The organism is Shewanella polaris, assembly GCF_006385555.1.
Taxonomy (GTDB): Bacteria; Pseudomonadota; Gammaproteobacteria; order Enterobacterales; family Shewanellaceae; genus Shewanella; species Shewanella polaris.
The window spans coordinates 2,422,200-2,479,870 of record NZ_CP041036.1 but is presented as its reverse complement, the minus strand read 5'-3'; the positions used below and the strand labels follow the sequence as shown (position 1 = coordinate 2,479,870).

General features: G+C 40.2%; 49 protein-coding genes, 3 tRNA genes and 2 pseudogenes (1 of these 54 only partly in view). 32 read left to right on the top strand and 22 right to left on the bottom strand.

The genetic code is table 11. The annotated features are described in order from the left end of the window. Positions 1-136: the beginning of a peroxiredoxin-like family protein gene (locus FH971_RS10790; protein WP_140234297.1), read on the bottom strand. The gene continues 515 nt to the left of window position 1, outside the view; the window shows 136 of its 651 coding nt (coding positions 1-136); it begins with the start codon at positions 134-136; its stop codon lies off the left edge, out of view. A 290-nt stretch (positions 137-426) separates the two neighbouring features. On the opposite strand from FH971_RS10790, the gene FH971_RS10785 reads away from it, so the two are divergent. Then, entirely contained in the window at positions 427-1,389 is a 963-nt protein-coding gene (locus tag FH971_RS10785; protein ID WP_240778283.1) for a LysR family transcriptional regulator, read from the top strand. Between the two features lie 76 nt (positions 1,390-1,465). Next, positions 1,466-2,596, top strand: coding sequence for an acyltransferase family protein (locus FH971_RS10780; RefSeq protein WP_140234296.1), 1,131 nt, complete (start codon positions 1,466-1,468; stop codon positions 2,594-2,596). A gap of 88 nt (positions 2,597-2,684) precedes the next feature. Here FH971_RS10780 and FH971_RS10775 read toward each other — a convergent pair whose 3' ends face one another. The 4 genes from FH971_RS10775 to FH971_RS10765 form a co-directional block, all read right to left on the bottom strand. Continuing rightward, on the bottom strand, positions 2,685-3,902 hold the full coding sequence (locus tag FH971_RS10775) for a cyclic di-GMP phosphodiesterase (protein ID WP_140234295.1): 1,218 nt from the start codon (positions 3,900-3,902) through the stop codon (positions 2,685-2,687). A gap of 342 nt (positions 3,903-4,244) precedes the next feature. Beyond that, a complete protein-coding gene (locus FH971_RS20560; RefSeq protein ID WP_240778282.1) occupies positions 4,245-4,475 on the bottom strand; it encodes a class III extradiol ring-cleavage dioxygenase family protein in 231 nt (76 codons plus the stop codon). A 92-nt stretch (positions 4,476-4,567) separates the two neighbouring features. Continuing rightward, complete coding sequence (locus FH971_RS20555) at positions 4,568-4,903, bottom strand: DODA-type extradiol aromatic ring-opening family dioxygenase (RefSeq protein WP_240778281.1); 336 nt, start codon at positions 4,901-4,903, stop codon at positions 4,568-4,570. 205 nt (positions 4,904-5,108) lie between these two features. After that, positions 5,109-5,996 carry a LysR family transcriptional regulator gene (locus tag FH971_RS10765; protein WP_140234294.1) on the bottom strand — a complete coding sequence of 296 codons (888 nt, stop codon included), beginning with the start codon at positions 5,994-5,996 and terminating at the stop codon, positions 5,109-5,111. Positions 5,997-6,082: 86 nt separating this feature from the next. Between FH971_RS10765 and FH971_RS10760 the strand changes: the two genes are divergently transcribed. The 4 genes from FH971_RS10760 to FH971_RS10745 all read left to right on the top strand — a co-directional run bounded on the left by FH971_RS10760 (position 6,083) and on the right by FH971_RS10745 (position 8,570). Beyond that, complete coding sequence (locus tag FH971_RS10760; protein ID WP_140234293.1) at positions 6,083-6,535, top strand: PACE efflux transporter; 453 nt, start codon at positions 6,083-6,085, stop codon at positions 6,533-6,535. Positions 6,536-6,686: 151 nt separating this feature from the next. Continuing rightward, positions 6,687-7,073, top strand: a complete 387-nt coding sequence (locus FH971_RS10755) for a hypothetical protein (RefSeq protein WP_140235570.1) — start codon at positions 6,687-6,689, stop codon at positions 7,071-7,073. A gap of 120 nt (positions 7,074-7,193) precedes the next feature. Then, positions 7,194-7,652: a DUF2127 domain-containing protein gene (locus tag FH971_RS10750; RefSeq protein ID WP_140234292.1), complete on the top strand. Its 459-nt coding sequence runs from the start codon at positions 7,194-7,196 to the stop codon at positions 7,650-7,652. 444 nt (positions 7,653-8,096) lie between these two features. Next, a complete protein-coding gene (locus FH971_RS10745) occupies positions 8,097-8,570 on the top strand; it encodes a Dps family protein (protein WP_140234291.1) in 474 nt (157 codons plus the stop codon). 350 nt (positions 8,571-8,920) lie between these two features. On the opposite strand, the gene FH971_RS10740 is transcribed toward FH971_RS10745, so the two are convergent. Both FH971_RS10740 and FH971_RS10735 read right to left on the bottom strand, forming a co-directional pair. Then, a complete protein-coding gene (locus FH971_RS10740) occupies positions 8,921-9,508 on the bottom strand; it encodes a TetR/AcrR family transcriptional regulator (protein WP_140234290.1) in 588 nt (195 codons plus the stop codon). A gap of 197 nt (positions 9,509-9,705) precedes the next feature. After that, positions 9,706-11,112 carry an alanine/glycine:cation symporter family protein gene (locus tag FH971_RS10735; protein WP_140234289.1) on the bottom strand — a complete coding sequence of 469 codons (1,407 nt, stop codon included), beginning with the start codon at positions 11,110-11,112 and terminating at the stop codon, positions 9,706-9,708. Positions 11,113-11,760: 648 nt separating this feature from the next. On the opposite strand from FH971_RS10735, the gene FH971_RS10730 reads away from it, so the two are divergent. From FH971_RS10730 to FH971_RS10675, 12 genes and pseudogenes are all read left to right on the top strand, one after another. Next, positions 11,761-13,089: a sensor histidine kinase gene (locus tag FH971_RS10730; RefSeq protein ID WP_137226995.1), complete on the top strand. Its 1,329-nt coding sequence runs from the start codon at positions 11,761-11,763 to the stop codon at positions 13,087-13,089. Between the two features lie 38 nt (positions 13,090-13,127). After that, positions 13,128-13,667, top strand: coding sequence for a response regulator transcription factor (locus FH971_RS10725; protein WP_140234288.1), 540 nt, complete (start codon positions 13,128-13,130; stop codon positions 13,665-13,667). Positions 13,668-14,369: 702 nt separating this feature from the next. Further along, positions 14,370-15,242, top strand: coding sequence for a hypothetical protein (locus FH971_RS10720; protein ID WP_140234287.1), 873 nt, complete (start codon positions 14,370-14,372; stop codon positions 15,240-15,242). 128 nt (positions 15,243-15,370) lie between these two features. Further along, complete coding sequence (locus FH971_RS20455) at positions 15,371-15,976, top strand: DUF5677 domain-containing protein (RefSeq protein WP_206194416.1); 606 nt, start codon at positions 15,371-15,373, stop codon at positions 15,974-15,976. 253 nt (positions 15,977-16,229) lie between these two features. Beyond that, positions 16,230-16,976 (top strand): erythromycin esterase family protein, encoded by a 747-nt coding sequence (locus FH971_RS10710; RefSeq protein ID WP_140234286.1) that lies wholly within the window; start codon positions 16,230-16,232, stop codon positions 16,974-16,976. Between the two features lie 1,182 nt (positions 16,977-18,158). Next, a complete protein-coding gene (locus tag FH971_RS10705; protein WP_140234285.1) occupies positions 18,159-19,892 on the top strand; it encodes a protein adenylyltransferase SelO in 1,734 nt (577 codons plus the stop codon). A gap of 743 nt (positions 19,893-20,635) precedes the next feature. After that, positions 20,636-21,280 (top strand): GntR family transcriptional regulator, encoded by a 645-nt coding sequence (locus FH971_RS10700; RefSeq protein ID WP_137227001.1) that lies wholly within the window; start codon positions 20,636-20,638, stop codon positions 21,278-21,280. Between the two features lie 54 nt (positions 21,281-21,334). Further along, positions 21,335-22,213: pseudogene (gene prpB, locus FH971_RS10695) on the top strand (methylisocitrate lyase). Positions 22,214-22,317: 104 nt separating this feature from the next. Next, on the top strand, positions 22,318-23,442 hold the full coding sequence (prpC, locus tag FH971_RS10690; RefSeq protein WP_140234284.1) for a bifunctional 2-methylcitrate synthase/citrate synthase: 1,125 nt from the start codon (positions 22,318-22,320) through the stop codon (positions 23,440-23,442). Positions 23,443-23,529: 87 nt separating this feature from the next. Continuing rightward, complete coding sequence (gene acnD, locus FH971_RS10685; RefSeq protein WP_167496007.1) at positions 23,530-26,121, top strand: Fe/S-dependent 2-methylisocitrate dehydratase AcnD; 2,592 nt, start codon at positions 23,530-23,532, stop codon at positions 26,119-26,121. Positions 26,122-26,210: 89 nt separating this feature from the next. Next, positions 26,211-27,380: a 2-methylaconitate cis-trans isomerase PrpF gene (prpF, locus tag FH971_RS10680; protein WP_140234283.1), complete on the top strand. Its 1,170-nt coding sequence runs from the start codon at positions 26,211-26,213 to the stop codon at positions 27,378-27,380. A 472-nt stretch (positions 27,381-27,852) separates the two neighbouring features. Further along, complete coding sequence (locus tag FH971_RS10675; RefSeq protein WP_240778279.1) at positions 27,853-30,039, top strand: cation:proton antiporter; 2,187 nt, start codon at positions 27,853-27,855, stop codon at positions 30,037-30,039. 92 nt (positions 30,040-30,131) lie between these two features. On the opposite strand, the gene bcp is transcribed toward FH971_RS10675, so the two are convergent. Both bcp and FH971_RS10665 read right to left on the bottom strand, forming a co-directional pair. After that, the gene (bcp, locus tag FH971_RS10670) at positions 30,132-30,599 is read right to left on the bottom strand and encodes a thioredoxin-dependent thiol peroxidase (RefSeq protein ID WP_140235569.1); all 468 of its coding nucleotides are present in this window, start codon (positions 30,597-30,599) and stop codon (positions 30,132-30,134) included. Between the two features lie 86 nt (positions 30,600-30,685). Then, complete coding sequence (locus FH971_RS10665; RefSeq protein WP_137227006.1) at positions 30,686-31,222, bottom strand: glycine cleavage system transcriptional repressor; 537 nt, start codon at positions 31,220-31,222, stop codon at positions 30,686-30,688. Positions 31,223-31,504: 282 nt separating this feature from the next. Here FH971_RS10665 and dapA point away from each other — a divergent pair, with 282 nt between their 5' ends. The 7 genes and pseudogenes from dapA to FH971_RS20550 form a co-directional block, all read left to right on the top strand. Further along, complete coding sequence (gene dapA / locus FH971_RS10660; RefSeq protein WP_140234282.1) at positions 31,505-32,389, top strand: 4-hydroxy-tetrahydrodipicolinate synthase; 885 nt, start codon at positions 31,505-31,507, stop codon at positions 32,387-32,389. A gap of 4 nt (positions 32,390-32,393) precedes the next feature. Further along, positions 32,394-33,491, top strand: a complete 1,098-nt coding sequence (bamC, locus tag FH971_RS10655) for an outer membrane protein assembly factor BamC (RefSeq protein ID WP_137227008.1) — start codon at positions 32,394-32,396, stop codon at positions 33,489-33,491. Positions 33,492-34,002: 511 nt separating this feature from the next. Next, entirely contained in the window at positions 34,003-35,085 is a 1,083-nt protein-coding gene (locus FH971_RS10650; protein ID WP_137227009.1) for an efflux RND transporter periplasmic adaptor subunit, read from the top strand. Beyond that, entirely contained in the window at positions 35,082-38,177 is a 3,096-nt protein-coding gene (locus FH971_RS10645) for an efflux RND transporter permease subunit (RefSeq protein WP_140234281.1), read from the top strand. Before FH971_RS10650 ends, FH971_RS10645 begins: the two co-directional genes overlap by 4 nt. 246 nt (positions 38,178-38,423) lie before the next feature. Continuing rightward, positions 38,424-38,942: a hypothetical protein gene (locus FH971_RS10640; RefSeq protein WP_140234280.1), complete on the top strand. Its 519-nt coding sequence runs from the start codon at positions 38,424-38,426 to the stop codon at positions 38,940-38,942. Positions 38,943-39,130: 188 nt separating this feature from the next. Next, positions 39,131-39,595, top strand: coding sequence for a hypothetical protein (locus FH971_RS10635; RefSeq protein WP_140234279.1), 465 nt, complete (start codon positions 39,131-39,133; stop codon positions 39,593-39,595). A gap of 349 nt (positions 39,596-39,944) precedes the next feature. Beyond that, positions 39,945-40,232: pseudogene (locus tag FH971_RS20550) on the top strand (transposase); the annotation flags it as partial. Positions 40,233-40,499: 267 nt separating this feature from the next. Here FH971_RS20550 and FH971_RS10625 read toward each other — a convergent pair. Together FH971_RS10625 and fadE are read right to left on the bottom strand one after the other, a co-directional pair. Beyond that, entirely contained in the window at positions 40,500-40,928 is a 429-nt protein-coding gene (locus FH971_RS10625) for a PaaI family thioesterase (protein ID WP_140234278.1), read from the bottom strand. A 91-nt stretch (positions 40,929-41,019) separates the two neighbouring features. Next, positions 41,020-43,467 (bottom strand): acyl-CoA dehydrogenase FadE, encoded by a 2,448-nt coding sequence (gene fadE, locus FH971_RS10620; RefSeq protein ID WP_140234277.1) that lies wholly within the window; start codon positions 43,465-43,467, stop codon positions 41,020-41,022. Positions 43,468-43,726: 259 nt separating this feature from the next. On the opposite strand from fadE, the gene FH971_RS10615 reads away from it, so the two are divergent. Then, positions 43,727-44,503 carry a class II glutamine amidotransferase gene (locus tag FH971_RS10615; protein WP_140234276.1) on the top strand — a complete coding sequence of 259 codons (777 nt, stop codon included), beginning with the start codon at positions 43,727-43,729 and terminating at the stop codon, positions 44,501-44,503. Here FH971_RS10615 and FH971_RS10610 read toward each other — a convergent pair. The 3 genes from FH971_RS10610 to trhA form a co-directional block, all read right to left on the bottom strand. Further along, positions 44,489-45,322: a DUF3108 domain-containing protein gene (locus FH971_RS10610; protein WP_240778497.1), complete on the bottom strand. Its 834-nt coding sequence runs from the start codon at positions 45,320-45,322 to the stop codon at positions 44,489-44,491. The two genes, FH971_RS10615 and FH971_RS10610, sit on opposite strands and share 15 nt — an antisense overlap. Positions 45,323-45,524: 202 nt before the next feature. Beyond that, on the bottom strand, positions 45,525-45,869 hold the full coding sequence (locus FH971_RS10605) for an MGMT family protein (protein WP_137227013.1): 345 nt from the start codon (positions 45,867-45,869) through the stop codon (positions 45,525-45,527). 114 nt (positions 45,870-45,983) lie between these two features. Then, entirely contained in the window at positions 45,984-46,667 is a 684-nt protein-coding gene (gene trhA, locus FH971_RS10600) for a PAQR family membrane homeostasis protein TrhA (protein WP_140234275.1), read from the bottom strand. Positions 46,668-46,922: 255 nt separating this feature from the next. Between trhA and FH971_RS10595 the strand changes: the two genes are divergently transcribed. Then, a complete protein-coding gene (locus tag FH971_RS10595) occupies positions 46,923-47,516 on the top strand; it encodes a hypothetical protein (protein ID WP_140234274.1) in 594 nt (197 codons plus the stop codon). Between the two features lie 78 nt (positions 47,517-47,594). Here FH971_RS10595 and rrtA read toward each other — a convergent pair whose 3' ends face one another. Continuing rightward, positions 47,595-48,224 carry a rhombosortase gene (gene rrtA / locus FH971_RS10590; protein ID WP_140234273.1) on the bottom strand — a complete coding sequence of 210 codons (630 nt, stop codon included), beginning with the start codon at positions 48,222-48,224 and terminating at the stop codon, positions 47,595-47,597. Positions 48,225-48,424: 200 nt separating this feature from the next. Next, complete coding sequence (gene queC / locus FH971_RS10585) at positions 48,425-49,132, bottom strand: 7-cyano-7-deazaguanine synthase QueC (protein ID WP_140234272.1); 708 nt, start codon at positions 49,130-49,132, stop codon at positions 48,425-48,427. A 210-nt stretch (positions 49,133-49,342) separates the two neighbouring features. Between queC and queE the strand changes: the two genes are divergently transcribed. Next, positions 49,343-50,011, top strand: a complete 669-nt coding sequence (queE, locus tag FH971_RS10580; RefSeq protein WP_140234271.1) for a 7-carboxy-7-deazaguanine synthase QueE — start codon at positions 49,343-49,345, stop codon at positions 50,009-50,011. A gap of 66 nt (positions 50,012-50,077) precedes the next feature. Here queE and FH971_RS10575 read toward each other — a convergent pair whose 3' ends face one another. From FH971_RS10575 to FH971_RS10560, 4 genes are all read right to left on the bottom strand, one after another. Then, positions 50,078-51,139, bottom strand: coding sequence for a PLP-dependent cysteine synthase family protein (locus FH971_RS10575; protein ID WP_140234270.1), 1,062 nt, complete (start codon positions 51,137-51,139; stop codon positions 50,078-50,080). A gap of 361 nt (positions 51,140-51,500) precedes the next feature. Then, positions 51,501-51,585 (bottom strand) — tRNA-Tyr (locus tag FH971_RS10570). Between the two features lie 29 nt (positions 51,586-51,614). Beyond that, positions 51,615-51,699 (bottom strand) — tRNA-Tyr (locus FH971_RS10565). Between the two features lie 88 nt (positions 51,700-51,787). Next, positions 51,788-51,872 (bottom strand) — tRNA-Tyr (locus FH971_RS10560). A 125-nt stretch (positions 51,873-51,997) separates the two neighbouring features. On the opposite strand from FH971_RS10560, the gene FH971_RS10555 reads away from it, so the two are divergent. From FH971_RS10555 to FH971_RS10545, 3 genes are all read left to right on the top strand, one after another. Beyond that, the gene (locus FH971_RS10555; RefSeq protein ID WP_140234269.1) at positions 51,998-52,495 is read left to right on the top strand and encodes a VC2046/SO_2500 family protein; all 498 of its coding nucleotides are present in this window, start codon (positions 51,998-52,000) and stop codon (positions 52,493-52,495) included. A gap of 133 nt (positions 52,496-52,628) precedes the next feature. Beyond that, positions 52,629-52,916: a DUF406 family protein gene (locus FH971_RS10550; RefSeq protein ID WP_140234268.1), complete on the top strand. Its 288-nt coding sequence runs from the start codon at positions 52,629-52,631 to the stop codon at positions 52,914-52,916. A gap of 340 nt (positions 52,917-53,256) precedes the next feature. Then, entirely contained in the window at positions 53,257-55,488 is a 2,232-nt protein-coding gene (locus FH971_RS10545; protein WP_140234267.1) for a sensor domain-containing phosphodiesterase, read from the top strand. 183 nt (positions 55,489-55,671) lie between these two features. Here FH971_RS10545 and FH971_RS10540 read toward each other — a convergent pair whose 3' ends face one another. Together FH971_RS10540 and FH971_RS10535 are read right to left on the bottom strand one after the other, a co-directional pair. Continuing rightward, positions 55,672-56,163 carry a YchJ family protein gene (locus FH971_RS10540; RefSeq protein ID WP_140234266.1) on the bottom strand — a complete coding sequence of 164 codons (492 nt, stop codon included), beginning with the start codon at positions 56,161-56,163 and terminating at the stop codon, positions 55,672-55,674. A 5-nt stretch (positions 56,164-56,168) separates the two neighbouring features. Then, positions 56,169-56,756 (bottom strand): YybH family protein, encoded by a 588-nt coding sequence (locus FH971_RS10535; RefSeq protein ID WP_240778276.1) that lies wholly within the window; start codon positions 56,754-56,756, stop codon positions 56,169-56,171. A 120-nt stretch (positions 56,757-56,876) separates the two neighbouring features. Between FH971_RS10535 and smrA the strand changes: the two genes are divergently transcribed. Then, the gene (smrA, locus tag FH971_RS10530; protein WP_137227026.1) at positions 56,877-57,479 is read left to right on the top strand and encodes a DNA endonuclease SmrA; all 603 of its coding nucleotides are present in this window, start codon (positions 56,877-56,879) and stop codon (positions 57,477-57,479) included. Positions 57,480-57,671: the final 192 nt, after the last annotated feature.

The window sequence follows — 57,671 nt, the reverse complement described above, 5'->3', positions numbered from 1 at the left end:
CAAGGTCAATCGCACTATTACCTTGTTGAAATACTTTTGCTTGCTCAATAATATCGTCGACGATTTTCATAAAATCAGGGTTCTTTTGTCGTCCCTCGTTAATTTTGGCTTCTGTTTGCTGTTGTAAACTTTTCATATATTCCCTCGATGGCAACTAATTTATCTGCCTTTGGCTGACTAAACAGTGATTGGGGCTTTGTAAATAACCTCCGCTCGGGATAAACGGTTATCAAAAAGTCCTTTGTCTCGCTAACTGTGTTGAATTGACTCGCTATTGACGCACCGATGCGCCTTGTTAGTAAAACAAATGACAAGTTTGATATGAAATAGGCCGAATATTGTCATTTTTGCCTTACATATCCCACCTCTTAACCCGAGTTGAGGTTAAATATAATTTGGCTATAGAGTAAAGTGTTAGCATCTATAATGAAAATGTTATTATTTTATGGAATCTATAGCGAAAACGTATTTGAGGTGATTGTGGATATAAAAACACTGAAAAGTTTTATCAGCGTAGCGTCACATCAAAGTTTTTCTGGTGCGGCTCGTGAGCTCAACACCGTGCAACCGGCTATTAGCCGTCATATTGCCATGCTGGAACAAGAGTTAGGAGTACTGTTGTTTACTCGCAACTCTCGTGAAGTGATGATCACTACAGCAGGTAAGCAATTACTTAGTGATGCTAAGCAAATACTAGCACTCACCAGTAAAGCTAAAAGCCAAGTAAAACGCGCCCATGATGGCCAAGTCGGCGAGCTTAATATTGCTTATTTAAGTTCAGCATGTTTGACCTTTATGGCGGATTTAGTTCGCAGCTATTCGCAGCAGTTTCCTGATGTGCATATCACTTTATTTGAAATGACTGCTACAGAACAAATTGAAGCATTTAACGCTAACCTTATAGATGTTGGTTTTTCGCGTCCACTACCTAGCGGGATCATGGATGAATTTAATAGCAGTGATATTTACATCGATAAGTTGGTGGCCGTTGTGGGTCAACACCATCCACTGGCTGAATATAGTCAAATAGAGCTTGGTCAATTACAGCAGCAAAAAATGATCATCTTTAACCGTGACGAGGCAGTCGGTTTGTTTGACGATACCATTATGCTGTGTAAACAAGCGGGGTTTTCTGCAAATATTATTAGTCAACCTACACATATGCAAACCTTGTTAACTGAAGTGGCCGCTGGTCTTGGTGTTGCTATTGCGCCTTATTGTATTCGTAAATTATTCAGTCAAGGTTGTCGATTTTTACAATTAACGGATGCACATAAAGCCATCCCCACTCAGCTGCATGTAAAGTGTACCAATCATCGTGCTACTGTAGATGCTTTTGTCGCTCTGGCGTTACATAACAAAGCGAAAATTGCCAAAAGTATGGCTTAAGTATTACCGCTGAGTATTGTCAAGTTAACGACGATATTCAATATGTTAAATAAATAACCAGCGGAAAGAATTTATTATGAGTGAGATTTTGCTGCAAAATAAGCGTTATTCAGAACTTGATTGGTTGCGAGTAGCACTGATTTTTGCTGTGTTCCTACACCATGTGTTTATGCCGTTTAATGGTGATGACTGGCATGTGATGAACAATGAGTCGAGCAAGGTGCTTGACGATATCATGGTGTATTTTGAGCAACTCAGGTTGCAAACATTGTTCTTTATTGCAGGTGCGGCCAGTTTTTTGTTACTGCAAAAATTGCCTGCTCGTAAATTTCTATCGAGTAAGTTTCATCGGCTTTTTATCCCTTTGCTGGTGGGAATGATATTGATTGTGCCGCCACAACATTATTATGAGAACATCACTGAATATGACTCTTTAGCATCTGCCTATGGCCAGTTGATGTTGTCGTTTGATAGTAATCATTTATGGTTTATTGAGTTTTTAGTCATTTTCATGTTACTTGCTGTGCCATTTAGGTATTTGTTAACATCTCAAACCGGCAATAAGTTACAACAATGGCTTGAACGAATAAGTCATCATCGTTTTGGCTTGCTCTCTTTAGTTTTGCTGTTAATCGTATTGCGTGGTGCGCTTAAATATATCGCGCCATCAGATAGTCACCATATCGAAAACTTATCATTAAGTGTGTTCTATTTGTTTTTCTTTTTCGCAGGCATGTGCTTTGTCAAAAGTGAGCTTATTTGGCGCGCGTTAGCAAAACATCGATACATCTATTTAGCCAGTTTGCTCGTGAGTTCAACACTGTTTTATGGCTACTATTACTCACCTGATTTAAGCCCTTATTTATCGTTAACTGCCCGTTGGCAATTATGGTGGTTAGTTTGTACGCTAGTGTCTTGGTCTGGATTATTAACCATGGCAGGTTTTGCAATTGCCCATATTAAAAAAACACCAACATGGCTATACCAAACCAATGAGTTGATCTATCCGTTTTATATTTTGCATCAAACGGTAATAGTGATGTTGGCGTTTTATATAGTGCAGTGGCAGGCTTCAATCGCACTTAAATCAGTGAGTTTGTTATTGAGTGCTTTTGTGGTGTGTGCCTTGCTATGTTATTACTTGATTAGGCCGTTCAAGGTGACACGATATTTATTTGGACTAAAAGTATTGCCTGTATCTGAATAGCAAATGACTCAGTTTATACTGTAATGTTTAGATAAATGGTCAATAATAAAAGATTTTCATGCCATTAAACTTGTTTAATGGCATTTCTCTATCCTTCGTGAGCTAAATACTCAAAAATTTGTTCCATGTTCAGATTAAAGTCATCAGCTCGCACACACTTAACAATTAAGTCATCGGTCACTGTGGCTAAGTCAATTTTGTTTCCTGCTTCAAAATGATCCGGTTTTAAATGATAGAAGGGTCTGACTAGCGGACGGATAGGGTCTTTCCGATTATGGTCTTCGACAATAGCGAGTCTATTTGATTCAAGTTGAACCACCGAACCAACAGGATAAACTCCCATACAGCGAATAAATTGATCGACTAAGTCTTTATCCAATTCATTTTTTTCAGCTAACGCACGTAAAATACTGAATGCTTTAACTTGGGCATAACCTTGTTTGTAACAGCGATTCGAAGTCAGAGCATCAAAAATATCGCATATGCTGATCATGCGCCCATAAAGGGTGATTTTTTCAGCGGGTACACCAAATGGATAACCTAATCCATTGAGTTTTTCATGGTGTAAGCTGGTTACTTCCAAGCTCAGTGGACTGATACCTGAAGTATTTTTCATGATATCAATCGAATAACTGGCATGAGTTTTCATGATATGAAACTCTTCATCAGTCAGTTTTCCGGGCTTGTTTAAAATTCGATCTGGGATCATGATTTTGCCAACATCATGTAGAAATGCACCAATAGCCAGTTGATTAACAATGCCTTTGTCGATTTTTTTGTAAATGGCAAACATGGTCATTAATACCGATACCGACACAGAGTGCTCTAATAAGTATTCATCTTTATTACGGATATTGATCACGCACGACAAGGCATTTGGATTATTAAAAATCAAATCTGTTGATTCAGCGGTTATTTTTTGCACCGGATCCATGTCCAGTGGCAAACCATGTTGTGCATTATGAAACAGTTTCTTTTGAATGTCTTTTGACTCATTAAACACTTGACGTGCTCTGACGATTTCTTGATTAAAAAAGTTTGCTTTGACATCGAAGCGGGCTGGTGTGACTTTACGAGGCGGTTGAGTCATAGGCCTACTGACTTTTTGCTCAACTTTTTCTATATTAACTTCAGTTTTACTGGTATCAATGAGTAGCTTAGTAACCGATTTACGTTTTAATGCTTCAATAACTCGCTCGCTTTTAAGCACCCCTGGTTTAGTAAGTGAAAAGGTATCTTTGGGTTCGGTTATTTCGACCACATACATTCCAACACAAACGTCAGCAATGTTATGTTCAATCAGCATAAATCGGCTCCTTGCGGCTATTGATCAACGTCTAGTTATTTTACGCTTGATACTGTTGTTATAGTATATCGTCCTGAATAATATAACTTATTTGATGCTGTAATATAAGCAAAATAACATAATGAAGAACAATAAGTTATAAAAAATTACTCAGCGTATATTTATGATATTTTCGAAAATAAAATAAAAACATAATCGCACTTTATGACGAATTACCAATTACGTCCAATGGTTTTGAATAATACACTTGAGAGAGTGTTTTCTTATAGTATCTAGAATTTATAGTATTAAAACATAAGCTTAATGATTAATCATCTATCCTAATCACCGAACTCGCTGTGTTTAACTAAACGAATAAGCATCTAGCGTCAATAATTCAAATTCTACACCTTGATGGATCCTTTTAGCCGCACTGGTTTCACTTGCACCTAAAAAAGCAATAAGCGGTAAAAAGTGTTCTTGAGTCGGATGATTAAATTGTGCAAATGGTGCCAGAGATCGGTAATTTAACAGTGACTCTGTATCGTTATTCATTAGTTTTACTTCAACCCAGTTTGTGAATTTATTCATCATTTCAACACCGTTTGGTGTTTTGGGCTAACGAAAAACCTCGCTTAAATTATGGCTTATTTCACCAGAACCAATAATAAGAATATTGTTGTGTTTTACGATGTGATGAGCTGGCCGTATCGATAGTTTTCTGTAGTGCCAACACGGGTATTAATGGATATTTGCACGATAGGAATGTTCGCCTGCGGATACATTAATCTCAATGGGATCCATACTCCATGGTCCCAACCATGTGTTGCGTCTATATTGACCTTGATACCCGCATTTATAAAGGTGTCAGCTATTTGTTTTGCCAATACAGGCTCACCCGGTGCAGGGTAGCTAATTTGATACAGTTCGTCAGGAAAGTGATAGAAATCATGAACGGTTTTAGGATGCGATCCAGCGGTAATCAGCACATCGTCAGCGGCATCTAAATGGGCGGAAAACACCACAATAGCTTTAGGTATAGGCAGTTATTGACCTAATTGTTGTAAAAAGTGCGCTGTTTTACTGTTTTCGACAGCCATCATAGGAGAACCGTGCGAAATAAACAGGGGGATGTTGATGCTGTTGCATATTAGGTTTTCTCGTTTGATGTCATTAACTGCGAGGTTATTATGAACTCAAATAAAAATGTTTAAAAGCGTTTCATCATCATGTTGAATACGTCAATAATTGCCGTAAAGAATGCCTGAGTTGCTTAAATACTGGTTCGTGACTGTAGCGATGGTGTTGAATGACATCTACATTTGCTTGCCAACCAATCTCTTTAAATTCAGAGGGTAATAACACTAACTCTCCACTATCAACATAGCTGGAAGCAATATGATTAGGTAACAAGCACCAACCATGCCCCTGCAGTGCAAGTTCGAGCAAAATATAGTAATTGTCGGCGTACCAGGCATCTGGGCTAATGGCAAATTGAAAGCTACTGGATTTTGTGTTTCGTGACCGAATTAAGAGTTGGCGATACAATTTCAAATTGGCTAAATTATCACATACTTGTTGTGCTAATGGATGTGCACTTGCCACATACATATCAAACTTAATTGACCCGATAGATTCAAAATCAATGTGAGTCGGGATGGTTAATTCACTGAAAATAATTCCGGTTACAGCCCGTTCGGTGTCAATCATGTCGATAATATCAATACTTGATGCGGTTAAAAATTCAAGCGTGATCGTCGGGAACTCAGCTTCGAGCTCATTAATAATATTGAACAGCCTTTGCAGTGGGATCCCTTCATCCAAACCGATCGTCAGCTCAGATATTGCTTGTTGGTCCAGACTTTGGGCGCAATCACTCAGGCGTTGATGTTGGCTAAGCAAAACTTGGGCATGAGGCAGCAGTTTTTTACCAGCAGCGGTCAATTGAGGGTAACGTCCGCTTCGATCAAATAATTCGCTATTGCAGTCTATTTCAAGGTTTATCACATGCTGGCTGACAACTGACTGGGCTTTATTCAGGCTTCTAGCCGCCGATGAAAAAGACCCAGTGCTGACTGTCAACACAAATGCTTGAAGCTGTTCAATACTATACATATCGTTTTTACCGATACTTACTAACTTTAATGTATCTATATATTGGATGAAAATAGTAAAAACGTCACCATTAAATAGAGATAATCATGCAAAGTAGAGAAAGAGCATTCCACGCAGTGTCTTTTGAGGTAATAGCATTGGCCTTTATCGTACCTGCAAGCGCATTATTAATTGAACAAAATCCATTAGATATGTTATTCGTGAGTATCGCCTTGTCATTGTTTGCGATGTTATGGAATTATATTTATAACTTTTGGTTTGATAAATTAGTTGGTCCAAATCGGATTACTCGAAAGTTATTCACTAGGATTGTGCACGCATTGTGTTTTGAAGGGGGAATGTTAATAGTGACTATACCAATTGTGTCATGGTATTTGGCATTAAGCCTTTTGGATACTTTAATACTAGAAGCTGGTGTATTAACCTTTATTTTAATTTATACCGCCGTCTTTAATTGGCTTTACGATATTTATCAACCGTATCAGAAATGTGTTAGTAAATTGACTAAATATAATGCTCATAAGAGAGTGACCCCTTGACGATGAGAGTTAATATGTTGCGATGCTGGTTTATTTTCTATTACTGTCATGTTTGCTGTGGCATCATTGTTTTGAAATGATAATGAGCTGGATATATAAAGTGAAAAATTACCATCTTGGTTGTGCAGCCTTGGTTATCGCCAGTGTGTCGATGTTCATTAATCCTGTCATGGCCGACACGCTATCGCCTTTTACTAGTGATGGTTGCAGTGCATTTCCTGATGGCACGTTTGAACAAAGCGAATTATGGTTAGTGTGTTGCCAAAAACATGATTATGACTATTGGAAGGGCGGTACATTTGACGAGCGTTTGGCATCAGATAAGGCACTGCTTGCTTGTGTGGCGAACGTGGGCCAGCCGCAAATTGCATTATTGATGTTGGCTGGCGTTAGAGTAGGTGGTACGCCTTATTTACCGACAAAATTCCGTTGGGGATATGGTTGGTCATACCCAAGAGATTACGGTGCATTAACTGATGATGAACGTAAACAAGTAGAGCTATTATCTACATCTCCAATCGTTCCATTATCAGAATGACACTAAATTCTACATAAGCTAGATACACTCCATATTTATATTTTATCCCGTTGATTACCTAGGCTTAGTCAATATCAGACGTTAAAATAAACCAGTCAGTTTTTCAGGGAAGCTATAATAATGAAGCATTTGGATAAAGGCGTACGCGCTGTCGCATTACTTGAGGCGACTAAAGGAGTGTTGGCATTAGTCGTTGCGATAGGACTACATGTGTATGCAGGTCAAAATTTGTCTTTGTTGGCAGAGCAGTTAGTCACACATTTACACCTTAATCCTGCCAACCGTTACCCAAGTATTTTTATTTCTGCTATTGGGTCATTGCCACAATCGAGCTTAACCTTAATGTCGTTAGGGGTCACGGTGTATACCTTGATGCGTTTTGTTGAAGCTTATGGGCTATGGCATAACATGCGCTGGACTCAGTGGTTCGCTTTGTTAAGTGGAGCGATATACTTGCCTATTGAACTTTATGAAATGGTGAATCACTTTAGCTTACTCAGTGTGATAGTTCTGGCGATTAACCTCGTCATAGTGGTGTATATGTATTTGGTATTATTTCCTCGTGCTACCTCAAAATGATCTAGATCAATATTTTAATAAATGAATAAGATAAAAATATTAACAGAGTTTAATGACAGACAGTTGATCCGTTATGCAGTCATGATAATATAAATAAAGACAAGGTTTTTGATGAGTTAACGAAAGTATTAATTTATAAAGTACTTAATACGTTAATTATTGTTTCAAGTTTTTAAATAGTTAAGATATATTGTAAATTTACTTTATAAATTGATGCGATGCATTTAAACTAAGATTATAGATATAAGTGAGTGTTATGTTTGCAGTCTGTTTTTAAAGAGTATTTTTGTTTTTAAAATAAAACCAAAATAGCTCAATAAAAATTAAATGTAAGCGATGTGTTAACAAATAATGTATGTTTTATAATTGTAGCTCTATTACATCTACCATTTATACAAATGCAATAATGTTATGATTAATTAATTCTACTTTGAGAGGAATAAAATGACTGACATCGATATTGGTATAAAAAAAGACGACCGACTAGAAATTGCTGAAGGCTTAAAAAGCTTATTAGCCGATTCCTATACACTTTATTTACAAACCCATAATTTCCATTGGAACGTCACGGGTATTCACTTTCGCGAACTACACTTAATGTTTGAAGAACATTACACTGAGCTTGCGACTGCTGTTGATGATATTGCTGAACGAATTCGTACTTTAGATGTAGCCGCACCGGGAACTTATAAAGAGTTTGCCCGTTTAAGCTCTATTAAAGAAGTCGAAGGTGTACCAAGCTCAGCTGACATGGTCGAATTACTGACTAAAGGTCATGAACAAGTGATAAAAACTGCGCGACAAGTACTCAAAACAGCGCAAGATGCTGATGATGAATCCACAGTAGCTTTAGTATCCGATCGTATGCGAGTACATGAAAAAACTGCATGGATGTTAAGAGCAACCAGCAAGAAGTAACCTTAGACATTATATTTAGGTATAAAAACCTAAATCTATTGATGTAAATAAAACCGCTGGCTAGAACCAGCGGTTTTTTGATATACAGTGACTAAATCTATCGATTCAAATAGTGAACTGTAACAAGGTAGTGGTTAGTGAATATCAGAATACTGAATCGGTACAACTGTTTACTGGGGTGTATTCGTGCTTGTTGGCTCAAGATATTGTTTATTAGATGATTAACGCAATTAGTCATCAAGCTCAATGTTGGGCAAGCGATAATTACGGGCTCCAATTTAACAGTTCAATTTTTATGATTATTCAATAAAAATGATGTAGATATAAAAAAAGCGCCTTAGGCGCTTTTTTTATTGATTTTGTAATTGAACAAAAAACTCTTCTAGTTGCTGGCTTACTGTTTCAGTATCACCAGTGGCTTTTAAGTAAGATCGTAAGCCAATAATGTGTACTTGGATTTTTTTAGCCACTTGATATTTATCCAATTTAGCCGATAAATCGCCCTGGGTTTGAGCTTGCTCAATGATATTGGCAAAACGATGTTCAACTTTAGTCAGTAAATCACGAGCAATGTTAAGGGTTTCTTGATGTGATTCGTCAAGTTCTGCCAGCGTGCGCATCACCATACATAGTTCACTGGGAACTGTGGCACAACAAGGCACTATTAAGCCGCGTAAATATTGCTTCAGTCCATCCCATACGTGTTCATTCTGCTCTATTTTATCATTTAATTCGTTAGCTGAAGTGTGTGCATAATGAATTAATGTCTGATGATATAAATCAGCTTTACTACCAAATGCAGCGTAAATACTACCTGGTCGCATGTCCATGGTAGTCTGAATCTCTCGCGTCGAAGTGGCTAGAAACCCTTTTTGCCAAAATAGGTTTTTTGCTTTTTCGAGTACGTCTTCGCGATCAAATTTAGAAATATTAGCCATTTGTCCCTCTTTAGTTAACAACCATTTTACGTTAAGGGAGTAACGTAAGGCCAGTCTATTATATAAATTTTTAATCATAATAAGTTATAGGCAGTTCTTTTAAGCATTAACTGCGTTATTAACAAAAATGCAGAATTGAATATAGGTTCAATTCCGCATCAACGAGTTTGTACTCATTTAAGCCTAAAGTATTGTGTTTACGACCACACGCCAGTTTCGGTTTTACCTTGAATTTTGACATCGGCCAGTTTGAATTCAGGCTGGTTAGTGGTTTTAAGCTTAACTTGGTAATCGCGGGTTAAATTCACTATGGTCGGGGTTAACAGCATAATTGCACTGATGTTAACCACTGTCATTAATCCCAGCGCCATATCTGCCATGTTCCACACTTCTTTTAATGAGGCGTTAGCTCCCCAATACACCATGCCTAAATACAGTAGGGTGTATATGGTGCGACCATAAATGTTGTCGAGCTTAAATAAATGCAAGTTACTTTCGGCGTAGGCATAGTTGGCCACCACAGACGTAAAAGAAAATAGGGTAATAATGATGGCCACAAACATATCACCGCTCATTCCCATATGGTAAGTCATGGCGTTTTGAGTGATCCGAATGCCTTCCATTTCACTGTCAATATTGCCTTGGGCCAATAAAATCACAATGGCGGTACAGCTACACAACACCATAGTGTCGATAAACACCCCAAGCATTTGTACGTAACCTTGTGCAACAGGGTGGTTTGGCACCGGAGTGGCGCCAGCTGCCGCATGGGGTACACTACCTGCACCAGCCTCGTTAGAATATAAACCGCGTTGAATCCCATTTTTAATCGCTGCACCGAGTGCACCAGCTGCCGCTTCGTTTAACCCAAAAGCTGAGTTAATAATATCCATCAATACCCCAGGTACTAGCTGAATGTTAATAATGGTGACGGTGACTGCGGCTAAAATAAAGGCCAGACCCATAAACGGCACCACGAACTCAGCAAAACGCGCAATACTGCGAAGACCTCCCATAACGATGATGCCTGCAATAAAGGTAATCACCGCACCGGAATATACAGGTGATAACTCGAAAGTGTGGTTGAGTGCATCTGTGATGGTGTTGGCTTGCATGGCACTGAAACTAATGCCGTAACCGAGGAATAAACACAGCGCGAATAATACCGCTAACCAAGGTTTATTCAGCCCAGCGCGGATATAATAGGCGGGTCCACCGCGGTATTCTTTATGGTCGTCGCGCACTTTATACAACTGACCTAAAATGCTTTCGGCAAATCCGGTCGCCATACCCAATAGCGCGATTACCCACATCCAAAACACTGCACCGCTGCCACCCAGTGAAATCGCCATTGCGACGCCCGCTAAGTTACCTGTTCCCACTCGCGCAGACAGGCCAGTACATAATGCTTGATACGAGCTAATGCCCGATTTGTCACCTTGAGTACTGCCTTTCATCACTTTAAACATGTAACCGAAATGGCGAAGCTGAATAAATCTTAATTTCAATGAAAACCATATGCCGGCAAATACCAATATATAAATGAGTACTTGGTAGTCGCCCCACAGCACATTGTTGGTGAGCGATATAATGTCATTAATCATTGGACATCTTCCTTGGTTTTATCATTAGGAATTTAACAGGCTATATTTCGACGAACTTACCTATAAAAGCAAACACTGCAAAAAGTCTTAACCGGTTAATAACCGTCAAAAGGGTAGTTAAATTGAAATTGTTATATTTGGTCGAGTGAATTGCTATGCATTATATCTACATATTTAACGGTAGGCGAGGCGTTTTTGTGGCTGATTAACTATTTTACTGACTAGGGCCTGTTCATCTTTGCTGGTTGAATTTTGTTCGAGCTAAAAACGTTTTAATCGAGGCGAATGTATTGATGCCTAGTCATCTAAGCAAAATCCGTTCAACAAAGAGTAAAACGTTTTTAGCCGAACCCTTCTGGCAGCGTTTGTTGGTTATTTTTACTGCGTTATCGACTTTTTATGTAGAATAACTACACCACAAAGTCTCTGCCTTGTACAAATGACCAACAACTCGCTGCAAAAACAACCTTGAAAGATCAACAGGCCCTAGCAAGTTAGCCCGCCTAGCTGAATTAATATCGTTAATATAGGCACTGCGAGAGTAAATTTTTGATAAAGTGACCTATAATCGCCGTGTTGTAAGACCCTCAATATTTCAACGCTGTATCTTTGGCTTAATACATCACAAAAATTAGGATAAACGATAGTATGGCAAATGTGAATGTTTCGTTTAACGCAAGCCAGCAACAATTAGCCTTACTGCGATTAGTGAATTGGGGCCTTAAAATTGGCCTTATTTTGTTTGCGACAGACTTATTTGGCTTAACAACACCTCCAGTAACCTTGTCTTACGTGTTAATTTTTGAAGCCTGTTATGTCGGCTTTAGCTATCGCTTTCATCGACTCAGCATGAACAACAATGGTTTGTTGTTTTTAACCTTATTATTAGACACTTTGTTTTGGGCTACGTGGTTATATTTTACCGGCGGAGCAACCAATGCCTTTGTATCATTACTACTATTACCGATTGCTATTTCAGCCATTACATTACCCCTATGGGCTCCTTGGTGCTTAACCATAGTGTCGACAGTATTTTATAGCTTGATGATTGTTGATATCACCGAACAAAATAGTGGTTCAGTAATGGGCCATGACATGAGCCAGATGAATCATGTTATGCAAGCAAATCAGGCTATGCCAGCAAGCAACAGTATGGACATGGGGTCGCACTATTTAGGCATGTGGTTTAATTTTGTTATTTCGGCATTAGTCTTAACCATCACAGTAGGCTTTATTGCCAAACGTATTAGACAAAAAAATGCCGAGCTGCACTATTTACGAGAAGCGCAGTTACGCCAAGAAAAGATATTGGCGTTAGGCACCGCATCAGCGCAAATGGCACATCAACTGGCAACGCCTTTAGCCACATTACGCTTACTAGTTGATGAACTATCCGATTCGATCAATGATGTTGAACAAACTGAATTGATCAGCGAAATGCAGCAAGCGCTAAATCGCTGTGAAGTCACCTTAGCTGATTTACGTTTAGCGACTGAATCGATTAGAGAACAAAAACTGATAGAGCAGCGCGTCGACAAATTAGTGACAATGTTAACCGAGCAAATAAGTTTATTGATGCCAGAAGCGCAATTGAATATATCCATAGCACCACAGGTTGAGTCACATATAGTGTTGACAGACATGGGGTTATTGCCAGCATTAATGGCTCTTATTCAAAATGGCGTCCAAGCCAGTGAAGATAATCAACATTCGTCCCAGGTCGATGTAAATCTTAGTCTTTCTCAACCAAGAGAGTTGAGTATTATCATTCGCGACTACGGTGTCGGTATTGCAACCCATCTACTTCATACATTAGGCAGTAACATGGTAAAAAGCCCCAAAGGGATGGGCATCGCTGTTTTATTAAGCCACACCAGCTTCGAGCGTTTAGGCGGTAAGTTATACCTTAAACCCCATTCTGAATGCGGCACCGAAGCCATTGTGACCTTACCGCTGAGCGAACAAAAAACAAGTTGAAGCGAATTGAAGCCAATATAAGCTGAATAGAGAACACCATGAACAAGCTGTTGATTATTGAAGATGATTTAGCCCTTGCAGCCATTTTAGCCCGCCGACTCGGCAAACACGGTTTTGAGTGCAAAACCTGCCATCACGCCAGCGACAGTTTATTAATGGCAAGGCAATTTGTTCCAACCCATATCTTGTTAGACATGAAACTAGCTGAACATAATGGCTTATTGTTAATAAAACCATTAAGACAACTTATTCCTCATGTGCAAATGGTATTACTCACTGGCTTTGCCAGCATTGCCACCGCAGTAGAAGCTATCCGCCTTGGCGCAGACAATTACCTCGCCAAACCTGTCGACACCCAAACCTTATTAAATGCATTATCAGTCTCGGCTCAAACCACAACGGTTTATGATGATATTGAAGAGCTGCCACTTAATCCCAAGCGGGTCGAATGGGAACACATTCAACAAGTCCTCGCCAACAACAATGGCAACGTATCAGAAACCGCCCGTCAACTCGGCATGCATCGGAGAACCTTGCAGCGCAAATTGCTGAAAAAGCCAACGGCAGATAATCGGTAGAATAGGGGAGTTGGGATTGGATTAATATGGCCTGCGGCCACTAACGTCGTGGTGCTTCACCCACACCAGAGTTTTAATACTTCGTTTGAATTCTCATCGATAAACTCCACCATAAATCGGTCGATTCTACCGTTATTTCGGTAATGGTATTGAGCAGAAATTTAGGTTTGTTTTTAGCTTATTGCTTATTGCTTATTGCTTATTGCTTTATGGCCTGCGGCCACTAACGTCGTGGCGCTTCACCCACACCAGAGCAAAGGGGTAAAGCGCTTGCACCCCTTTGCAAACCCTCAGCGTTCCGGCAACATTTTCAAACAGCGAAAAGGTCGCGACGGAAATAGATCCAGCTTTTGACCTCGCTTGTAGATTACCTCGGACTTATTCGAAAATGCTAACGCTTCCGATGGTACATCTGATGTGAATGGATTCACGAATGTCGTGATGGCAGGACGCCAAGAAACGACCTATACCGCGAAAGCTAAGCTCACATCCATGTGAGCTTCACGCTATTTTCTTCAACGTCCTCAAGTTCAGAGTTGAATTTGTCCCTTTTAAAGTCAGTGTATCTGACACGTTTATGTCCCTAAATGGTTTAGAGTAGATTATCTTCACTAAACTAGTGTGTTCTGATTGACCAATTTTTTCTAATGTAGGACGCTGACGTAAGTTCGGTTTAAATCAATCATTGGGTGCGAAATTTGTATGAAAAGGAAAGAACAATTAAAAGAGCTTGCAGCTTCTAGTGGTACTAGGTCTAAATGCCCATACTGTGACTTTGAGCTGGATACAATACCTAAACGTAAAGCAAATTGTAAATCTTGTAAGAAGTCCATATATCCTAGAAAAGATCCATTATCTGGTGAGCAACGCCTGTACCGCGAGGGTGATTTATTTCTTCTAGAAGAGCTAAAAGCTCTAGCTGATGGTTGTTGGAATGACTGGTATGAGGGCAATAAAGGAGTATTGAATGCACGTAAAGATTTGGCAAAAGAATGGGAAGTGGATGAAGTAAATGTTTCAATTGCCGATGCAAGATGGAGGGAGTCGCAAACTGATTTAGTTGCTGCCACAGAGATGCAAGATTGGGATAAGGTATATTCGGCCTATGAGTCTATGTTAAGACAGGTAAAGCGCGATAAAAGCCAAGATAAAACACCTTTAGCTGAGTTAGTAGCCGGTTTCGTTGTCACTGGTTATGGGCGTAATTGTGTAATAGACGGATACACGATGAAGCACACGATATGTAGACCCCAATTTATGTTGATTAATCAACTTACTACTGATCCAGATAATGTATACGATTTAATTAAAGATACTCACACAGCTAAGAGTTACTGTCACTTGTTAGATGTATCGTTAGATACAATTATTAAGCGTTACAAGGCTGAATTAAATGAAGAAGCAGAATTATTGAGAGAAATTGAGCATGATAGAAATACAGAAGTTCTTGTAGAACTCGGCTTGAACCCAATACAAAACACTACTCCACCTGAGCCTAAGAAAACTAAATCATCTAAGTTTTGGATGCTTATAGCCGTACTTGCTACATTAGGCGTACTAGCTTTAAGTACCTAGAAATTAACATTGGTCATGTTTATTAGAGTGAGTTCATAGATCTAACAGTCTTACAAAACTTAACTTGAGACTCTCTGGAAAATCGCCTAACAAGGCTACATGCATATGAAACGTGGGATAGTTAGCTAATGGATAAATGGTTAAGTGTTAGCCGCTTGCAATATGAAGCATTTTCTAATATTGAGTATTATGATTTGCAACAGAAATATGTGTTGCTGCTAGCAACTCGTGTAACAGAGCTATGTTCGGATTCTTACTATCTTTGTGAAAGGGGTAAACCTGCTTCAGTACCAATAATTATGCGCAGTGCTCTTGAGTCATATATAGACTTAATGTGTACAAAATTTAGTTCTGCCCACGTTGAAGAAATGAACAAATCATTTGAAGTCTATCAAGCCAAAATGTCAGGTGAGAATGTTAAGGGTGATAGTATGAAAATCTGGCAAAAATTCAAGTTGGCGGGAGAGTCTAATTTGTATTCTGGATTTTATGCTTACCTGTGCCGCAGCGCGCACGGAAATCTTGAAACTTTGATAAGAGACCATACAGTTGGAGATGTAATCTCGCTGGGGCATAGACCTGAGTTGCCCATGATATCTTTGTATAAAAACCAAATTGTAGGAATCGCAACAACTGCTTTAGTCGAAGCACTTGAGTTCGTAAAATTCGAGGGTCGTCAACTCCAGCAATTAAAGGCTATTCAAGAGCAATCAGGTACAGGTGAATATGCATAAAGAGGCATTAGTTAACTTATTTGCAATACATGAACTAATGTGAATTTCTGGTTATCAGTAATTATCCTAAACCGTTTCTGTCCAGAAATAAGCCTAGATACGTAAATTATTTCTGCCCCAAAGTGTGTTAACTAACCAGGCTGAGTAGTCTTCAGCTAATTATGTTTGCCATACAGTATTTAGTGATAAAAAATCACTGAATACTCAACATCGAGCCTATAGACTATATTAAATGATTAGAAAGGAGTCTGTTATGCGATTATGGATTTTAATAAGTTTAGCCTGTCTACCAATAACTTCTTGGGCCTGCGAACCTTTACCTGCAGAGCTAGAGGCAGTAATCGATAATAGTCGTCCTTTGCTACTAGGTGAAATTCATGGGAGTGTCGAGACTCCTCAATGGATTGAAAACATCGTCTGTAATCAATTGAAAAAAGGGCCAGTTACTCTAGCCGTTGAGCTGCTGAATTCTCAAACTGATGTAAGTGGAAATTCCAGTAGATTTGAGGAGAACATCACTTCTAGTTACCAATGGAATAAGCTTCACACAGGCAAAACTAGTGAAGCTATGTTTGAGCTTTTAAAGGGACTACTCCCGTTAAAGAAGTATGGCCTTACTTTGGTTCTTTTTGATGACCATGAGAATCCAAGATCATTGAGAATGGCTAACAGGCTAAAATCTTATCTAGGCCATGAATCTAGACTGATAGTGTACGGTGGGAACTGGCATACCAAAGTCATACATGACATCCGTTGGTCTAAGGATGCTACAAATATGGGAGCGTACTTAAAGGAATGGGGAGCCAATCCGCTGAGTATCAACCTGTTACCTGTAGGAGGCAGCACCTATAACAATCAAGAGCAAGGCCCCAAGGTTTATCTCATCAAGGAGCGGCAATTGCCAAAGAATAAGCTCCTGATTTCGGCCTCTGAGACCAGTGGTTACCATTGGCACTTGAATATTGGCCGGATATCACCTTCATTGCCAAAGGTACGCTAAATTTACAATTAATTTGTGTTTAAAGAATTACCGAGCATAAACTTTTCCATACTGCCATCATTACAAGTAACTTAAAGCTATTGTAGTGTCTTAGCAAAGCTGGCCACTACTTTGTAGTCAATTGATGTGTTTGGCATAGAATAAGTTATCAGAAAGTTCAGCTGCACTTGTTCATCGCAACTCGGAAATGTCCATAAATGAGTCAGAAGCCATGATTGGGAATGGATAAATTTAACTCTGAACTTGAGGCTGTTGAAGAAAATAGCGTGAGGCTGACAGGACGTCAGGCTAGCTTTCGTTGGCCAGGGATGGCCTATCGGAAGCGTTAGCATTTTCGAATAAAGCTGAGGCCGTTACCCAATAAAGTCAAAAGCTGGATCAATCCCCATGGCGACCTTTTCGCTGTTTGAAAATGTTGCGGGGCGGCTGGGCGTTCCAAGAGGGAACAGCCGTTGGTTTCCTCTTGGTCTGGTGTGGGTGAAGCGCCACGACGTTAGTGGCCACAGGCCATAAACCTAAACAAGCTTTGGGGCAATTAAATGATTTGCATACCTTGCTCGCAATTGGTGTGATTCAACCCTGAACTTAAGGCCGTTGAAGAAAATAGCGTGAGTCCTGACATGGATGTCAGGCTAGCTTTCGCGGTACAGGATGTACCATCGGAAGCGTTAGCATTTTCGAATAAGGCTGAGGCAGTTACCCAATAAAGTCAAAAGCTGGATCAATCCCCATGGCGACCTTTTCGCAGCTGTTGTTTTGTAAATAGCGAAAATGTTGCCGGAACGGCAAGGGTGATCCAAGAGGGGATTGCTGTTGATCCCCTTTTGGCCCGTGCAGGGTGGAACCTTGCGATCTAATTCAAACGAAGTTTGATAAATCTGGTGTGGGTGAAGCGTCACGACGTTAGTGGTCGCAGGCCATAAATCAGATACTATGTACAATATGATAAAATAGATACATTGCAGATGAAGCAAGCTAAGCTTTCCATTACTACAACGAGTCGTTACCATGGGTGTCGGTACCATCCATTTATCTCAGACTCTTTCAAATATCACAGCGCAGGCCTTCGACATTATATGCTGAAAAGATCCGCTCCCAGACATAGAACAAATCGAATAATCGTCGACACGATAAACCATCAAGTTATGAACAACCCTTCGACTCAAACAACAAGGTATCCCTATGACTAATCAACAGTCCCAGCAAACTCCCGTTACTGTCGAGACAGTCGACGATCTCGCTAAATTGGTCAATTACTCGTTGATGGACACGCTTAACAGTGATCCTGACGCAACATCAAACGGCGTCGACCATGCGCCACGACAAGTGTTTTCGGGCCACTATGTGCCTGTTAAACCAACACCGATTGAAACCCCAGAGTATGTAGCACACAGCAACAGCTTCTTTGCTGAATTGGGTTTTGCCGACAGCATGGCGCAGTTTGCCGATTTTATGAGCTTATTCTCCGGCGACCTTTCAAACGTTCCTGAGCCAATGAGCAAGGTTGGGTGGGCATGTGGATATGCACTGTCTATTTTTGGTACCGAATACATCCAACAATGTCCGTTCAGAACGGGTAATGGCTACGGCGATGGTCGAGCGGTTTCTGTGCTAGAAGCAGTGATTAACGATAAACGCTGGGAAATGCAGCTTAAAGGTGGTGGCCGCACGCCATATTGCCGTGGTGCAGACGGTCGCGCGGTGTTGCGCTCTAGTGTACGTGAGTTTCTCGCACAAGAGCACATGCACGCGCTTGGCGTGCCAACGTCTCGTTCGCTGAGTTTGTATGTGTCTAAAACCGAGACTGTCCAGCGGCCTTGGTATTCTGAGGGCTCTAACGCACAAGATCCTGACCAAATGATCACCGAGGCTGTTGCTATCTCGACGCGTGTGGCACCCTCGTTTATTCGGGTTGGTCAACTTGAGCTATTCGGTCGCCGCGCCCGTAAGCAAGAACACCCTCAAGCGATGGCAGAGCTTGAACAGTTGATGTTGCATTTAGTTGACCGTGAATACGCTGATGTTATCGACCAACAACTCACTAATGAAGAAAAAGTGCTTTTGTTGGCGCGCGAGTTCCGTAGTCGTCTGACGTCATTGATAGCGAACTGGATCCGTGTTGGTTACTGTCAGGGTAACTTTAATAGCGATAACTGTGCCGCTGGTGGCTTCACTCTCGATTACGGTCCATTCGGATTCTGCGATGTGTTTAACCCACAATATCAACCTTGGACGGGTGGCGGTCAGCATTTCGCTTTTCTTAATCAAGGTGTAGCTGCAGAACGTAATTTCTTGATGTTTTGCTCGGCACTAAGCCCATTACTGATGTCTAAACCAGATTATCTAGAACAGCTCCAGCAGTTGGTTAATGGCTTTTCAGCTGAGATGGAAGCAAAAATGGAGCAGATGTGGGCGGCTAAACTTGGACTTAGCACTTTTGATACAGCGCTATTTAATGAGCTTGAAACGCTTATGCTGCAAACGCCAGTGGATTACACCCTGTTTTTCCGTGAGCTTTCGTCGCTGCCTGATGATATTGGCCCACTGACAAAAAGTTTCTACCGCGACTTATCGCAAGCGCCAAAAGGATTCGAGCAGCGTTGGTCTGCTTGGCTGACACAATGGCAATCATTGCTAGGCAGTGCTAGCGACACGAATAAGAAGCCACGTAGCCGTGATGAGATCGCTTCGCAGATGAAACTCGTTAACCCTAAATATACCTTGCGAGAGTGGTTGCTGGTGCCTGCTTATCAACAAGCCAGTGTTGGCAATTATTCGCTGGTTCGAGAACTACAGGACGTTATGACGCAGCCTTACGCTGAGCAGTCCCAGGACGTTGAGGACAAATACTATCGAATCAAGGCATCTGAATTCTTTGGGGTAGGTGGTTGTTCGCATTTAAGCTGCTCGTCGTAACGTTAAGATAATCTATGGGCTTTGATTGGTGTCATGCTCAATAGCACTTGTGTCAGGATTGTTTTTCAACATATATGACGATTAGGCTGTCACATTATCATTAGCCTAAAGTGGCTAAATGTTTATTTTTAGCCATAAACGGCTAAATTAGTCATGTATGCCATCATGCGCTCTGCGGTCATCACAACTTTAATCGGGGCTAGTCTCATTGGGTTTAGATGTAAAATTGAAGTGATAAAAAAACAATAAAAAAAGGCCTCTATATCAATAGAGGCCCAATAATCTTATTCATAATAAAAGCGATACCTTTAATCAGCCTCTATCCCCATTCCCATAGCAGATAGAGGCTGAGTAAAGTCACCAAGCATTGAGTAGACATTCAATTGTAACTCATCAATCTATGACCAATCAGTTTGCAATCAAATAACGCCAAAGTGTGTACCAAAACGAATAAACGTCAGCGAATTATAGTTATTAAAAGGGGGATGCCACTGACGTTATCCTATTATTAATTTTGCTCCAACTTTGCCATTGCGACAATTGAATATCCTCTATCTGCGGCATTTTGTCGCAGGGGGAGTCTTCCCTGTAAACCTCTCTACATTAAGTGCAAGACAAAATTTACTCGTCAAGTAAACTATTGTCGACAATAAGGGCCTTTTTTGCTTGTTATCTATTCGATAGGTGTTATATTGTCGACAACTTGTTGTGATAGATCAATTTTAAATGCCTAGGATACAAGCATGAACCAGCCGATTACTTCTGCAGATAAGACCTTTGTAGCCCTTAGAGACGATATAGTCGAAGGTCGTATTCAGGCCGGCTCTAAATTGAGCGAAACTGAATTGTCGACAAAGTATGCCGTGAGTAGAGCCGTGATCCGTGAAGCCATTAACCGATTAGAGTCGTGCCATATTGTTGAGCGAAAAGCCAACGTAGGGGCTCGTGTGGTTGCGTTATCTCCACAAGGGTTGATAGAGCTGTATCAAGTTCGTGAATCACTTGAAGGTATGGCGGCACGTTTAGCGGCGACAAATATGAGTGATAACGAAATTGCTGATTTAAGTGCTTTATTACAATCTCACTTTGATGAAGTTAAAGGTGGCAAGTCTTATTACCAAGAAGCTGGCGATGTTGATTTTCATTATCGGATTATTTTAGGCAGTAAAAACAAACACCTAATTTCAATGTTGTTTGATGGTATTTATCATTTAGTGCGCATGTATCGGGTGCAACTTGGCATGGCAGGTCCTCGTGTGACAACTGCCTATGATGAACACAAACACATTGTTCAGGCCATTTTAAATCGTGACGCAGAATTAGCCGAAATGCTGATGCGCCGCCACATTATGTATTCTAAAAACAGTATTGAACATAAATTATCGTAACGACTTATCTGTGGCGTTAGTGTCCACGGTCTTAATTGCATAGAGGGAAATATCATGAGTGCAGGTAAAAAATTTCGTCAAGCATTAGCTAACAACAAACCACTGCAAATTGTCGGTACCATTAATGCTTATGCCGCCATGATGGCAAAGCAAATTGGTCATCAAGCGATTTACTTATCTGGCGGCGGCGTGGCTAACGCTTCTTATGGTTTACCCCGATTTAGGCATGACATCACTAACTGACGTGCTTGTTGATGTGCAGCGTATTACTTCAGCCTGTGATTTACCTTTGCTGGTGGATATTGATACGGGTTGGGGGGGGGCATTTAATATTGCCAAAACCATTCGTGACATGGAAAAAGCCGGCGCTGCAGCGGTACACATGGAAGACCAAGTGGCACAAAAGCGTTGTGGCCATCGCCCAAATAAAGAAATTGTCCCAGTAGAAGAAATGGTCGATCGTATTAAAGCGGCCGTTGATGCCCGTACCGATCCTGACTTTTTCATTATGGCGCGCACAGACTCATTTGCTCAAGAAGGGTAGAAGCCGCTATTGAACGTGCTAAAGCGTATGTGGCAGCGGGTGCTGACGGTATTTTTGCTGAAGCGATTCAAACAGAAGAGCATTATCGCGCCTTTGCTGAGGCTTTAGATGTGCCTATTTTGGCTAATATTACTGAATTTGGCCAAACTGAATTATGGAATAAGCAACAATTAGGTGAGTGGGGCGCTGCAATGGTGTTGTACCCATTGAGTGCATTCCGTGCGATGAACAAAGCAGCTGAAAATGTTTACAGCGCAATTTTAACCGATGGCGACCAAAAAGCAGTGGTTGATACCATGCAAACTCGTATGGATTTATACGACTATCTTGGTTATCACGATTATGAACAAAAATTAGACAGTTTGTTTGCGGAAGGCAAAAATAAATAGCAGCCTCAGTACAACAATAAGACTCGATTACAATTAAAATAACAATAGCCTACAACCGCGATTTAGCAGTGCTAAATCGCGAAAAGCAAAAGAAGGGAAATATCATGGTAGACAAGAAATTATCAGGCGCAGGATTACGCGGTCAGAGTGCTGGCGAAACAAAATTATGTACTGTTGGTAAATCAGGTTCAGGCCTAACGTACTGCGGCTACGATGTCTCTGATTTAGCCGATAACGCTACCTTTGAAGAAGTCGCTTATTTATTATTTAATGGTGAGTTACCAAACCAAGCTCAGTTAAGTGCTTACAAAACCGAATTAAAAGCACAGCGTGATTTACCTGATGCTCTTAAGTCGGTATTAAAACTTATTCCTGCTGATGCACATCCAATGGATGTAATGCGAACGGGTTGCTCGTTTTTAGGTAATCTTGAGCCAGAAGTCGATTTCACTCAGCAACACAAAGCGGCAAACCGCTTATTAGCCGCATTCCCGGCCATCATGTGTTATTGGTACCGTTATACTCATGACGGCGTAGAAATTGATTGCACCACAGATGAAGATTCTTTGTGTGGTCATTTCCTCAAATTACTTCGTGGTGAAACGCCGTCAGAAATGCATCGTAAGGTAATGGATGTGTCGTTGATTTTGTATGCTGAGCATGAATTCAACGCATCAACCTTTACCGCGCGTGTATGTGCCTCAACATTATCTGATATGTATTCTTGTGTTACTGGTGCGATTGGTACTTTACGTGGTCCACTACACGGTGGTGCTAACGAAGCGGCGATGGATATGATCCAAAAGTTTAGCTCACCAGCAGACGCTAAAGAACAGATGGCATCGATGTTAGAGCGCAAAGAAAAAATCATGGGCTTTGGCCATGCTATTTATAGTGTGTCTGATCCACGTAATGTGATTATTAAGAAGTGGTCTGAAAAACTGGCTCACGAAAACGGCGATACTTCTTTATACGACATTTCAGTCGCCTGTGAAGAGTTTATGTGGGACACCAAAAAGCTATTTTGTAATGCAGACTTCTTCCATGCTTCTGCTTACCATTTTATGGGTATTCCGACTAAATTGTTTACGCCGATTTTTGTCTGTTCACGTTTAACGGGTTGGGCTGCACACGTGATGGAGCAGCGTTCAAATAACCGTATTATTCGTCCAAGTGCAGATTATGTGGGAAGTGAGCCTCGTAAAGTGGTGCCTATTAGCCAACGTTAATCAGTTTGCCGAGTCTCATTATGATGACTCGGTTTTTTTCGATATAGATTAGCGCTTATTACTTTCATATTTATTGTGGATGAAGTTATGAATACTCAATACCGTAAAGCCTTACCTGGCACCCAATTAGATTATTTTGACACCCAAGAGGCTGTTGATGCAATTGAGCCTGGTGCCTTTGCCAAGCTTCCTTATTGTTCTCGCGTGTTTGCCGAGAACCTAGTGCGTCGTTGTTCGCCAGAGACGCTTACTGATTCCTTAAAGCAATTGATTGAGCGCAAAAGTGATCTTGATTTTCCGTGGTATCCGGCTCGCGTGGTTTGTCACGATATTTTAGGCCAAACCGCATTAGTCGATTTAGCGGGGCTGCGTGATGCGATTGCTGAAAAAGGCGGTGACCCATCAAAAGTAAATCCCGTAGTACCGACTCAATTGATTGTAGATCATTCATTAGCGGTAGAATATGCGGGTTTTGACAAAGACGCCTTTGAAAAAAACCGTGCCATTGAAGACCGCCGTAATGAAGACCGTTTTCACTTTATCAATTGGACTAAAACGGCGTTTAAAAATGTTGATGTTATCCAACCGGGTAACGGCATCATGCATCAAATTAACTTAGAGCGTATGTCACCTGTGGTGCATGCACAAAACGGTGTTGCATTTCCTGACACCTTAGTCGGCACCGACAGCCATACACCTCATGTAGATGCATTAGGCGTGATTGCCATTGGTGTTGGCGGTTTAGAAGCTGAAAGCGTCATGCTCGGCCGTGCATCTTACATGCGTCTGCCAGATATTATTGGTGTAGAGGTTACGGGTAAGCCGCAACCGGGCATTACAGCAACCGATATAGTACTAGCGTTAACAGAATATCTTCGTGCGCAAAAAGTTGTGTCATCTTACTTAGAGTTTTATGGCGAAGGGACTACCCATTTAACCCTTGGCGATCGCGCGACCATTACGAACATGACGCCAGAATACGGTGCCACTGCCGCGATGTTTTATATTGATAGACAAACTATTGATTACTTAACGCTAACCGGTCGTGACGACGAGCAAGTTAAATTAGTCGAAACCTATGCAAAGCAAGCGGGTTTATGGGCTGATACCTTAACAAACGTAGTTTATGAACGGGTACTGCATTTTGATCTATCTTCTGTTGGGCGTAACATTGCTGGGCCGTCAAACCCACATAATCGCGTACCCACATCAGAATTAGCCGCTCGTGGCATTAGTGGCGTGGTTGAAAACGAACCCGGTAAAATGCCCGATGGTGCTGTGATTATTGCTGCCATTACCAGTTGTACTAACACCAGTAACCCACGCAACATGATTGCCGCAGGTTTATTGGCTCGCAATGCTAATGCTCGTGGTTTATTACGTAAACCTTGGGTGAAATCATCACTTGCGCCAGGCTCTAAAGCAGTACAATTGTATTTAGAAGAAGCGGGGTTGTTACCTGAACTTGAAAACTTAGGTTTTGGCATTGTCGGTTTTGCCTGTACCACGTGTAACGGCATGAGCGGCGCGCTCGATCCGGTGATTCAACAAGAAGTAATTGATCGCGACTTATACGCCACTGCGGTGTTGTCGGGCAACCGTAACTTTGACGGTCGTATTCATCCTTATGCCAAACAAGCATTTTTAGCATCACCACCCTTGGTTATTGCTTACGCCATTGCTGGTACGATTCGTTTTGATATTGAAAAAGATATCTTAGGCATCGATAATCAAGGCCAAGCGGTTACGTTGAAAGACATTTGGCCAACCGATGAAGAAATTGATGCAGTTGTTAAAGCAAGCGTTAAGCCTGAACAATTCCGTAAAGTCTATGAACCAATGTTCGACATTAAAGTCGAGTATGGCAGCCACGTAAATCCACAATATGATTGGCGTCCACAAAGTACTTATATTCGCCGCCCACCTTATTGGGACGGAGCCTTGGCGGGTGAGCGCACCATGAAAGGTATGCGTCCATTGGCAGTGCTTGGAGACAACATCACCACAGATCATTTATCACCATCCAATGCGATTATGCTCGACAGTGCTGCTGGAGCATATTTACACAAAATGGGTTTGCCAGAAGCAGACTTTAACTCTTATGCCACTCATCGAGGCGATCACTTAACTGCGCAACGTGCCACGTTTGCTAACCCTAAACTGTTTAACGAAATGGTTCAGGAAAACGGTAAGGTTAAGCAAGGATCACTTGCGCGTGTAGAGCCTGAAGGCAAAGTGACTCGCATGTGGGAAGCGATTGAAACCTATATGGAACGTAAGCAGCCACTGATTATTATCGCTGGTGCGGATTATGGCCAAGGTTCGTCACGTGACTGGGCGGCCAAAGGCGTGCGTCTTGCAGGGGTAGAAGTGATTGTTGCTGAAGGCTTTGAACGTATTCACCGCACTAACTTGGTGGGTATGGGCGTATTACCGCTTGAGTTCACTGCAGGCCATAATCGTCATACTTATCATATTGATGGTACCGAAACCTATGATGTGGTTGGTGAACGTAAGCCGGGTGCAATGTTACAAGTTATTATGACCCGGAAAAACGGTGAGCAAGTGACTATTCCGGTTAAGTGTCGTGTTGACACTGCCGAAGAATTGTCAATTTATGAAGCTGGTGGTGTATTACAACGTTTTGCTCAGGACTTTTTAGCCAACGAAACCAAGTAATCATGTGATTTTGTGCCTTATTTAACCGGCAGCTTATAAGCTTATTGATGGCTTGCCGGTTTGGTCTTTTGTTATTTTAGGAATATGTGATGGCTCATTTACCACAAATGAAAATTCCAGCGACTTATATGCGCGGCGGCACCAGTAAAGGGGTATTTTTCAGTTTGACTGACTTGCCTGCAGCCGCTCAAGTGGCTGGCGCTGCCCGCGATGCAATATTACTACGTGTTATTGGCAGTCCCGATCCTTACGGTAAACATACCGATGGCATGGGCGGAGCAACGTCAAGTACCAGTAAAACAGTTATCTTATCCAAAAGTACTCAAGCTGATCATGATGTTGACTATTTATTTGGTCAAGTCTCGATTGATAAACCATTTGTCGACTGGAGCGGAAACTGCGGTAATTTAACCGCAGCGGTGGGATCATTTGCAATTAGTAATGGTTTAATCGATCCAAGCCGAGTGCCTGAAAATGGCACCGCAATCGTGCGTATTTGGCAAGCTAATATTCATAAAACCATTATTGCTCATGTCCCTATTACCAATGGTGAAGTACAAGAAACCGGTGATTTTGAACTTGATGGTGTGACGTTTCCCGCAGCTGAAGTGCAAGTGGAGTTTTTAAACCCTGCTGACGGTGACGGCGCTATGTTTCCCACAGGTAACGTGGTCGATAAACTTGACGTGCCAGGCGTTGGGAGCTTTAACGCCACCATGATTAATGCGGGCATTCCAACGATTTTCATTAATGCAGCAGATATTCAGTATCAAGGTACTGAGTTGCAAGATGACATTAATAATGATGATAAAGCCTTAGCCATGTTTGAAACCATTCGTGCTTATGGTGCAGTAAAAATGGGCTTAATCGACCATATTGATGAGGCTGCAGCTCGTCAACATACCCCTAAAGTGGCCTTTGTTGCACCTGCTGCGAATTATATTTCATCCAGTGGTAAAGCGGTTAATACTGACGATATCGATCTAGTCGTGCGGGCATTGTCTATGGGTAAACTGCATCATGCGATGATGGGAACCGCAGCGGTGGCGATTGGCACTGCAGCCGCTATCCCTGGCACATTAGTTAATTTGGCTGCCGGTGGTGGTGAACGTAAAGCCGTTCGCTTCGGTCATCCTTCTGGCACGCTTAGAGTGGGAGCAGAAGCAGAATTAGTGCAAGGTCAATGGCAGGTTAAAAAAGCCATCATGAGCCGTAGTGCACGAGTATTAATGGAAGGTAAGGTACGAATTCCTCAATAATATCGCGGTTTATGCTTATAAAAACCTCAGCAAAAGCTGAGGTTTTTTTGTTTCTGAGCGAATTGAAGCTAAAAAACAAACGATTAGGGTGTATGGTTATAGGACTATTTGCTCATTTAAATCAGATATTTACTCATCTAACGTTTAAATGGTATAAAATGTGATATTGGTCAAAAAAGTCTTGATCCCTTGGTTAAATTAGTATGTTATATGCTGAATTTTGTCAGCCATATTTGTTGAACAATGTTTTTAAGCGCTGACATACAAACGTCATATAACGATGGGTTATTTATGATGTAATAAAAAATCAAACGGATGAATAATAGTGATTAATTGCTATTGATTATTTTACTAAATCAGCTTGGCATACCAACAATTATGCTGACTGCATTTAGAGTTGGATATTAAATTAAGCCGCATTGCTTTTTAGTGTTAGTGATGGGCAATGAGAGCAATACAAAAGGAAATGATTATGGTTGAACACATTACAGGTATGCTGGCTTTAATCGGCGTGCTATCACTTTTGTGTCAATGGGTGGGTTGGAAATTACGTCTACCCGCAATTTTACCACTTTTATTGTGTGGATTATTGTTAGGGCCAGGGTTAGGGATCCTCGATCCTGATGAGATCTTTGGCGATTTGTTGTTTCCTATTATTTCGTTAGGTGTTGCGGTCATTTTGTTTGAAGGGGCATTGACGCTCAACTTTAAAGAAATTAAAGATCACGGCAGAATGGTGACTCACCTCGTTACCATAGGTGCTTTTATCACTTGGGCCTGTATTGCGCCTGCTGCACATTATCTGCTTGGTTTTGACTGGGCAATTGCGATGTTATTTGGTGCGTTAGTGGTAGTAACAGGGCCGACAGTGATTGTGCCTATGTTACGTACCGTGCAACCAAAATCCAATTTAGCCAGCATTTTACGTTGGGAAGGTATTATTATTGACCCCATCGGTGCCTTACTTGCGGTATTAGTCTTTGAGTATATCGCTGTCACTGCCGATCCTACTTCGCACGTGCTACATGCACTGGGTCTAACTTTACTGCTTGGTTTTGGCTTAGGCGCGGCTGCGGGTTATTTAACGGGTTTAGCGATTCGTAAAAACTTATTCCCGCATTACCTGCTTAATACCGCGGTATTGACTATCATGCTTGGTGTATTTGTTGGTTCAAATATTCTTCAAGAAGAGTCTGGTTTATTAACTGTGACTGTAATGGGTATTTTGTTAGCGAACATGCGCGGTGTCGATATAGCCGATATTCTCGAGTTTAAAGAGACGCTAACAGTATTATTAATTTCGGCATTATTTATTTTACTCGCCGCAAGATTAGACTCTAATGCAATGATAGATCTTGGTTTTGGTGGTCTAGGGGTTCTATTAGTTGCGATGTTTATTGCGCGTCCATTAAGCATTTGGATTTCTGGTTTAGGTACCAATTTAACGTCAAAAGATAAGTGGTTTTTAAGTTGGGTTGCCCCTCGCGGTATTGTTGCTGCGGCCATTTCATCGTTATTTGCGATCAAATTAGAATCAGTTGGCTTAGAAGGTGCGAGTTCAATTGTACCTTTAGTATTCTTGATTATTATCGGAACCGTGGTGATTCAAAGTTTAACCGCGGGTCGCTGGGCTAAGTATTTAGGTGTAAAGGATGGTTCTAATCAAGGTTTATTAATTTTCGGGGCATCTAAATTTTCACGTGAATTGGCTTCAATTTTGATATCTAAAAACATTAAAGTCATTTTAGCGGATAATAACTGGGACAGTATTCGTGAAGCGCGAATGAAAAATATTCCGGTATATTTTGGTAATCCAGCTTCAGAGCATGCTGCTAATTATATGGATTCAAGTGGCATTGGCCGAGTATTAGTGATGTCTCCTTACCGTCAGTTAAATCCGTTGGTGACTTTTCACTTCCAAGATTTATTGGGATCAGAAAAGGTCTATGGTTTAAACAATGGTGACAGCGCTAGCGCTCGTCATCAGTTGTCAGAGTCTTATCTAAAGCGCTTATCTTTGTTTGGTGAGAATATCTCTTACGCCAAAATTGCCAGTTTAATGGCAAAAGGTGCAGTATTAAAAATCACTAATATTACCGAAAACTTTACCTTCGAACATTTCAAGAGTCGCTATGGTGAAACTGCATTGCCGTTGGTTTACTTAACCAAAGAAGGTAAAGTGAAAGTGATATCTGGTGCTGAAACCGTTAATCTACCTGTGGGGATAGAGTTAATTAGTTTATTGCCTCAGGAAGCGCAAGAACAGGCAATTATTCAACGTGAATTAAATGAAGAGGCCGATCGCCAAGCCAAAGCATTGGCCGACGCTGAAGCTAAGGCGGCCGCTGAAGCAAGAGCTGTACGCGAAGCAGAAGAAGCTGAGCAACGTGCCATTGATAAAGCACAACGTAGAGAAGATGAATTGGCACAGTTTGAAGCTGAAGAAAAAGCCCGCTTATTAGCTGATGAAGAAGCTACATTAATTAAACAAGAAGCTGCGGAACTAGCAAAAATCAAAGCTGCTGAAGTGAAAGCGAAAAAAGCTGCAACCGTTAACGATGTTAAAGAACCAGATACTGTGGCGGATGATAAAGCTGACGATACTATGGCCGACGATAGCAAGACTACTGAAAATGACAATTCACCAAAAGAGAGTTGATCATTAACTGACTTGAGTGGAGTTGTTTGTAATAAAAAGGCTTAGCAAATTGCTAAGCCTTTTTATTACGCGTTATCAAGCTAAATAGCAGCTTATTTTTCTAAGCTTGCTAATACAACTTCGTGATGATCTTTCGTTTTGAACTTGTTAAGTACATGGCTAATTTTGCCATCAGTACCGACGATAAAACTTAAACGATGAATGCCGTCATAAATTTTACCCATAAATTTTTTCTCGCCCCATACCCCAAATGCGTCAGCAACAGCATGGTCTTCATCACTGAGTAATGTGAAGTTTAATTGTTGCTTTTCCGCAAACTTAGCCAACTTTGCTACTGGATCTGGGCTGATGCCAAACACTGTGACATGTTGCTCATCAAGCTGGGCTTTAATGTCGCGTAGGCCTTGTGCTTGTACCGTACAACCTGGAGTCGAGGCTTTAGGATAGAAGTACACTAAAACAGGGCCTTTAGTGAGTGTGTCTTGTAAAGAGACTGATTCACCAGCTTGATTCTGTAGGGTAAATTTTGGCGCTACGTCGCCAACTTGTAATGTGTTCATCATGTTTCCTTTATCTGATCGTTATACCTTTATGTCGTCGACCTTATTACGTCAACTTTAGCGATAAAGTTCATTACTCTCTAAGGTTATTCTATTGCAATGCCTTGCATGCGTTTGATTGTGCACTCTAAAGACATTGATTCGGCCAGTTCATATATACCTTGTTCAAGTTTCAATAAATTCACTTTGTCGGGAATGTTTATGGCTAATATAATCGATTGAGTTTTAAGATTATTATTGTCATCAGCGTGAGAACGTACAGCGGCTAAATCAAGTCCCCTGTCGGCCAAGAACTGAGTGATACTTTTCATGGTACCGCGCTGGTCTTCGCCATTGAAAATCACTTCAATACGAGAAACAAAGTTCTCAGGGGTATGTTTAGCGGTTCGCTTCATTACCGTCATGAGCTCAAGCTCGACACTCAAACTGGGTAATAAGCTTTCAATTTTTGTTATATCAGACCAAGAGCCTGATATCATCATAATTAGGGTAAATTCATTACCAAATAATGCCATACGACTGTCGACGATATCGCAATCACATTCACTTGCTAAACGCGCTAAACGACTGACTAATCCCGGACGATCTGCGCCCATTGCCGTAACGACCAGATAATTGGTCATGGATTTTCCTCACTTGTTGATATCGTAGAGCGAAAACTTATGCAAAGTATATAAGTTTTGGTGGGGTGTTAATGCTATCATTTTTCACTAAAACACCTCAATATAGTAACCTATATCACTCACATAAATGTGATTATTTTTTAGCTCTATGGCATTAAAGATGCTAGGTTACGTGGCAATAAATATCTTAAATGACTTATTTCAGATTATGGTTACCGTAGAGCTTGTCATTATTGGTTGGCATCAGTAACATAGCGAATCCTGAAACCGTGGGGAAGATAGATGATAAACGGAAGCATCGTAGCCTTAATCACTCCAATGAACAGTGATGGCACAGTAGATTATGCAAGCCTAGAAAGACTTGTTGAGTTTCATATTGAACAAGGTACTGATGCTATTGTTGCTGTCGGTACTACTGGCGAGTCAGCGACTTTGCCAATGAAAGAACATGCCAATGTGGTTAGTCAAACGGTTAAGTTTGCAGCGGGTCGCATTCCTGTTATTGGTGGTAATGGTGCCAATGCCACTGCAGAAGCAATTGATTTAACTAAATCAATGCAAAACTCAGGTATTGTTGCGATGCTTGGGGTGACACCTTATTACAATAAACCAACGCCTAAGGGATTGATTGCCCATTATACGGCCGTTGCTGCAAGTACTGATATTCCGCAAATTCTTTATAATGTACCAGGTCGTACCGCCGTGGATATGAAGCCTGAAACTGTCGCTGAATTGTCAACTGTGAGTAATATTATTGGTGTTAAAGAAGCCACTGGTGACTTAAGCCGTGTGGCACGTTTACGTGAATTATGTGGTGATGACTTCTTACTTTTCAGTGGTGATGATGCGACTGCGCGTGAGTTTTTGTTGCTGGGTGGTGATGGCATTATTTCCGTCGCAAATAATATTGTGCCACGTGCTTTTAAAGCAATGTGTGACGCGGCGATAGCCAACAATGCACAATTAGCTGCAAAAATTGATCAGCCATTAACCGGAATATATCGGTCTTTATTTTGTGAAGCGAACCCAATCCCAGTCAAATGGGCTGTTCATCGTATGGGCTTGATAGCTAATGGTCATATCCGTTTACCTTTAACTGAACTTTCTGAGCAGTTTCATGGTCTGTTAATAGAAACAATGAAACAAGCTGATATTGAGGTAGAATAAATTCATGTTGAAGAAAGTCACTCCGTTACTACTAGTTGCAGCTGTTTCAGCTTGCAGTACACCATTAGATCGCCGTCAAGCCAACGGTTCTGATGAATTCGTTAATGCTGAATCTATACCATTACTGACTATTCCAGAGGGTTTGAACACACCTACTTATAGCAAAGAGTATGATATTCCTGCTGTGGGTAAAGACGTTAATAAACAGTTAGTGGGTAAAAATCTTGATATACGTGCACCATTGCAAGTATTGCCAATGGCAGAAGGCACACACATAGAAGAAAGCAGTGATAACATTCGAGTGGTAATAGAATCAATTGAAAGTACCACTGATTTAAAACAAGAAATCTTTGATGTTATCGATGGTTATTTAGCTAAAAATAATATTGCTATTCGTAATGAAGATTATGATGCTGGTTTTATTGAAACCGATTGGATTGAAAATGATGAAATCATTGAATCTAACTGGTGGAGTAGCGATAAGGTATATCAACTTCGTCAACGTTACCGTTATCAGGTTGATGTGAAACCTCATGGACGTTCTGGCTTTGTGTCGATTGATTTGGTTGAACATCAAGAATTTTACGATGATAAAGATCAACAAATATTATTAAGTGGTGAAGACAAACGTCGTTACACCACCGATATGCTGAATAATGCCATTGCTTATATGAGCATAAAACGAGATCAAGCTATTCGAGCTGCTCGCATTCAAAAAAGCTTAGGTATTAAAGTTGATTTAATGACTAATCCTACAGAACCTGCTTATTGGTTAGCTGATGCAAACTTTAATTCGGTATGGGATCGTTTACGTATCGTGTTACCGGAAATGGGTTTCGATGTTGTTGACATGAACAAGAGCGAAGGTTTGTTTTACATTAACTTGCAAGAAAGTGGTGGTTTCTGGAGCTCTTTGTGGAGCGAAGAAAAATTGTCATTGAAAAAAGGCAGTTATCGTTTGATGCTTAAAGAAACCGATAATGTCGATCAGACCAAAATATTATTACATGATTTAGAAGACAAACCGTTATCAGATGAGTCAGTTACCGAAGTGTACAATATTATTTCTGATTTAATGCAAGAAGACCGTAAAGTGCGTTAAACTTTTCGATTAACTCGTTTTACTAAAAAGAGACGCATTGAGCGTCTCTTTTTTATTTTATATATAGCCTATCATCGGTTTAAACTATTCTCATATTGACAGTCAATACACTTAATATGTCAATTAGTCACAATCATTAATTTATACAAATGAATCGTCTTAAACATTGGGTGATTCATGCGTTCATCTGCTTAATTGGCATGTAGTCATGCTTCGCTTCCATGTTCTTAATCTGCTTATGTTAGCTATTTGTCACAACATGTGTCGGTAATTATCTCTTAACATAACCATTTTATTTTAAATATGCATATAGGTGCTGTTTTTTGCATAGATAGTAATTATTTATCTAAATAAATGCATATTAAAATAAAATACACTATCTGTTTACTATGTTGGTAATTTGTAAGCAAAAGTAAAACGACTTGATGTAGATTCATTGCTAAGTACAATTACAGTAACTTAATAATCAAACATAGAATTCATTTAGGCTTCAATGCCTACGGACTTACAAATGAAAAAGATAATCATACTGATTGCCATCGCATTAGCTTCATTGTCGGCTTACTATTTAATGTCGCCTAAAGAGGCAATGGTTAAACGTCCGAGACCTATCCCTAATGTCGTCGTCGCCAAAGCGGCAATTATGCCTATTCGAGATGAAGTACAAGCTTTAGGTACAGGTAAAGCCTTTGAATCCATCATTGTTACATCTAAAGTCACCGACATAATCACTCAAATAAATTTCAAAGACGGTGATTTGGTTGAAAAAGGTGCGTTGTTAGTACAATTAAGAAATGACGAACATAAAGCTAAATTGGCTGTCACTGAAATTAAACTTGTTGAAAACCTTAGAGAGTTAGACCGAATCCGCTCACTGGTAACCAGTAAAACCATTGCAGAATTAGAACGCGACCGTTTGCAAAGCTTAATTGACACCACTCGTGCAGAGGTCTCGCAAGCTAAAGCTGCGTTAAATGACCGAGTTATTAAAGCACCATTTGCGGGGAAACTCGGTTTACGCCAAGTCAGTGTCGGCAGTTTAGTCACTCCTGGAGAGCAAATTAGTACCTTAGATGATGTCAGCAAAATCAAATTAGATTTTTCTGTACCAGAACGATTTATTCAGGAATTGCAGCCAGGTAAATTAGTAGAAGCTAGAGCCGTTGCCTACCCAGACCGTATATTCAAAGGTGTGGTGACGTCTATTGACAGTCGCGTCAATCCGGCTACTCGAGCGGTCATTGTGCGTGCCGTTATGCCAAATGATGATTACAGTTTGTTTCCTGGTATGTTGATGAAAGTGAAATTAATAAAAGAAAGCCGTGAGGCACTGTTATTACCCGAAGCCGCTATTATCCCTATTCAAAGCAAACATTTTGTTTATATTGTTAACGAAGACAATAAAGTCGTACAGCAACAAGTCACCTTAGGCACGCGTACTCGCGGTTGGGTTGAAATTACTCAAGGTCTTGAAGTCGGCCAGCAAGTGATTATCCGTGGTATTTTGAAGGTTCGTCCAGATGATGAAGTTAAGGTACAGCAAGCTGAAAACTTTAAGTTTGTACAGGTTGAAGGTATGGAGACGTCAGCATGATATTAACTGACTTATCGGTTAAAAGACCTGTATTAGCTTCAGTTATTAGTATATTGCTGATTGTATTAGGTTTAGTGTCTTTTGGTAAATTGCCGTTACGTGAATACCCGAATATCGATCCCCCCATAGTTTCTGTAGAAACCAGTTATCGTGGTGCGAGTGCCTCAGTGGTCGAAAGCCGCATCACCCAGCTAATTGAAGACAAAATTAGTGGTGTTGAAGGCATTCGTCATATTAGTTCATCAAGTAGTGATGGCCGTTCAAATATCACCATCGAATTTGATATTAATCGTGATATTGAAGCCGCTACAAATGATGTTCGTGATCGTATTTCTAGTTTACTAGAGCAGCTCCCTGAAGAAGCTGACGCGCCATCGATTTCTAAAGCAAACGGCAGTGATGAAGTTATCATGTGGCTGAATTTGGTCTCCGATCAAATGGATATCTTACAGTTAACCGATTACGCCAATCGTTATTTAGTTGACCGTTTCTCGGTTATTGATGGTGTATCAACCTTGCGTTTAGGTGGCGGTAAGGTGTACGCCTTACGGATTTGGATTGATCGCCAAGCGTTAGCATCGCGTAACTTAACTGTGTCAGATGTTGAAGCCGCGCTTCGTGCTGAAAACGTTGAATTACCCGCAGGTTCGATAGAATCAAAAGACCGTCATTTTACCGTGCGTTTAGACCGAGTATTTAAAACTGCTGAGGATTTTTCTAACTTAGTGATCACTGAAGGAGATGACGGGTATTTAGTAAAACTGGGTGATGTGGCTAAAGTTGAAATAGGCTCCGAAGAAGAACGTATTATCTTTAGGGGCAATACAGAATCGATGATTGGCTTAGGTGTCAGTAAGCAGTCGACTGCTAATACTCTTGAAGTGGCGCGAGCTGCCAATGCCTTAGTCGATAAACTTAATCCAACATTACCAGCAGGTATGGAAATTAAACGTGCATACGACAGCTCGGTATTTATTGAAGCATCGATTGACGAGGTATATCAAACCCTATTTATTGCGATGATTTTAGTTATTATAGTGATTTATCTGTTCTTAGGCTCTGTAAGGGCAATGTTAATTCCTGCCATTACCGTTCCAGTGTCTTTGTTAGCCACGTTTATCGTACTTTATGCATTAGGGTACACCATCAATCTATTGACCTTACTGGCGATGATCCTAGCTATTGGTATGGTGGTTGATGATGCAATTGTCATGTTAGAAAACATTCATCGACGTATTGAAGAAGGTGACTCACCACTTAAAGCAGCTTTTCTGGGGGCGCGTGAAGTGGCTTTTGCCGTAGTGGCAACCACTTTGGTATTGGTTGCTGTGTTTATGCCCATTACTTTCTTAGAGGGCGATTTAGGTAAGCTGTTTAAAGAGTTTGCCGTCACTATGAGTGCCGCGGTGATATTTTCGAGTATTGTCGCACTAACACTTACGCCAATGATGTGTTCTAAATTACTCAAGCCTGCTGAGCAAGATCCTTGGTTAGTTAAACAAATCGATAAAATGATGACAACTTTATCTGGCTGGTATTTAGCCAGTCTAAAAACGGGGATGAAACGCCCTGTATTGGTGTCGTTAGTTGTGCTTATTGCTTTTGCTCTGAGTGGATATTTACTCAATAAAATCCCCCAAGAATTTGCCCCTCAAGAGGACCGTGGTTCGATGTTTTTAATCGTGAATGGACCTCAAGGTGCTAGCTTTGAGTACATAGAGAAATACATGGACGAAGTGGAAGGGCGCTTAATGCCTTTGGTTGAGAGTGGTGATATTAAGCGGTTATTGATCCGCGCACCACGTGGTTTTGGGGCTGGATCTGATTTTTCAAATGGCATGGCCATTATTGTATTAGAAGATTGGAATGAACGTCGTAGCGCTAACGAAATTATTGGCGATATACGCGGCCGATTAGCAGATTTGGCTGGCATAAGAGCGTTTCCTATTATGCGCCAAGCATTTGGACGAGGTGTAGGAAAACCTGTGCAGTTTGTACTTGGTGGGCCAAGCTACGAAGAATTAGCCGAATGGCGTGACATCATGCTGGAAAAAGCGAAAGAAAATCATAAGCTCATTGGTTTAGATCACGATTATCAAGAAACTAAACCTCAATTACGTGTGGTGATAGATCGTGAACGGGCGGCGGATTTAGGCGTATCAATTTCTCATGTTGGCAGAACATTAGAGTCAATGCTGGGATCTCGTTTAGTCACCACTTTTATGCGCGATGGTGAAGAGTACGATGTGATAGTGGAAGGTAATCGTGATAACCAAAACACAGCCACTGATATGGAAAACCTCTATGTTCGCTCGGATCGCTCACAAGAGCTAATCCCATTATCAAACTTGGTTACAGTGGAAGAGTTTGCCGATGCAAGTTCGTTAAATCGATATAATCGAATGCGTGCTATTACCTTAGAGGCCAATTTGGCAGATGATTATACTCTGGGTGAAGCGTTAGATTATCTCAATGATCTTGCTACAACTTATTTGCCTGCAGAAGCGGTTATCAGCTATAAAGGACCATCGTTGGATTACCAAGAGTCGGGTAATTCAATGAACTTTGTCTTTTTACTTGCTTTGGGTATTGTATTTCTAGTATTGGCTGCGCAGTTTGAAAGTTATGTTCACCCTATGGTGATCATGCTCACGGTACCACTGGCAACCTTGGGTGCACTGGTAGGTTTATGGTTAACAGATCAAAGTATCAATATATACAGTCAAATCGGTATTATTATGCTGGTAGGGTTAGCCGCTAAAAATGGCATTTTGATTGTTGAATTCTCAAATCAACTACGTGACCGTGGTGTTGAATTTCAACAAGCTATTTTACAAGCTTCAACGCAACGTTTAAGACCTATCCTTATGACCGGTATTACCACAGCAGCGGGCGCCATTCCGTTGGTGATGGCGTCTGGGGCTGGAGCTGAAACACGTTTTGTTATTGGGGTGGTGGTATTGTCAGGAATTTTACTGGCGACATTTTTTACCTTAATCGTTATTCCTGTTGCTTATAGCTTGTTTGCCCGCAATAGTAGCTCACCAGAAACAGTAGCAAAACAGCTAGAAATAGAGTTACAGGAAGATTAGTTTTATTGATAATTCCAAATTAGAAAGCCAGCCATTCATATGACTGGCTTTTTTGTTTAAGCGATGGTCCTGTACTGAGATAAGTTGACAGACCATAAAGACCCATGAATGTTGCTGACAGAGATTATGTTAGTAAGCTCAAAATGGGTGGCTTATTTATAATTACGGAGAGGCCGCCAGAATAAAACTCAATGAGCGCCTCAACTTAATAAAGACAGTACAACCTAAAACAACAGGCGGTGGTGAGTGATAAAGTTAACATCAATGTGGGGCTTATCATTAATGCTCCTAACAGCGTGCAGTGGCGTTAGTTTTTTAGGTGCCACAAAATACATTGATACTGGCTACTATATAGAGCGTTGGTTTGTTAATCCTGAATACCAGGAGGAGGTACCGGAAGGCACCGCTTTCTATGGCGCAGCAGCAGATAAGATAAAGTATAGGTATATTGTTAAGTATTACATCTATGATGGGGAAAATGATGATGTGTTAATACCATCCGAAAAAATGTGGGAGGTGAGAAAGAGTGATGTCGATACGCTTGGCAATTGGTATGTTGATAGATTCTTGTACCAAAAAAATGGTGAAGACTATGTGGTTGATGAAAATTATTGGGTTGAGAGGAAAGTCCCCATTCAATATTGCTCTGATGATGGTTGGTGCAAAACCTATATTTCTGACACTTTTGTATACAGTGATGGATTTAAATATGATTTAGATAATGTACTGTATATCAAGAGAGAAGATATTTATAAGTTAGATTGATGGCAAAGTGAGCATTGTTAACGTTTGTTTCGGTTGTAGCTCGTGCAAAGCCTCAACCGATTTAAAGGGTTTAGCGGAGCAGCGCACAGTGATTACAAATGTTCAGACCATAAAGGAGCACAATGTGGCCCAACAAATCCTTAAGTTTATTGCCTTGTTGCCCAGACAGGCGCTGATATTGCTAGTGTGTGTTGGCCTTGGTAGGCTGTGGCTCAACCTCTGTAGAGGTTGATAGCACAGACGTATTTGAAAATGAGTATGGCCGCTTTAGTCCACCAGATAACTGGCTAACCTCAAAAAATGCTAATTGGATATATGAATATGACGGGACACCAGATGAAAATAATAAAAACCAGTGGATTGTCTTAAGCAGTAGAGATTTTCTTTCAACTATAGTTGTTAGTTTTGAATCTTTTAAGGCTCAAAATCAGATGCAGGTAGATGAAGAAGCTTATTTAAAACGGGTTTATAGAATAAAAACTGAGCAAGAAATAAAGAGCGACAAGATGATGAATGTTTATATAAGTGATGCATGGGTGTCTTATCTAGCTAATATAAGATGTACTAATTTTACGACTACTTATGGCAAAGCGTGGAATAAAGGGCATTTCCTATCAAAAGATTATAGTTTCACTTGCACTTATTATGACTGAGTTGAGCAGGATTTTAATGGTCAGCGTGAATTTTCAATTGAATATCGTTTTTTAACGTCAGACGGGGGTAATGAAGATATTCTTAAAGCCAGAGAGCATAAATTAATTAATGGGATTAAAACCATCATGTCCAATTTACAGATTAAAAATATGGATGTAGAACGCATGAAGCGAGAAGGTCTTTATTTTGAAAGTCAGCCATTTTTTGTGCCCGAACACGCCTTGTTACCCTTGTAAATATGCTAAATCCATGGACTTGGCAACGCATAATACTGGACACCCACATTAAATAGCGTGATTTAGCATCATCTACTAGACTCAGTATAAGTGTTAATGCGGGGAGCTTACTATGCCATGCCCTAGAAGAACTCAGATCAGTGTCGAAGACACTCCTTTTTTATAGCTGTTGTAGTCGTGTCGTCCGTCGCACACTCTCTGTTTACTAAGAGTGTGTGGTAATGATACACATTCTGGTAAGAATTTTGAGGATCGTCGTGGCTGGATCGAATCGCGGCTGTATGAACTAGAAGCCGTTTTTGCGATAGATGTAGCCGCTTTTGCAGTGATGTCTAACCACCGTCATGTGGTATTACGCATTGATATTGAGGCTGCAAACTGCTGGACAAATCGAAAAGTAAATATGGCTAATTATTTGTCATCAACAGGATTAATTTTGTGTTATTCCGAGTTCAGGTAAGTTAGTAGCGTGACATTAATAGAATGAAAAGCCAGTCATATAATGACTGGCTTTTCATTTCTTGTTTTATAAGTGAACAATCATAGTTCCAACAAAGAGCCTTAAACTAAACAACTACTGACTGTTGAATACATCATTAATGCATGAGTATTGTTATGCCGTTAGCCTATCAACATCGGCGTTGAACAGAAAAGTTTACCCAACTATCTATGGACGAAGAATAAGACAGGTTGCTGTTGCTGTAGCTAATAATTTACCGTCTTCAGTGGTTAATGTCCCTTCAGAAATACCTAAAGATTTAGATAAGTTCATTAAGTTTCCCTTTGCGATTAAACGCTGATTTTGTGGAACAGGACGAACCATTTTAACGTTTAAATCAATGGTTGAATAACTGACACCAGCCGGAAGTGCTGAATGAACAGCGCAGGCAGTTACTGTGTCCATAACCGTTGCGGCAAAGCCTCCGTGAACACCACCCATAGGATTAAGATGACGTTCATCGGCATGGGCTTCAAAAGTCACAGCGCCTTCACTCACCTCAATGGCTTTCATCGGTATGGTTTGCGTAATCGAAGGGGCAGGGAAATCGCCATTTAGCATGGCTTGCATCAGTTGTAATCCGCTTAAATGTTTCATTATTGTCCTTCCAACATCATTAAACTGTAGAGATAAAAAAGGGTAAAGCTTGCGCTTTACCCTTTTTAGTTAGGCTAATTAGCCTGAACAGCTAGGCTGCTTTTTCTTGCTTTGCTTTAGGTGCAAGTTGCGCACGAAGCTCATCGGGATCAAAGTCATCAACGTTAATTGATTTAAGACGACCAATTTCAGCTCGTTCAAGTAAAGCGATTTCGCTGTCGCTTAACACACCAAGCGCTTTACCTTCTGCAGCAACTTTGTCTAACCACATAAATGGCAGACGCTTACCCGCAGCTTTACAGACTTTGTCATACAGTGGCTCTGCTGCAAGGATATCTTTGAACGTTTGCTCTTGGATGCCCACAACATTGAACTCAGATGCAGTCCAGAACTGGCCTTTACCTAAACGGTCTCGGCTAGCACAAGGGGTTTGCATGATTTTAGCCACTTTGTGATCTAATACATCACTCGGACGCTTAATTGGACGACCAAACGGGAAGATAACAGCACGGAGCGCAATACCTAAACCCATAGGGAAGTTGTTAAGTAAGTCGTCTAATGAATCTTGTAGCTTGTATAATGAATCTTCAACAGCCCATTGCACTAAAGGTAAATCTTCAGTTAAACGGCCATCATCTTCATAACGCTTTAACGTTGCTGAAGTTAGGTACAGTTGACTTAATAAGTCACCTAAACGTGCAGAAATACGTTCTTTACGTTTTAGGTTGCCACCTAATGTTGCCATCGCTAAGTCAGATAACAATGCTAAGTTAGCACTGAAGCGATTCATCTGTTGATAATAACGCTTGGTTTTATCTGAGTAAGGGCTATTGGTGAAATAAGATGAGGTTAATCCCATCCAGAAGCTACGTATAAAGTTAGACGTTGCAAAACCAATATGACCGAATATAGCAGAGTCAAAGTTGTCTAGACCACGGCTAGCATCAGTATCAAATGCTGATTCCATTTCGGCCAAAACATATGGATGACAGCGAATTGCGCCTTGTCCATAAATGATCATTGAACGGGTTAGAATGTTGGCACCTTCAACGGTAATAGCAATCGGTGCTGCTTGATAGCCACGGCCTAAGTAGTTATTCGGGCCAAGACAAACACCTTTACCACCGTGAATGTCCATTGCGTCAATAATACACTTCTGCATTCTGTCGGTTAAATGGAACTTAACGATGGCTGAAACAACCGATGGCTTTTCACCTAAATCAATCGCGGTAGTGGTTAATGTCGCCACAGCGTCCATAAGGTAAGCATTACCGCCTAAACGTGCCATTGGCTCTTCGATGCCTTCTAACTTACCGATAGGTAATTTAAATTGACGACGAATACGAGCATAAGCACCTGTAGCAACAGCGGCTGTTTTAACACCACCAGCTGAGTTTGAAGGTAAAGTAATCCCACGGCCTACAGATAAACACTCAACCAACATTCTCCAACCTTGGCCGGCCATTTCTGGTCCACCAATGATGAAACTTAATGGAACAAACACTTCGTTACCGCGTGTTGGTCCATTTTGGAACATACAGTTCAATGGGAAATGACGACGACCAGTTTCAACACCTGGAATGTCAGTAGGGATAAGCGCACAAGTGATGCCTAACTCTTCTTTGTCACCCAATAAATGTTCTGGGTCACGCAGTTTAAATGCAAGACCTAATACGGTCGCAACGGGTGCAAGCGTAATGTAGCGTTTGTTCCACGTTAGTTTCATACCAAGCACTTCTTCGCCTTGGAATTCACCTTTACATACCACACCAAAATCTGGGATAGAACCAGCATCACTACCTGCTTCTGGGCTTGTGAGTGCAAAACATGGCACTTCTAAACCTTGAGCTAAACGGGGTAAGTAATGATCTTGCTGATCTTTAGTACCATAGTGTTGTAATAGCTCACCAGGGCCTAACGAGTTAGGAACACCTACTGTTGAAGCGAGTTCGCTACTGACACCAGCTAGTTTTTGAAGTACGCAAGACTGAGCATAAGCTGAGTATTCTAAACCACCGTATTTCTTCTTAATGATCATGGCAAAGAAGCCGTTATCTTTAAGGAATTGCCAAATATCTTGCGGCAAGTCACCAAGCACGTGTGAGACTTGGTGTTGATTAAGCATTTTACACACTTCTTCAACAGGGCCATCTAAAAAGGCTTGTTCATCTGCACTTAAGCGTGCTTTAGGGTAATTATGCAGTTTGCTCCAGTTAGGGTTACCGGCAAACAAATCAGCCTCCCACCAAGTGGTACCAGCTTCAATGGCTTCTTTTTCAGTAGTAGACATTTCAGGCATAATGCCGCGATAAACTTTAAGCAGTGGTTGACTGATAAAATTCTGTCTGAATGATTTAATATTTAATGGAAGTGCAATAACAAGGAATACTATCCATGCGATTACACCAATAATATCCATTGTGCTACCGACGACTAATACAATTGCAGCAGCAATCGTTGTCGATAATAGCGATACTCTTAGGTATGCCATAGCGCCGAGCACAAAGATCATCGCGATGATCCAAAGTAGGGTGGTCACTGTACTTCTCCTTAAAGCTATTTTTATAGGCCAAAATAGCTTATTTATTGTTGATCTTATTCACAAGAAAGCCCGTGGTCAGACCTGTGTCACGTAAAAGTTAACCTTATGACGCCTCGATTACAAGTATTTTTCAAACAATTGTTTAAATAATTGTGTGTTTGAAATATTCCACTTAATAAGCATAGTAGATACAATACGTTCGACTAAGTAAATTTGGTCAGATTTGCTCGATTAAACAACAATAAAGGCAAGCTTAATGTGTGAGTTACTGGCGATGAGTGCCAATGTACCAACAGATATTGTGTTCAGTTTTACTGGGTTAGCTGAACGCGGCGGTGTAACGGGTCCTCATGTTGATGGTTGGGGAATTAGTTTTTATGAAGGTAAGGGTAATCGTACTTTTAAGGATGCTTGCCCTAGTAGTGAATCGCATATCGCTGAGCTCATTAAGTCATATCCAATTAAAAGCGAAATCGTGATCAGTCATATTCGTCAGGCTAATCGTGGTTGCGTGTCTTTGGTTAATACTCATCCGTTTAGTCGGGAGTTATGGGGGCGATATTGGACTTATGCACACAATGGCCAATTAACCGGTTATCTCGATAAATTTAAGGTGTCGCGTTTTCAGCCTGTTGGCTACACAGACAGCGAATTGGCCTTTTGCTGGATTTTAGAATCGGTTGTAAAACAATTTGGCGAGCAAGAACCAGACGACCTAAATGCGGTATTCGACTATATTGCAGGGTTAGCAGATGAAATACGCCAGCTAGGGGTATTTAATATGCTATTGAGTAATGGCGTTGATTTAATGGCTTATTGTACTAACAATTTATGCCATATTACACGCCGAGCTCCGTTTGGCAAAGCAACACTAATTGACACTGATGTTGTGATTGATTTTAGCAAAGAAACCACACCCAATGATGTGGTGACTGTTATTGCAACCAGGCCATTAACCAATAATGAAAATTGGGTTGTGTTAAATCCAGGTGAATGGAAACTTTTCAGGAAAGGTGAATTAATCCGCAGCTAACATTTTAATTTGCTCTAGTTCTGACTCACTGATGCCGGTTCCATTTTCAACCTCTGAAGTGAGTTGTCCAGCAGCTGTTGACCTTCCAAGGTTTGGGCCATCGATCAATGCTGGCGTCATCGGGGGCAATGGTTGTTCAAATTGGTAGCTCGCTAACTGAATATCCAGCTGCTTGCTGCCTTTTGAAAAATGACTTAATCGTACTGGTAAATAGGCTAAATCAGGTGCCATCCAGAAAAATGTTTGCCTTTTAGTGCTGTCGCGTACAACTTCAACTTTTACTGTATCGTAGGTACCACTGTCGAGCACAACTTGTTCTTTGCCTATGACTCTAAATTGATAGTCATCAATTTCTTTTTCTTTCACCATTTTATAATCTAACGGCCTAATATTGGCGGCGAGATCCATTCGAAATTGCAATTGCACCATTAAAGGGTCAAATACTTTATCTTCATAAGGCAGTTTTAATGCATCTTCCTTATATATGGTATGGATGAACTGTTGTGCTTTTGCAAAGGCAGTCTGTTCGGTGTAATCACTACCCGTTCCGGTTCGTTCTTGAATATAGCGAAATGGTACCAGCTTGCCGTTTTCTAAGGTAAATTCACTGGTAAGATGACGCTGATCTGATAACACAAATAGACTGACATCACTGTCAAAATGGTAACTGTAAAAACCACTATCAGTAGCTGGTAAACGGTAATTGGCCACACCTAATTCGATGCTGCCATAAAACACCTTGTATTGAGCCGTGTGGGCTGTGAGTGGCGATAAGATAGCAGCTTGTACAATGTCATTTAATGGCAGTGGGGGAGTCACTTGTTGATGCTGCTCTGCAATAATAGCCTTTTCCGCCGTAGCTAATTGAGCCGTCGACTCAGCATCGACAATCTGCTGTTGCTGATTGTCAGCCTGTGCATTAATAGCAGGGCTAATACACAAGATTAACGTGAGTAAGCGAGTTAAATTATTGACCAATGTGCAGTTACCTTTAAGTATGAAAATAGTTAACAGTCTGAGATTAAAAGGGTAATGTCATTACCAAGGTGGCAAGATCGGGTTTCCATTGATATTGAGACAACAAAATTTTGCCTGCGTTCACTTTAATACCCTCTAACCTTAATAATTCTAGCTGAGTTTGAAAAGGTTCAGAGTATTTTTCGAATGATATCTTACCTTGACTATTAATGACCCTATGCCACGGAAGCGCCAGCGTTTTAGGCGCTAATTTTAATGCTCTTGATACATAACGTGCTCGGCCAGGTAAGCCGGCTAAATCTGCCACTATTCCGTAAGGTAACACGGTGCCTTCAGGGATAAGATTAACAATAAACCATATTCGTTCCATGGGAGGCATTTGTGTCATGGGGTTTCCAATAGCGTTTATAAATCATTTAGCAGTTTATTAGCAATAGATAATAGAAAAATAGCGGCTTTAGTACAACCGCAATTTTTTAGAAGTGATAACGATATTGTCGAATTATAGCACTGTAAGATAAATACATAAAAAATGACTAAATGCGCCACCTAGTACAAATAAATGCCAAATTGCATGGTTATACGGAATGCGTTTACCTACATAGAAAATCACTCCGAGACTATAAAATAATCCCCCAATAATGAGTAAATTTAAGCCTAAATCGTTCATGTGAGTTTTTAAATCGCCCATTATAGCGACACAAAACCAGCCCATCACTAAGTACAGCACCACACTAAAGACTTTAAAACGACCGATAAACAATGTCTTAAATATTATTCCTGCTAACGCTAATGACCAAATGGCGGAAAGTACAATAGTGGCCCGTGAGCTTTGTAAACTGATGAGCATCATAGGGGTGTAAGTGCCGGCAATTAAGGTATAAATAGCACAATGATCTGCCATTTTAAACCGTTTGCGCCACAGTGCGCTTTTGCTAGAGTGATATAAAGTAGAAGCAAGAAACAAAGCAATAATGCTAATGCCATAAATTGTTACACCAGCCATTTGCACAAAAGATAAACTATCGGGTGCTTTAATTAGCATCAGGATTAAACCAATAATGCCCGCAATGACACCTAATGCATGTGAAATCGCATTGGCTTTTTCTTCTGTATAACCGTAATCTGAACCAGAGGACATTGTAGCCGAATGCTGGGGTATTGAAGTGTTTGATGGTGAGTTCATAATATCCTGTAAATAACGCTGATTGGATTTTGAGCAACACTAGTCTATCAGTCTCGAAACTAAATAGCTATAATTAGGTGTACACGTGTAAGCTCAAATTTATTGGTCGGTAATGTAGGTTTAATATTGAGTCTATTTATAACATTGTATAAGAGTTTATTAATGCACAGACCTTATTAAATGTACAAATTAGCTGTTACTCAAAGAGGTTGTTGACGTTATACTTAAACGATAATTCTTAGCATATTAGTCTTTATGTCTGAAAAAAATAAACATTCCCACCCCCATCAATCTGCAACTTCCAGTAATGACACACTTGCTTGGGATAACAAAGTAGGCAAGCAAGACAATTGCGATAGCATCATTTTTGACAACGATGTAACACCGTTTATTGAGTCAGAAGAGGTAGCCGTAGACCCAAAAGAATTACAAGATTATCAACAACAAGTCGCCGACGAAATGCAACTGAAATTTACGGGGGTTATTGATAGCAACGCTAACAACAATGAACCTTTATTACTTTCGGATCATCCCACTGAAGATGGTCATTTTTTGCGAAAAGTCATCGCAAAACTTACTGGAGGTGATCATACTTTTATAATTGTTATTTTAGTACACGCGTTCATCATTACTGTCGCATTGATATATGGCCGAGTTGATATTAGTGGTATCAAAGATATGCCAATTACACCCAGTTCAGCAAAACCATTACCGCCTCTGAAAAGCTATTTAATGACTCAAGCAGAATACGATAAATTAGTTGAACGAGCACAATTAAACTCAGCTGAACAATCTGTCGAAGCTGAAACTTCGGAAGTCATGTCTGAAACGAGTTCCAAGAAAGATTAAATTAGTGACAGACTCAATATCAACACTGTTCACGTTTGTATTAATGAAATACATAACTAATTTATTAACATTGATAGTCTAACTAAGTTTGTTGTATTTTAGACGCTTGACAAGCATCGACCAAAATATGGCACACATTATGCCACTCACCAAACCAACCAGATGGGATTCAGTGGCGACTCGGGCATTAATCAAATGTGTAATACTGTGACTGGCACCAAAATATTGCTCATAAGCGACTTTTAAAATGACACCAACAAGTAGTAGGTAACCTGAGCGATAACCTTTGCGGATATCCATTATCGCACCAAATACAAATAGCCCATGTAATAAACCACTTAAGCCAACATAAGCTTTTAAATTGGGGTAAAACAGATATAACCCCATTCCCTCTAATAGGCATAAACTGACAAAAAGCAGCATTAATTTACCAGGATTGCGCTTAAAGTGAACTTCATACAGAAAAATGATGACCCAGAATCCCGCTAAATTCATCAGTAAATGCCATATATTGGTATGTAGTAGATTACCGGTGATTAATCGCCAAATTTGACCATGAGCAATTGCATCATATTGATAACTAAAATACTGGTCGATGGGTAAAAATGCAGGCGAAGGTACCTCTACAGCAAATAACCCTATACAAATAAGACTGATCACCACAACAAGATGATAGAGTCTAACAGTGTGTGTTTTGTGTGTTTGCAAACGAACCTCTACATGAACCGTAAATCTCAGTCAAAATAATGTAAACCAAAAACACAAAACTTACCGCAGCGTGAAAAAGTCACATGGTTAACCGTGTGTTCTTTGGTGTCGCCGTAAAAATCTTCATAAAAATGATTAATGACCATTTTGCGGCAGTGACTAAACGCTATTTTAACTACCCGCTATTTTTTACAACATGATTATAATTTACTGTTTAACGACGCCATCACTGATTGGCTGTTTTGTAGGTAATCTTCTAAGCCCCGTTGACGTAATAAACAAGCAGGACAATCACCACACCCTTCACCCACTATACCGTTATAACAAGTTAATGTTTGATGTTGCACTAAGGCTAATTGATGATATTTGTCTGCTAATGCCCATGTTTCAGCTTTATTGAGCCACATTAACGGGGTAATTATCTTGATGGGTTTATCCATTCCTAGTGCTAATGAGTTTTGCATGGATTGTATGAATTCGTTACGACAATCTGGATAACCTGAAAAATCGGTTTCGCACACCCCAGTGATTATGACATCACAACCTAATTGGTAAGCGTAAATGCCAGCTAAGGTTAAAAATAGAATATTACGTCCAGGTACAAAGGTATTGGGTAAACCGTTGTTCATCAACTCATGTGAAACTGGAATGTCATCACGGGTCAATGCAGAAATGGCTAACTCGTTTAGTAATGTGGTATCCATCACTTTATGGCTGACCAACTTTAACTCTGTAGCCAAAGATTTAGCCACTTCGATCTCTTGACGATGGCGCTGGCCATAATCAAATGTGATCCCGTGAACTTGGTCATACTTGGACAAAGCCTGAATGAGACACGTCGTTGAATCTTGGCCGCCACTGAATACAACAAGGGCTTTAGTTGGGATGTTTAGATTTGAATCTGACATGAATATACTCTTAACGTACTGAACTGACTGGTAAGATCGGTATGATCAACGCTGAGTGGTTCAAGACAATATAAATGATATTTTACCTAAGGCAGGCGCAACTGCAAAGCCATAGGTGTAAATACTTGCAGCTAACAGTAAAATACTCTATAAATGCCGACCCGTTGTCAGTCAGGTAGCCAATACTTGTCTATAAAAGAAAGGTAAACGATGAAATATCCGGTTAACGAAGTATTTGAAACAATACAAGGTGAGGGTACTTATACTGGTGTACCAGCATTGTTCGTTCGCTTACAGGGTTGCCCTGTAGGTTGTGCATGGTGTGATACTAAGCAAACTTGGGATGTATTACCCGAAAATAAAGTGACCGCGGATCAAGTTATTCAGGTTGATGGTACTATCGGCCGATGGGCTGATCATACTGGTGGCACATTATTACAAGCGTTCAAGGACAAGGGATTTACTGCTAAACATATTGTGTTAACCGGTGGAGAGCCGTGTTTGTATGATTTAACTGAGTTAACTCAGGATTTTATTGCAGCAGGGTATCAGATCCAGATTGAAACCAGTGGCACTTTTGAAGTGAAATGTCATCCAGATGTGTGGGTCACGGTATCGCCTAAAATCAATATGAAAGGGGGCTATAAGGTGCTAGAACAAGCATTGAACCGTGCCAACGAAATTAAACACCCGATAGCCACAGAGAATCATATTGAAGAGTTAGATGCACTATTAATCGGCATCGACATCAGTGATAAAACTATTTGTTTACAGCCGATCAGCCAAAAGGCTCGCGCTACAGAATTAGCGATGAAAGTGTGTATTGCACGTAATTGGCGTTTGTCTATTCAGACTCATAAATATTTGAATATTGATTAATGCTACTGGTTGATAAATACAAAAATGCCGTTGCTTATAACAACGGCATTTTTGTTGATAATATTGCTAAATCAATAATCCAGTATCATTAAATTTCAACAGCTTATCTTGGTAATGTTTAAAGCAGCCAATATTGCTGTTAACCCATTCAGGGTCATAATAAGTATCTAAATAACGATCGCCTGAATCACAAATTAAGGTCACAATTGAACCTGTTTGTCCTGCTTGACGCATTTTAGTCGCGAGCAATAATGCACCGTACAAATTAGTGCCGGTTGAAGCGCCTGTTTTACGACCAAGGAGTTGCTCTAACCATTGAATTGTCGCAACTGAGGCTGCATCGGGAATTTTTATCATACTATCAACAACGCCCGCAATAAATGAAGGCTCAACTCTTGGACGTCCTATACCTTCAATCTTACTGTTTTTGTTGCAAACAATACTGGCATCGCCACTGTTAAAGTAATCATAGAAGACAGAGTTTTCTGGGTCGACAACACACAATTGAGTTGTTTGTTGTTGGTAACGAATATAACGACCAATAGTAGCGCTAGTGCCACCAGTTCCCGGACTCATCACAATCCATGTTGGGATAGGATGGGGTTCTTTTTCCATCTGATTAAAAATTGAATCCGCAATATTGTTATTTCCTCGCCAATCCGTAGCACGTTCTGCATAAGTAAATTGATCAATGTAATGGCCCTTCAATTCATTGGCTAAGCGTGCCGATTCAGGGTACATCTGACTGCCGTTTTCTACGAAATAGCATTGACCACCATAAAATTCAATTTGTTGGATTTTCTTTTTTGCTGTCGTGCTTGGCATTACTGCAATAAAAGGTAACCCAAGTAAGCGGGCAAAATAAGCTTCTGATACCGCTGTACTGCCTGATGAGGATTCTATAATCGGCGTGTTTTGTTTTATCCAGCCATTACATAAGGCATATAAAAATAGTGATCGGGCCAGGCGGTGCTTTAAACTGCCTGTTGGGTGAGTGCTTTCATCTTTTAAGTAAACATCAATGCCACCAAGTTGGGGAAGATCTAACTTAATAAGATGTGTATCTGCTGAACGTTGATAATCGGCTTCTATTTTTGCGATGGCCTGATTGACCCAAGTTGATGACATGCAAGGACACTCGTTATTCCAAAAAAGAATAAATAATAACTAAATTGTTAGCGTGTGAATAGTGCTTATGGTCACAAAGGAGTGTTAATCATCGTAAACATGACCGAGCCAAATGTGGATATCAATATAGATAGTAAAACCACGATCAAACAAATATTAAATGATAATGGTCGTAGAAATATACACAACTGTATTTGACTGATTGAGTCGGGAGTTATTTATATGAAATGCGATGAATTTTGCCGATCAAAGCAGGGAAATGAGAACGTTACACTGAAGAAAATAATATAGTAGGGCAGGTATTAAAGATAACGAGATTAGTGTTTGGAAGTGGAAGTAGCAGATAAACTAAGATGTAAAATGGTGGAGGGAGAAGGATTCGAACCTTCGAAGGCTGAGCCGTCAGATTTACAGTCTGATCCCTTTGGCCACTCGGGAACCCCTCCACTGCAAGATAAATAGGAATAAAGAAAGATGGTGGAGGGAGAAGGATTCGAACCTTCGAAGGCTGAGCCGTCAGATTTACAGTCTGATCCCTTTGGCCACTCGGGAACCCCTCCACATATTTTCTTTTTTCTTACTCTCTTTTTACATTCTAACTCTTTACAGCATTAACACTTTTAAATTTAAACTTTGAAGCAACGCAAATGGTGGAGGGAGAAGGATTCGAACCTTCGAAGGCTGAGCCGTCAGATTTACAGTCTGATCCCTTTGGCCACTCGGGAACCCCTCCTCAATTGCGGCCGCCATAGTAGTCAGAAACCTTTTGTATGTAAAGTATAAAATTGAATATATCGCTAAAGTTTATGACTGTTTGGTCGATAAATTAGCATCGAGCATAAGTAGTGATGTTTTTATATGCAAATTGAATCAACATTAGTCAATGAATTACAAATAGGAAACCGATTAAACGTCGCGATTGAACACAATCGTCGCGGTGAATTTGGTTTACTATTGGCAATGTTGTCAGTTGACGCTCGTGATATGGCACAATTTCAATTTGATAATGATGTAGAAAGCACGCAAAAGCTGCGTAATAAATTTTCAGTACCGCAGCCACAGTTGTTGGTTGATGACATATCTGTCCACCCAGACACCACCGACAACGCTACTGTGTTTCAGCAACATGGTGCTAAGCAGTTTCACCTTCAACAAGCATTAACACCTGAAGCGTTAGTCATTAGAGGCTCACAACCAGATTCAATGATCGAAGTGTTGAATAACTGCGATTACCTGACAAAAAATAAAGCCATTAATGCTTACCAACAACACACACCATTAGAAGATATGAATTTTCTGGATCAATTAAGCACCCAACGAAAGATTTCTGAAACTATATCGCACCAATTTGCTTAACCGTTGAGCTGTAAATTTTGATGTTAATAACATCTAATTAATATTTGTGGTAATTGTGAGGATGACTAGTAAAAATCATTCAAAACTACGATATATTTACACTGATAATTATCGATATTGACGGAGTAAACTAATGATTAAACAAATTAAACAGCAACAGGGTAACGTCAGTGACAGTTGTACTGAGTGCGGCAGTTATGTTGACATTGGTGCCGTTGTTGAAGCTGACGATACGTTATTAGTATTAAACTTTTCCGGTGATGATGCATTGGTGCAAGCTCAAGCGATGCAAACAACAGCGCAACAACGTTTTAGTGACACCAAAGCTAACCTTGTCGATAAAGATAATATGATTACTCTAACGTTAGATTTTACTTTTAGTGTAGAGAAAATGATTTTTCAACTTGAAAATGAGCTTTAATTTTAGTCTATGTTAGTGGTTAATAGAAGGGTACCAAATTATTGTTGTTAAAACGTTTTTTTGGGTATAGCTACACTCTACTGCAATGCTCACAAACCGTAACAATATGTAACGAAGTGATTGCTGTTTATGAGTATCGCGTGTAATGTGCTTTACTTAATCAAGGCATAGTCGTTGTTACTAATATAGTAAAGTGAATGCTTTTTAGTGCAAGTTTTGCTCCCAATGTATTGCCTAATTATTTGACTCATGCTCTTAAATTCAGTGCTAATAACAATAAATAGAACTGATTTGATGTTTTCAAAAAGTTAGGGAAATGAAGCCATTTTTCGGGATTTAAATGAATCGACAAGATCAACAGCATTTATTGGAATTAATTGTAAATTCTAATGCTAAACAACAAGGTGATTTTACAAAAACCTCTGAGTTTGTGTGTCAACTGCTGCTCGAATATTTCGCCGCATCGTTTGTGTCCGTTTGGACCCTAGGAAATAACACCGCAAATGACGGTTTAGTTGTCAATGATAATTCTATTGTCGATGGTAGTTGTGTATGTGAGCATACTTTAGTTGCCAGTCAAATAGCTGATCAATTAGTCCATGTGTCTAATCTGAGAACAACAGCTATTGAACCTCAATATTTTGATGAATTGCGTTCCCACCGCTACATATTATCCAATGGTAATTCTCAGATTAATCTAATTCACACATTTTCTGAGTACTACCAGCATCATAACATTGTCACTAGTGTTGATATTGCCATTCGAATTAATGGCCATATTGAAAGTGTACTATCGATTGAAAACTGTGAAGAGATAAATTGGCTAGATTCTGATATTCAATTTGCTATTCAATGCGCTGACCAATTAGCGTTAGCATTAGCGACTCGCTACTCCTATGACAGCAACGAACAAATTTATCTACTGCGAAATGCAACTGAACAATCAGATCATGTTGTCATGCTCATCAATACTGATAGTCGTATTATTGAATATGTGAATAGTGCCCATGAGAAAATGACCGGATTACCGCGTATCTCGGTAGAGTACAATAACGTAATTAGCCTTGATTTATTTAAGGATACACCACAGCGTCTTGACCTCCTTATTAATAAATTACACAACAATGAAACGGTCAAAGGCGACCTTAAGTTGGAACGAATTGATGGCAGTGAATATTGGTTAAATTATCACATTACCCCATTTGTGACAGAACAAGGCAAGCGTTACGCGTTGGTGTCTAGCTTCGATAATTCAGCAGAATTTTTACATAAAGCAGAATTGGAGCGTCTAGCCTGGCATTGCTCATTAACTGGGTTGCACAATCGTAGTCATTTTATCCCTATGTTAGAGCGTGCTAAAGAGGGCACGTTAATCCTGATTGATTTATTAGGCTTCAAACGTTTTAACGATACTCATGGTCATGATAATGGGGATAGTTTATTAGTAGAAATTGCGCGACGTCTAAAACATTTTGCTGTGGCAGCAAACGCAATAGATGTCGCTAGAATTGGCAGTGATGAATTTGCTGTGTTATTGCCACCCATTGAGCTTGAAACCGATACAGAGCTAATGGTTAGCAAGTTGTATTTGAATTTAGCTGCGCCATCTATAATTTCCAGAGAGAAAATAGAGCCGAAACCCGCAATTGCCGTGGTTGATATTAAATCTGTAGTCGGATTATTCTCCCCATTATCTTGTGCTGATATTACCCTACAACATGCTAAGAAAAGAAATGATGTTCATTATCAGCTATTCAATGAAAAGCTCCTCGATACGTTTACCATTAATGCAGAAATAGAACGTGATTTACATCATGCTATTAGTGGCCGAGAGTTTGAATTGTATTATCAACCTTTAATGGACTTACAAAATAACCAATACATTGGCGCAGAAGCGTTAATTCGTTGGCATCATCCTAAAAAAGGTGTGCTATATCCAGGGACATTTATCGATATAGCCGAGAAAAATGGGGTGATTAACCAAATCGGTGAATGGGTATTAGAAACCGCCTGCAAGCAACTTAATTTATGGCAACACAAAAATGTAAATATCACCATGCACGTGAATGTGGCTCCAAAACAGTTTTTCAGCGGTAATTTGTATGAACAAGTTTGGCGATTGGTCACTCGTTATCGGATAAAACCAAAGACCTTAATCTTAGAAATTACCGAAACAGAGTTAATGGGAGATATTCGTTACGCTATTAAATTGTGCCATGAGTTGGCCGAATTAGGCGTCGGTTTGGCTATTGATGATTTTGGAACCGGTTATAGTTCAATGAAGTACTTAAAGCAGTTCCCGATATCAAAATTAAAAATTGATCGATCGTTTATCATGGATATCTCATCAAGCCATGAGAGCCGTGAAATTGTGAGTGCAATCATCGCAATGGCTAAGGCTCTGAATATTTCATTAACGGCAGAGGGTGTAGAAACCAAAGAGCAAGAAGAGTTTTTAACTATGAGCGCTTGTCATCATGCGCAAGGCTTTTTATATAGCCCAGCAATACGTGTTAACGACTTTGCTCTGTTTATCAACGCCCACGAGACAAAACGACTTCATCATGCATAAGTGACTCTAACATCAGGTTGGTTGTCATTAATCATATTGGTGGTTTAAAAGAGTTATTTCGATTTTGTACTTAGTCACTATTGATTTAACTTAGTTTACATTAGTGAACAATTAACACTCTCCTTGTTACCTATTATTTCGTGTTTTAATCATTATTGATAATAGTGGCCTTTTAGGTTGCTGCTAACTTAAACGCTTAGCACAGCATTGCTTGAATTTTTTGCCGCTATTACAAATACAAGGATCATTTCTTCCCGGTAACCTGGTTGTCATTTGTTGTCCTTGAGTATAAAACCAGCGATTCTGTTGTTTAACAAATGATGAACATTCATAAATCGCATCAATCTGCTTGTTATCAATAAACCAGGCTTTAAACGTCACCTCAGCATGATCAGATTGTTGTTTTGACGACACTACTTCTAGTCCAAGCCACTGGGTATTTCCTTGAGCTAACTGTTGTTCCGTTAACCCCTGTAAATAGTCAGGATGGTGGGTCAATATTAGATAGGTAAAGTGGCGTAATACAAATGCGCTATACCGTGAACGCATCAAGCACTCTGGTGTGTCCGCTACACTATAATTCAAATGATATGGTTCACAACATTGCACATAGGTTTGTAAACTACCACAAGGACATTGTGAAGATGCTGAGTCCACAGAGTTGATATTAACCATGATGATTATTCTTTTGTGGTCGCTTCAATAAATTGTCGACCATAATACAGATTAGGCACAGGTTTCGCGTCATAGTAAAAATGTGGTGCCGTATGAGTATTTGAATCAACGCTGATTTTCCATTGCTGCTTGTTATCTTTCGTGAAAATGGTGACAAATTTCCCTGCAAACTCACTCACAGGTTCTCCCGATTCTTTTCCTGGGTGAAAGCGCACTAAATAATAACCGATATCAGTTGCGCTATTAGGCTCTATAGATCGTACAAGAATCCTAAAGTCGACCTCAAGTTTGGCATTTTTACGTTTTATTTTATTAAAGAATCGGCTATATAAGTTTAGAATATTTTCCTTACCGATAATAATGCCTCTATCTTGGGTTTCAGAGATATACACTGCATCTTCAGTGTATATATCTTCCATAGCGGTTAAATCTAATTGTTCAAAAGCGTGAGTTAATTTTTCAAAATTAGAATTTAAGGTTTGATCTGCAGTCAGTTCTGTTGCAGACACGTTAAATGCAGTTACACACAGACTGAGTATGATTAACCGTGTTGTTAACCATGACGTATTGGATAAGGTCAATATACTTTTCAAGGGTTGTTCTCTTTTTATCTGACAATCAATAATTACAAGCGATACCGTTAGTATGACTATAAATTATTCATTTACTTTGCTAAAGCATAGAATGTTTACAAAATATGTAGGAGATGACATATGTCGTTAAGTGATGACCAATTATTTCTACAAGAAATGGCCGATGTGATGCCTCTTAAAGATGAAAATCAATCATCATTAGCGAATGCGTTACTTCATTGTGCAAGTATAACCGATGCTCAACTTGCAAAGCGAGCTGCTGCACAACAACATGAGTTATTACAATTACTGCCAACGGAGCCATATTTGATTCATGCCGTGAAGCCTGATGAGGTCGTAAGCTATAAAATTGATGGCATCCAAAATGAGGTGTTTACACTATTAAGTCAGGGTAAGTATCCTGTTAAAACAGTCCTAGATTTACATCAGTACCGACTTAAACAAGCTCGTGAAAGTTTAATGAATTGTATTTTTAGTGCCCACGAACGGGGCGAACGTAATCTGCTTATTATTCATGGTAAGGGTTATAAAAGTAAACCCTACCCAGCATTAATGAAATCGGCAGTGTGTCATTGGTTGCAACAAATTGAACCCGTTACAGCATACCATTCAGCAACTTATAACCATGGTGGTGTCGGCGGGGTATTTGTGATGTTGAAGAAATCGCAGCAGAAGAAAGTGGAAAATAGTGAGTTAAATCGAAAGGGCTGTGGTTTTAGATAACAACATAATGCTAAATATTTTCACTACACTATAAGTTCTATGCCTTTTTTACATTAGCTTATAAACGATTATTATGAACAACCCCATTTACGCTATCATCAACTAATCATCTTAGTTTGAAGGCCTTGTTCATCTAATTATAAAGATATTATTGCAAGTGTTTTAATACTCTTTTACTGTCCATTTTAATCG

What these genes read in the sequence shown, in the direction of transcription:
- FH971_RS10745 (WP_140234291.1), top strand. Translation starts at nt 8,097, where the DNA reads ATGACTGACATCGATATTGGTATAAAAAAAGACGACCGACTAGAAATT.
- FH971_RS10650 (WP_137227009.1), top strand. Translation starts at nt 34,003, where the DNA reads ATGAAAAAGATAATCATACTGATTGCCATCGCATTAGCTTCATTGTCG.
- FH971_RS10595 (WP_140234274.1), top strand. Translation starts at nt 46,923, where the DNA reads ATGTCTGAAAAAAATAAACATTCCCACCCCCATCAATCTGCAACTTCC.
- queC (WP_140234272.1), bottom strand. Translation starts at nt 49,132, where the DNA reads ATGTCAGATTCAAATCTAAACATCCCAACTAAAGCCCTTGTTGTATTC.
- FH971_RS10735 (WP_140234289.1), bottom strand. Translation starts at nt 11,112, where the DNA reads ATGATTAATGACATTATATCGCTCACCAACAATGTGCTGTGGGGCGAC.
- FH971_RS10675 (WP_240778279.1), top strand. Translation starts at nt 27,853, where the DNA reads ATGGTTGAACACATTACAGGTATGCTGGCTTTAATCGGCGTGCTATCA.
- FH971_RS10780 (WP_140234296.1), top strand. Translation starts at nt 1,466, where the DNA reads ATGAGTGAGATTTTGCTGCAAAATAAGCGTTATTCAGAACTTGATTGG.
- FH971_RS10705 (WP_140234285.1), top strand. Translation starts at nt 18,159, where the DNA reads ATGACTAATCAACAGTCCCAGCAAACTCCCGTTACTGTCGAGACAGTC.
- FH971_RS10750 (WP_140234292.1), top strand. Translation starts at nt 7,194, where the DNA reads ATGAAGCATTTGGATAAAGGCGTACGCGCTGTCGCATTACTTGAGGCG.
- smrA (WP_137227026.1), top strand. Translation starts at nt 56,877, where the DNA reads ATGTCGTTAAGTGATGACCAATTATTTCTACAAGAAATGGCCGATGTG.
- FH971_RS10785 (WP_240778283.1), top strand. Translation starts at nt 427, where the DNA reads ATGAAAATGTTATTATTTTATGGAATCTATAGCGAAAACGTATTTGAG.
- FH971_RS10545 (WP_140234267.1), top strand. Translation starts at nt 53,257, where the DNA reads ATGAATCGACAAGATCAACAGCATTTATTGGAATTAATTGTAAATTCT.
- prpC (WP_140234284.1), top strand. Translation starts at nt 22,318, where the DNA reads ATGGTAGACAAGAAATTATCAGGCGCAGGATTACGCGGTCAGAGTGCT.
- FH971_RS10775 (WP_140234295.1), bottom strand. Translation starts at nt 3,902, where the DNA reads ATGCTGATTGAACATAACATTGCTGACGTTTGTGTTGGAATGTATGTG.
- FH971_RS10700 (WP_137227001.1), top strand. Translation starts at nt 20,636, where the DNA reads ATGAACCAGCCGATTACTTCTGCAGATAAGACCTTTGTAGCCCTTAGA.
- FH971_RS10730 (WP_137226995.1), top strand. Translation starts at nt 11,761, where the DNA reads ATGGCAAATGTGAATGTTTCGTTTAACGCAAGCCAGCAACAATTAGCC.
- FH971_RS10765 (WP_140234294.1), bottom strand. Translation starts at nt 5,996, where the DNA reads ATGTATAGTATTGAACAGCTTCAAGCATTTGTGTTGACAGTCAGCACT.
- dapA (WP_140234282.1), top strand. Translation starts at nt 31,505, where the DNA reads ATGATAAACGGAAGCATCGTAGCCTTAATCACTCCAATGAACAGTGAT.
- FH971_RS10710 (WP_140234286.1), top strand. Translation starts at nt 16,230, where the DNA reads ATGCGATTATGGATTTTAATAAGTTTAGCCTGTCTACCAATAACTTCT.
- prpF (WP_140234283.1), top strand. Translation starts at nt 26,211, where the DNA reads ATGGCTCATTTACCACAAATGAAAATTCCAGCGACTTATATGCGCGGC.
- acnD (WP_167496007.1), top strand. Translation starts at nt 23,530, where the DNA reads ATGAATACTCAATACCGTAAAGCCTTACCTGGCACCCAATTAGATTAT.
- trhA (WP_140234275.1), bottom strand. Translation starts at nt 46,667, where the DNA reads ATGAACTCACCATCAAACACTTCAATACCCCAGCATTCGGCTACAATG.
- FH971_RS10555 (WP_140234269.1), top strand. Translation starts at nt 51,998, where the DNA reads ATGCAAATTGAATCAACATTAGTCAATGAATTACAAATAGGAAACCGA.
- FH971_RS10760 (WP_140234293.1), top strand. Translation starts at nt 6,083, where the DNA reads ATGCAAAGTAGAGAAAGAGCATTCCACGCAGTGTCTTTTGAGGTAATA.
- FH971_RS10645 (WP_140234281.1), top strand. Translation starts at nt 35,082, where the DNA reads ATGATATTAACTGACTTATCGGTTAAAAGACCTGTATTAGCTTCAGTT.
- FH971_RS10740 (WP_140234290.1), bottom strand. Translation starts at nt 9,508, where the DNA reads ATGGCTAATATTTCTAAATTTGATCGCGAAGACGTACTCGAAAAAGCA.
- FH971_RS10575 (WP_140234270.1), bottom strand. Translation starts at nt 51,139, where the DNA reads ATGTCATCAACTTGGGTCAATCAGGCCATCGCAAAAATAGAAGCCGAT.
- FH971_RS10665 (WP_137227006.1), bottom strand. Translation starts at nt 31,222, where the DNA reads ATGACCAATTATCTGGTCGTTACGGCAATGGGCGCAGATCGTCCGGGA.
- bcp (WP_140235569.1), bottom strand. Translation starts at nt 30,599, where the DNA reads ATGAACACATTACAAGTTGGCGACGTAGCGCCAAAATTTACCCTACAG.
- FH971_RS10725 (WP_140234288.1), top strand. Translation starts at nt 13,128, where the DNA reads ATGAACAAGCTGTTGATTATTGAAGATGATTTAGCCCTTGCAGCCATT.
- FH971_RS10615 (WP_140234276.1), top strand. Translation starts at nt 43,727, where the DNA reads ATGTGTGAGTTACTGGCGATGAGTGCCAATGTACCAACAGATATTGTG.
- FH971_RS10540 (WP_140234266.1), bottom strand. Translation starts at nt 56,163, where the DNA reads ATGGTTAATATCAACTCTGTGGACTCAGCATCTTCACAATGTCCTTGT.
- FH971_RS10605 (WP_137227013.1), bottom strand. Translation starts at nt 45,869, where the DNA reads ATGACACAAATGCCTCCCATGGAACGAATATGGTTTATTGTTAATCTT.
- FH971_RS10625 (WP_140234278.1), bottom strand. Translation starts at nt 40,928, where the DNA reads ATGAAACATTTAAGCGGATTACAACTGATGCAAGCCATGCTAAATGGC.
- FH971_RS10755 (WP_140235570.1), top strand. Translation starts at nt 6,687, where the DNA reads ATGTTCATTAATCCTGTCATGGCCGACACGCTATCGCCTTTTACTAGT.
- FH971_RS20455 (WP_206194416.1), top strand. Translation starts at nt 15,371, where the DNA reads ATGGATAAATGGTTAAGTGTTAGCCGCTTGCAATATGAAGCATTTTCT.
- queE (WP_140234271.1), top strand. Translation starts at nt 49,343, where the DNA reads ATGAAATATCCGGTTAACGAAGTATTTGAAACAATACAAGGTGAGGGT.
- bamC (WP_137227008.1), top strand. Translation starts at nt 32,394, where the DNA reads ATGTTGAAGAAAGTCACTCCGTTACTACTAGTTGCAGCTGTTTCAGCT.
- FH971_RS10550 (WP_140234268.1), top strand. Translation starts at nt 52,629, where the DNA reads ATGATTAAACAAATTAAACAGCAACAGGGTAACGTCAGTGACAGTTGT.
- FH971_RS20560 (WP_240778282.1), bottom strand. Translation starts at nt 4,475, where the DNA reads ATGATGAATAAATTCACAAACTGGGTTGAAGTAAAACTAATGAATAAC.
- FH971_RS10720 (WP_140234287.1), top strand. Translation starts at nt 14,370, where the DNA reads ATGAAAAGGAAAGAACAATTAAAAGAGCTTGCAGCTTCTAGTGGTACT.